We start from the raw sequence: 57671 nt of genomic DNA, 5'->3' as shown, positions 1-57671 counted from the left end.
AAACGTTCTGCAAGAATGGACTAGATGGTTTCCATAAGTAACCTCTGGTTGTTAAATAGATCACAGCATCTCCCGTATAAGTCAGGTATGATTTGAACAAATCCGCCCAACCCTAGGAGCACCCCATGGCAGTCAATGGTCAACCCACACTCTTGGACCAAGTCCGCAACGTCATCACGACCTACAAAGGCACAGTCGGCGACGGCATGTCTATCGCAGACGTGACCAAGATCGCTCGTGTGGAACCCATCACACTCATCTCATCCAACCTGACCGGTCAGAAAGACCTGTACAACGTGCTTCATGGCGTGTTGAACATCTACATGGCCTACTACCTTCAGGCCGTCCAGATCCTCTCCTCACAGCTCTACGACTCCCGTATCCTGAAGATCCTGGACAAGACCAACCCAGACCGCGACATCAAGACCTTCCTGACATCCGGTCAACTGGCCTTTGAATCTGACAGCTCGTTGAACCTGATGGCTGAAGCCGGTGTCTCTCCTTCTTTGGCTGTGCGCACCATGTCACTCCGTGGATGTGAGCACCGCTTGCCTATGGTGAATCGTGGTCTGGTGTCCAGTGGTCTGGTCCATGTCGAATCAGCCATGTTGAATAACTACGGCTACGGCAACGGAGCTGGTGAAGAGTACTCTGAAAACGAAGACCTGAACCGCAATACCGGTCTGGACTCTGCTGTGCCTCGTATCCAAGGGTTTGACAAACTGGGTATGTCTATCGGTAAGATCGTCGAGGTGTCGTTTACCACCGGTGAAACCAGCACTCGTCAGTTTAAGAGCGACAAGAAGACCTTGGATACCAACACAGTTCGTATCCCTGTTGTGATCAAACTGGACACCATGATCATCCCTTCTGACGCTATCGCTGGCATCACCACGATGAACGCCGATGAGATCACGCTGGGTTCTCGCGCTCGCGCTGCGCTGGATGGCCGTATCGACATCATCAAGGACTTTATCCTCTGCTCTGACCTGATCAAGCAGCAGAAGAAAGCCATGATCAAAGACGGTACCGGTTTCTACGCTCAGTTGCTGAAGCGCATCAACAGCTCCAAGCTGTACTCGATCCTGTCTGGCAACATCTCTCTGGCCGGTGTCTCTGCTATCTACGTCATGTCTGATGAAGACGAGGCAGAAATCCAGCGCAAGATCGGTGGTCGTTTGTCCAACCTGACCACACGCAACATGGTCTTCAACAACACATCTGCCATGATGTTGGTGGTGATCGACAAAGCTTGGGAGCGTGTCTCTATCTATGTCCGTGACATGGACGGCTTCTCTCAGGGGTCTATCGACTCCTTCAAACCCATGTCGGACAAGAACAACAACAATATCGGCGATATCCTGAAGGCATTTAGCCTGAGTCAGGGACAGGTGTTCTGACACCCGGTGAGCACCCAGCATCTGTCTTCGGGCAGATGCTGGGTGCCTGCTCTTTGTAGGGTGGGCTATTTTGTGATATCCACTTTTTCCTTATACCTCAGAGGTGTCTATGTCTATCAACATTGCCGAGTTTGTCAAGAGGCTGGTTCCGTCACTGAGTCGATCAGACATCGAGACCGATCTGTCTATCTCTCTCGAATCCATCCAATCCATCATCGATACCTGCACCAGCCTGTCAGAGATCGACAAGGTGGCCAAGCTGAACAGTCCGAAGGCTGTCAGCATCGTCAAGGACTTCTATGCGGAGTTCAACAAGTCCGGTCGTCACAAGGTCAAGATCGGGAAGAAGTTTCCTGATGACATGATCGCTCTGATGCACAACCTCCGTACCAACGGTGAAGCCATCCGCAAAGAGGTAGAAGACATCTCCAACGAAGTTATCGTCACACACGCCATGACGACCTTCAAGGCCAACATCATCCGTGCGGTAGGTCACTACTACTTCATGACACGGTATGCCACCGACCTGCTGAACTACATCTACGTCAAAGAAGCCGAGCACGGTGGCGTGGAGTTCACGACTGAAGGGCAGCTGAAGAAGACGCAGTTGGACTTCATCGAGAAGAGTCTGTGGATCTTTGCTCGTCTGATCTCTGTCTACGGTGACACACCAGAACAGCTGCATGAGCGCATGAAGGACCTGACCGATGCCCTGTTGCCAAAAGACTCTGTCGACGAAGTCGTGGAAGTCTACAGCGTGAATCAGCTGGACATGGTCTCTGGTCTTCCCAGCGGGTTTGTGGGGTGGCCTATCTACAGCGTGCGTCTGGTCTTCGCTCAGTGGGAAGCTGATCGCTACCGGCACATGAAGGACAAGAAGCGCCTTCTGGAACTGCGCCTGCTGCACCTGAAGATGCTGAAAGAGAACGGTCAGGCTGACCTTCAGATGGAACGGGAGCTGACGGCTCTCCAGAAGTCTGTCACAGACCTGGATTACAAAATCACCAAGATCGAGGAAGACGTCAATGGCTGAAATGATCCTGACGACATCTGGCTTTGCCCTTCCTGCAAACCAGCACTACACGCCGTTCACCGAAGACATCGACGTCGCCGATGACATCATCAACATCCGTCGGCTGGCTTCTGTCTCTGACGGACTGACAGACTACTTCAAAACCAATCACGTCAACAACGCTTCGCTGGCGTCTATCCTCTATCGAAAGTACCAGAAGGATCCTTCCTTCGACAACTTCATGGAGATCGTGGACTTTGTGACATCGATCTTGCAGAGTGTTTCGGTACTGGACTTTGTGGAAGCGCAGATCCGCAATCCGCATGTGCCACCCACATCAATCACTTTTCTGGAAGACCTGGTGACGGGTAAGTTTGACAAGTACCAGGCTTACAACCAGCTGCCGTCGAACTTCCGGTTTGTGACCAACACTGGGTTGACGGAAGGTGCTGCTGCTCGCTTGACCGACTCGTTTGCAAAGCGGGTGCGTGACGCCGTGGCGTCCAATGGCTATCGGCACAGTGTTGAGCCAGCCACCACCTGGGTCAAGATGTTCGAGAAGCTGATGTTGGACAAAGGTGACTTTGTGGCGTTCTTCCGGTATGTGTTTGTACATCGGTACTGATGTGTTGTCTAGACCACCTCTGGGAAGTCCCAGAGGTGGTCTTTGACTTTTATACAGTTACGTACATACTTATTGGAAATACCCTATCGAACTCTCTACGTTGTGTAGATAGCGATAATGACCAAGGAGTTTATATGCGAATCCATCTTCCTATTCCTGGAAAAGATAACCCGCTGATGAAGCGCTTTTTGACGGCACTGAATGCTCGGGCGGCAGTGTTAGAAGACGGTGTCTGCCGCAGCTATAAGCAGCTGTTTTATGACCGCTGCATCAGCGCCGCTCAGCGGTATGACCGAGAGTTAGTGTTTAAGGCAACTGAAGACGGCCATACCGCTGAGATCATTGGTGTAGCGCCACAAACCGGGGACACCCAAACGGTTCTGAGCATAAGCAGAGATATCCAAACCCAGAAATTTCTTGTGAGATACCTGGGTAAGGCTTATACATTCTGGGAATTTCAGGCGGGGTTGGTAAACGGATTTGTGTCTGATGAAACTGTTGAAGATGCGCAGACTGAAGTGCGTCTTGAACATTCAGCGGCAGCGGCAGGGACCATTGGCGACACGGCGAAAAAGGCGGCTGTATTTGACCGCATACTTGACGTAGAGCGCCTGCAAGACCGAGTAGGGATTCGGTACCATAGTGCGTATCATCCGGCGTTGGAGCATATGCTCAGCAGTGTGCATTTTCAGGCGTTCTTGTCTATGCTGAGAACCAGAAGCTTGACCGCAGGTCACGCCGAAGACCACTACGTGACGCTATTCTTCCGTTACTGCGTTGAACCTCTGGTCTGTCAACGAACCAGCAAAGGTCCGCATGCACTCGAGTGTATCCCAGCTCCAGACGGCGACGGCATTGTCTTAGGGCTTCTGGACAGAAAGGGTAAAAACATCTGCCGTTTGTCAGTGGTGAACAAAGATAGTGGCTACGAGATACGCTATGTTTGGTCTAACTCTGCGCCGGCCATTTTTTCAGAGGCTTCTCTGATTGAATCGCTGGACGCTCATTATCAAGCCGAGTCTGATGTTCGCACGGAAGTGCCAGAAGAGACATCGCCAACATCAGCTACTGTCTCTGATGTCGATTTGAGCAATGCGTCACTGTCTGTGCTTCAAAGTCTTCAATCGGTGACAGAGATGGCGGATCTCAGTCCCGCGGTGATGGTCAGTGTTCATGCGTCGGTGGTCGAGAAGACCAAGCTTCAACAGGAGCGCGTCATAACTGCGTCCGATATCGCACAAATTCGGGCGGATGACGCATTTCAACTGCTGACCGAGTTCATGACGCACATCGACCGGAAAAGCTTTGCAAGCATCCAGTTCTCAAGGCTTCTGGTGAATTCTCTCCAAGGCATGGCCACGAGCGTTGGTGGCAAACTGGAGGCTTGGTCTTGCGAGCCTAACTGTGCCATGGTCGCCGTAGTTACCTCGTCGAAGTACGCCATCGATAAAAGGACGATTCTCAAAGTCGTCAAGCGCGAAGAAGGCGACTTCTACGTTGAGGCTGCTTTCCCTTACGACCTCCGGATGACACCTGGGTACGACCTGTTTCTTGAACGTCTGGCTGTCGCCCACCTGGCTTAAAAGAAGTCCGCCTAACTAACTCATTCAAAGGAACATTCATGTCAAAAATCAACTTCACCGGAAAGTCTTTAGAGACTCTCCGAGCTCTGTCAGACACAGCTGCGATGACACGCGTCACCGCTGGTATCAAGACAGACATCTGTCTGGCGATGCTTGATGCCAACCCTCCCAAGGAGAAAGACAAAGAAAACATCCGTTGCGAAAACAACACGGTAGAACTCTTGGCAAGACTGTTGTCTGCACTGGAGACCTTCAACTTTGCTTCGGTTAAGTTTCCTGACCTGTTTGTCGAGATGTTGAACGAGAAGTTTTGTTCGAGCTCAGGGGTCACTGCCAATGTCAAAGATCCATCAAAAATTGTGATGGATTTGACCCATGGAAACAAGCTCACTATCCGTCTGAAAAACGAGGAAGAGCTTAAGAAAGTTTATCGGTCTAGCATTATCATCGAACAAAACACCGATGGAAACTTTCAGACCCAGTTACAAAGTGGAGGTCGGTCGGAAACAAATTTTCGCACCACAGCCGAGTTGGCGGAATGGCTGCTGTCTTATCACCGGTCTGTCCAGCGTGTTCCCGTTGGGTCAGTCGATGAGAAACAAGCGACTGTAGAAGATGTGGTCAGAACCAATATCGCAACGCGGACCAGTGGCGCAATGCCCTGGCCATTTGCCATACCGGGCTTTCCTGTAACCACCGCTGCTCAGTGTGCAAACGCAGGATTTCCTCGGCATCGGTTTGGTCCGTACTCACTCTGACACACCCGCACCTGATGCCAAAAAGGAAGGTCTCTATGAGCGATGAACAAACCAAGGTTCAGCATTTCCCTGTCTTGGACGGAGGAGAAGTCGGCTTCTCTCGATGTATCACCACCGGGTTTTCAACAGACCAGTGGTCTGACGGCAACATGGATCTGAGTCTACAGCGCAACGACGGTCCTTGGCGCTGGATAGATGTGGGTTACATCCGGTTTGCGGATCCGTCTGCAATAACCTTGGAAGACGCGGCAACGTCTCCCAGTTATTCCAAGGGAGCCGACGCCTTCATAAAGTACAAACGCAGTTTGACAAAGGCGCAGGCTTGCCTTGTTCACAAAGTTGTCCAGAAGGCCATTGAGAACACTTTTCAGGGGCGTATCCCTGCCAACTCTGAAATCGAAGCGTTCTGCAAAGAACACAACCTTTAACCTATAGGAGGTCACATGACCCGTCATTTGAAGATGCAATTCGAGAACACTGTTCCGGACGAAATCAGTTTGTCTCAAAAAGGCATGTCGTTTCGGCACTCTCCGTGCAAGGGCGACCGCGTCATCGCGCTGGATCCCAAGACCTTCAACAGTCAGACTGTCCACTGTGCCGGTGGAACCAACGTCACCTATCGCGGTGACTTCATTCGCGAGCTTCGCAACGCCAAGAGCATTCGTGCCTTTATGGCAGACGGCACGCCTGTTCGTGTGAAGTTTGGCGAACATCACCCGCGTTGTCGCGTCGTCGATATCATCCGGGACGTTTATTGATCCAAGCCTCACGGACCCTGTAAGGTCCGTGAGGTTTTGCGCACTTTAAGGAAGGGAACTTGTATGGATAACGTAACCGCTTTCCCTGACAATCTCTGTACGAAGGAAAACTCATGAGCATTCACAGCTATCGCTCCATCTCCACCCTGACAGCCGAACAAAAGTTTTCGCTCATCTCCCAGGAAGGCGGGTGCGAACATGTCTGCGCTGATCCCTCTCTTGCCGCCTATCTGAAGTCAAGCTACTACGCTGTAGAAAGCGGTGGTGAGAAGACAGTGCTTTGCGCCAGTTGTCAGACCGTCGATCTGAACGCGTTCGAGATGCGTGAGGTGGATTGCACTATGTGTCACGACACAGTTCCGGCTACAGAAGCACGTCGTTGGAAGTTTCACGATGAGACCTACGAAGACGAGGACGACGGCTACTATTGCCGACCGTGTCAAGGTACTCCAGCGTTCCGAGCTATGACCACAAGAGATCGTCGTGAAGTTGGGTCTACAGAAGACTGGTGGGATGTAGACCATGACTGAGCCCGTGTTCAGTGCCACGTGCTACACCGGTCAACCGCAGACTGACAGGGAGGAAATTCTCTGTCCTGTCTGTCAAGACAAAGACCGTCTAGTGACGCTGCGGGCCGCGGGTTGGTACGACCCGTACATCGAGAACCCGCACATCGACAACAAACGGAACGATCGATTCACCAAGAGACGCATGGGTCTCTATGTCCACTATGGATGCCTGTCCGAACAACGCAAAGACGAGTTGCGTGAAAAAGGCTATCATTTCAAGTAAAACAGCGAGGCAGGGACCACAACGATTCCTGTCTTTTATTTTCATCGACAAAGGAGAAACACCATGTCAGAAAACAAAACAACTGCGCGCGTGACAGCTCCAGTTTCTTGGGTGGGGTATTCACACACCTCTCCCGAATACCTCATCTTCGATAAACTCCTTGACGACTACTCGTCAGAAGCCTTACAAGCTTTTCGCGACACATTCATTGCTCCAGACGAAGACGTGTCTGCCGTCCAGTGCAGGAACCATCCTGACTCCATGAAGCTTCTCACTCGTGTCGACAACATTCTGACAGAACGTAAGCGGCGATCTGTTTCAAAAGACCTGGTTATCCGTGCCGCATGGATGGCTAAGCTGACAGCATATCTGCAGGAAACCACGGAGTCGCCGCTCGATCTTGGTTGTCGCATGTTCATGTTCCGCGAACTGTTTCTGGAGAATCAAACGCACTGGTGGGTTTATAACGAGGTGGAAAACTACAGCAGCTCATACTGTCTTTCAAAGAGAACGGATGATAAACCCAGTCTGCGGATAGAGTTTGTCCATGAGCAACCTAAAGACAGGCAAAAATTTACTGTCATAGAGCGATTGTCTTCCGGAGACAATCGCTACACGGCTACTGAATTTGGGAAGTTTCTGGACACGGTTTCAATTCCTGTTCGTCGACAACTTGTCACACTTGACATTGTCTTTGAAAATAAACTTTCATAAAGGAAGTCAAATGAACGCAAATAATCCCGCCAACGCAATGATTGCTTTGCTGGCCACACTGGAACGCATGGACGCTCCGGATAATCGGAGCCGCTGGACACACCTCAAGGATGAGGGTCTTCAGTTCCCTGTGGTGATGGCAGGTATCCCGTTTGTCGCTGAGCTTTTTTACCGTGTGATGACCGGGCACAGGATCAAACCCAGGCGGCGTCTAGATTCCTATGACCGCTCCGAGATTGCGGCACATTACGTCATGCTCTATCCAGAGGGTGGAAGACTGACACCTTTGGATACGAAGAAAATACGACTGAAATAAGTCTCTACCTCTCCTTAAGTGGAGAGGTAGAGATCTATAGTTTTTGAAAAATCTTCGGTTACATATATACACACTGAACATACCTTATCGACTTCGACCACTCCCGGTCTGACAGTAAGGTGAAGAGGAATTATCATGTTTGGTATAAATATCTCTGTGTCTTCTGGTCTGTATACCGCCGCTCAGCCCCAGGTTGTGGAGATCAACATGACTGAGATTGTGTCTGATTGGCGCAGCATTCCTGGTGTCGTGGATTATCTTGCAAACCGTCTCGGCGGCGCCGAGTCCATGGAAATCGAAGACATGTTGATCAGTCGAAGCAGTGCGTCAGAACAAGAAACACTAGCTTTTTTGTGGGCAACACAGAAACAAGTGGAGTCCGTGACATCCAACCATGGTCGGGTGCGATTCATCTAGTCGAAAGAAAAGACCACCGCGGGGTGGCTTTTCTTTTTTGGTTGTTGGGGTATGGTTTGACCCCCTGAAACACCGTAACACGAGGACAGACCATGCGACCTAGCCGACTCTTCAGCGCAGAATCAGACAGCGCTATCAACGAAAACCCCAACGAACTTTTGCTTGACAAAGTCCTGGCTCTTCAAGACACCAAGAAAGACGGCATGTCCGTCACCGCTGAGCTGCTCCAAAAGCGTCAGACTCTGAAAGCCGACATCGAAAAGCAGATGAAAGAAACACCTGCCGAAGGTGAAGGAGAAGCAGCTGTTCCTGCCCCCGCATCTGAAGATACTTCCGGTGATAACGCCGACAACACCAGCGCTTCAGACGACAAACCCACAGACGCACCTGCTCCGGCTGACACACCAGCACCTGAAGCCAAGAAAGAAGATGGCTCTAAAGAGGAAGACCACGTGGCTGCAGCCGATGACGTGGACAGCCTCAAGTCCATGGTCGGGTCAGCCAAGGCCGCTCCTAAAGAAGACACCAAGACAAACGAAGCCAAACCAGGCACCGAGTCTTTCAAGACACCAGCCGCTCCTGTCAAGATCCGTCCTTCATTGGACAACATGTTCACACCTCTGGCCATGTTCCATCGAGCACACAAGCTCCGTATGGGTGGCTATGCTTTTGCCACAGAGACAGAAGCCAAGAAAGCAGATCAACACCCTGTGGTCTACGCCAAGAAAGAAGTCTTGGACAGCATGAACCGCCTGATCGCCATCGCGCAGACATACATCGACAAAAACAAGTCATCTATCGCTGGTGCAGCTGACGGCATCAAGCGTGTGAGTGAACGTCTGACTGTCTATGAGTCCCTGCACGCAGCCAAGAAGTTTCACTTCACCAACGACATGGTATCCGACCACGATATCCTGAAGATGGTGTCAGTGCCTGCTAAAAGCGATCCAGCGGTCACAGGAGACGTTTTGGTGAAATACCTCGACTCCGCACTTCAAATCGCCACAAAGCTTGCCAAAGCTCCTATAGAGGACCTTTCTTCTGCTTTCAAGACTGAAGGGTTCACTGACAAGACTGGCGTGGTGTCGTATGACAAGATTTTGCCGGGTTTCTTTAATGTGCAGCTGTCGGTGGGCAACTTCACCAACTACATCGAAACAGACTACAAACAGTTTCAGGTGTATGCCTTGCAGCAGGTACGTCAGCAGGAGCTGTACGAGTTGAGCTCGATCAGCATGACCGACGACAAAGACTTCAAGAAGCTTATGGAGCACTGCTCCAAGATCACTGTGAGCGCTGGTTTGACTGTTGACAACCTGAACCTGATCAACGAGAGCTACAGCAAGTTCATCGATGAAGTGAAAGCGATCACTTACGACGTGGAGAAAGAGACGCGCAAGGATCTGTCTCAGTTGGGTCTGGATGAGAAGATGAAAGATTTCATCCGGTTCAAGCTGATGACCGAGATTTATCTGTGCAACATCGACTTCTGTGTGAAGTTTTTGACCGGGGTGTTGGCAGTATTGGGCGTGGTGAGTAAGTTGGCAGAGTAACTGGCTATCCGGCCGCACCCATAATGGTATGGCTGAAATAACGAGGCCAATCGATTGGTTAACAATTTTTTCTGAAGGAGCCATCATGGCAAAAGGTTTGTTTGCAACTGAATCTGACGATCTGAACGCTGAAGTGGGCGGTGATCTGGAATCTGGCGCCGAAGTTGGCGCTATTGCTGAAGTTGAGGCCGATGTGTCATCCGACGTTGTCGAGATGGGTGAGACCATTTCCGACATCGAAGGTGGTGTTGCCGCCGGTGACCAGCTGGCCGAAGTTGAAGACGTGTTGACGTCCGCCGTCGACAGCGGTGAAGGTTTGTCTGAAGTCGCGGCCGAAAGCGTGCGCTTGGCTTTGCGTGCCATCTGCGCGCCTATTGGTGCAAATCCCAAAACCGTGTACGCCATGTACGCCAAGGAAAGCTTCCAGTCCGACTCTTCTCGCCTGGCCAACAGCCAGTTTGCGCTTGAAGGCGTCAAGGAGTTTTCCAAGGACCTGTACAAGAAACTGAAGGCCGCACTGGAACGCCTCTGGACCAAGGCAAAGGCTTTCTGGGACAAACACATCAGCAACTTGGGTCGCGTGAAGAAGGCCACCGAGGCCATGAAGAAGAAAGCCAAAGCTTCTTCCGGAAAACTGAAGGCTGGTCCTTTTGTGGAATCTATTCCAGCTTCTCTGGCAAAAGGCTTCATCGCCAGCGGACAGTTGGACTATTCCAATGTCAAGAAAGTCATCGACGCACATCTGACGTTTGCGGGATCTGTTGCAAATGGACTGGAAGCCAGCGGTCAACTGATCGGTGTCCTGACGGCACAAATCAAACAGCTTACCAGCAGCGACGCCGTTCCAGAATTCGACAAAACCGGCGAAGAGACTGTGATCGAGGCCAAGGGTCTGTACGGCGATCGTGACCTCAAGGTCACGATGGACATCTCGAACGACGATGACTCCGTGACGGTCGACTTCAACATCGAATACGAAGACGGTGACGCTGATGCCGACGGTAGCAAAGGGATGACCATCCCCACGAAAGACCGTCTGGTTGAACTCTTGACCGGCATTGACCGTGTCATGAAGGAAACTGTCGACTTCCGCAAGAAGTACGACAAATCCGTTCAAGAAACCGGCAAAGCGCTGCAAGCGATGAGCGACGCCGTTCAGAAGGTGGACGAAAAACACACCGCTGCTCTGCGCAAGCATGTTGGCTTCATCTACAAGTGCTCGACCTTCGACACCAAGTTGATGAACCTGTTCCTGGCTGAAAACATCAAACTGGCCCGTGGCGTCATGTCCTACGCCAGCTTTGCTCTGAAGCAATACAAGTAATCCGCTAACAGTATCACCACCTTCTCCTCTGGGAGAAGGTGGTGATCTGCATTTGATAGTTTTTCAGATACATATATACAAATTGAACATACCGCACTGAACTCGATCACGTCTGATCTGGCATAGCGGTTTAGGAGTTCACTATGAATCAAGGTACCAACTTTTTCACCTTTAACAATCGGTCATCCAGCGACAGGGATTTGTATGGAATTGCGTCGCTGCTGGGCGGCGCAACAACAGGTCGTCAAAAAAATGACTCTTCGGTCGTCGGAGCAGGTGCCGCGGTAGCCGAAGAAAAAGAAGAAGAGATAAGGATCAGCGCGACAGAGCTGGAAATGATCGGGCAGGTAGCTGAGGATCTGTTCAAAAATAAGCTTTCCCGGCAAGAGGCGATTGTTCAGGCTGCGGCCATCGTCGGGCCAGCGAACACTGCTGTGCTGACGGCTGTGGGTAAAAGAACAGTGGCTCGAATCGTGGCAGATATTTTTAGCGGGTCCGACAGCGCTGCCGCAAGCACAGAGTCGGACAACAACAACAAAGGTTGCACCGGAACATCCTCGGCTCCTGTGGATCAGGCGGGACCCAGCTCTTCGGTGCCTCCTTTGGATCGGTTTGAAGAATTGAAGCAAAAATTTCAAAGCAACCATCGGGGGCGCAAACAGAAGAAGAGTCTGGTCGACTAAGACCAGACTCTTCTTCTAAGAAAAGACCACCGTGGGGTGGCTTTTCTTTTTTACATTTGTACCACTTATGATTAGGTACATAGTTACTGTATCAACCAACCGAAAGGAACTTTCATGTCTCTGGAAAACATCTTCCCTTACACCATCTCTGTCGGTGGCTTTCTGTTTGAGCGTGACGCTGCTGGGGCGCTGATGATCAACGGCGTGCCTGCCGACAATCTGACAGGACAGGAATTGCTCAGCATCTTCAATTGGTGCAATCAACCTCATCAGCGCAAGCGCGGTCTTGAAACAGATGACTCACTGATACCGGTTTACGATGTACTGGGTAGTCTGGAATTGCTGGCGGATAAGAAGACAAAACTGAGACAGGATAACCTCTCGCTGGGTGAACTGTTTCAGATCAAAGCCCGACTGGCGTGCATCTCTGGAGTGCTTGGAGATAAGTTTGGTACTGTCTATCATGCCTTCGAATACATAACGCTCGCCAGTGTCGTACCTGACGATGTGACGGAGGGAAGCTTCAAGTTGCTGAATGAGGACGGCTTCAGATTCGCAACAGTGACCCGAGCGCTACCTGTAAATCAAAACAAAGAACTGGTTTTTCAGTTCGACGGCCTATGGGTAATGGGTGGTGTGTGCGAAGGAGCTGAAAGTCGGCAATTCAGTCGAGATTATCAGCGTCTGATCGCAGAACATCCGGAGCTGACCACCGGCGTCGATGAAGACTATATCCTGGTGAAGAACACCCCTATGTTGAATCCTGACACAAAAGCCAAAGTCAAGGAGATCTTCCTGGAGTCTGGCTTCACGGTCAAGGCAGGTGAAACCGATCTGAAAGACTACGTTTACGACGCGGCAGCCAAACTGCTGGCTTGGGGGAAGTACAACGGTGTTTAATGAGTTGAATAATTAACTCTAAAGGATCCCATGAGGAAACCACTTCGACCCTGTGTCCGGGTCATCGTCATTCACAACAAAAAGCTGATGGTGGGGCGCAAGCCTATACCAGGTAACATCATCATCCCGGTCTTCCCGGGCGGAGGTATCGAAGAGGGCCTCTCTGTCGAAGAGGCGGCTCGTCAAGAGGTGCTGGAAGAAGTAGGGGTCGATATCACCGATGTCAAGCCCCTTGGACTGACTGTGGACTACCCTGGTATAGGGCTTAGCCCTGAAAGAGCCAAAGTTTACTCTGGCGCCAGCGATACGTATGTTTATGCCAAGTTTCGCAAGGTGGACAAATCTCTCTTCAACTCTGAAGGAGATGGCTTTCCGTATACCTGGGAGACCCCAGCAGACGCATACGAACTCATGAAGTCCTCACCCCCTAGCGTGAAAAATGAAGCGCGCCTGCAAGCGATAGAGAAGCTTGCATTGATCCTGAAAGTGGATCATGTTACCAAGCAACCTTCTCTGAAGTCCTGGAAGTAATCAAATCAGAAGAGACACCCTAACCGGTGTCTCTTCTTTTTCTTTTGTTTGTTTCTGAAACTATCTGACTTGCATATATCTAAACTGACAACAAGCCTTCTTCATCAATCTGCATTTGGAGGAATAACCCATGAGTCAAACACTGAGCGATCTTCAACGTGAGTTGGGTGACAAGATCGAGGAGATACAGGATGAGCTGTGCAGTCTCAACGCACAGACCAAGCATTGTTTCGGTCATGTCGCTGGAACACGGATACTGACCGTACCTGGACCCAAGGTCTCGGTGGATGTGACAGCTGAAGTCACACGCTTCATGACTTACCTGATGAGCACGGACAAGTGCTTGAATCTGGTCACGAAAATGGACCGACTCAAAAACACCCCAAGTTTACAGGTGACCAAGGAGTTTCGTGAGAACCGTATCAAGTTGTACAAAAGCGAAATTGTCAAGGAGGTGGAAACAGCGGCCATGGAGGCTGGGTTCATGTACAGGCCCATGAGTAAGCGTGTTGTCTATCTCGGTGACTGCTGGTACTCGCATGTAGACACACAGCTGTACGATTTGGCCATCTTGGCGTGTGGGTCACCCAAGATGATCACCCTGTGTCGGTCCAGACGACATCTGGTCGAGAAGATCGCGACTATCATGTCTCAGAACAAAAAACGACCTGATCGTGATATCCTTCTGGGTCTGTTCACACAGGCTAAAGAAGGAAGTCTTCCCAGACAGTACAAAAACTGGGAAGTCAGTGACGCTAAAGGACGCAGTGTGGCGCATGTCTACGTGATACACCACACACCGGCACCCAGCTTCAGTGCCTGGGGGATCTCCACCAAAACAGGATGGACCGTGGCACACACTGCGGCTCTGTATGGACATCTTCCACCGAGTTTCAGTCAGTGGAACCTGAGACTCCCTACCGGGGAGACTGTGCTGGATATCTATGACCGTGTCCGTAAGTTTGCAAAGTCAGAGCCCACCAACTATACAAAGGAGCGCAATCATGCGCAAGACAGATACCGACGAAATGTGGCAGAAAGTGCGATGCGGTGAACTTACCGCAGAACAGTTCAAAAAACAACTGGAGATTTTGGTTGAGAAAGATTGGGCTGAGTTCCGCTTACAGATACACCAGCTGACTCTTCAGAAGAAGTTTTTGCAGGAGGTCTTGGTTCGCTTCAGTCCATACAAGTTCTTGGTCCGTAACTCGCGCGCACGGATGACCCACGAGGGACACGCTATTCGATTTCTGAAATGCAAGGGTCTCTTATGAACATCACGGAGCTTCAGCTCTTTTTTGATCAAGCGACACAAAGGTACCCTTCCAGAGAGGGTAATCTCCAAGACCGTCGGAGAGCTGTGAAGCTGCTCTCTGGCAGCAAGACCTCAGACACAGCTCCAGTGATCGATGAATTTCTGTCCGTGGTAGATGTCTCAGAGGGGGTGGCAGAGATGGAGGGCTTTCGAGTCTTCTTCTTCAACCACCAAACCGCGTTTGTGATCGACACCGTTCACAAAACGTTTGCCGTAGCAAGTCTCAGAACTTGCGTTCTTTTCATCAACGTTTGTAGGAAACACAACCATGAACCCAGACAAACCCATCATCCATGACCTCGCTGAACACGGTATGAAATTTCATATCGTCGAAACGCCAGAAAACCCACAGCTGGGTATGTCCTTAACGACAGTCAACGGCGAGCCACTCTCCGACATGGACCTGGAGTCACTGTCCGCGCTTCACGATATCGTCGACCGCTCTGTTTTGACAACCAACACACAGCTCAAGATTAACGTTTTGACTCTGTGTCAATCCCAGATTCATCAAATCTTGGAGGTACAACACAGCCTCGTTGACGCACAGAGGCTACTCAATCAAGCTGTCCAGTACCGGCTGACTCGTCTTGCGCAAAGACAGAGAGAACCCGCGCTGAAGAATTGGCTGTTGAAGTTGGCTGAGACCGAATGCCAGCAACCCGAGTCAACAGGCCGCGCATTTCAACCATATACGCCGACCTGGATATCGGCGCCCATCGTATCCGGGTACGGCTATAGCGACGGTGCTACTGTGGCTATGATTCCGTCGGTGCACTTTGATATACACGGCGACTATATCCGCCCCAAACACGATCTGACACTCTACCCACTTGGGAGTAAGGATGGACTGAACTTCTTTCTGCAGACAAGGGGGGTGGTAGAACTGCGCACCAAATTGGACGAAAACCTTGTGCGTCAGCTGTCAGACCTCGGTCTTCCAAACTTCCCTGCTCTCATTTAACTGAACATCTGAAAGGATAATCTACATGACGACCCAAACTAACAACCCTACAGACTCTGTGAGCACGTCAGAGGCAGAGACAGAGAGTTCAATCACGATCCACGGTGTCGCCACTGGCAATAACGAAACCTACACCGCACGGATCAATCTGTACGGCACTCTGGAGACCTGGGTTCCCAGCCACAGTCCCCCTAACCCTGACGTACATATCTCGACCGCCGGCATTACAGAAACCGCCGCAGACACCTACGCCAAGATCGCGCATATCCCCGACCGCAGTTCTATCTATGTGTCTCCCGACGCCTATTCCAATAGGGTCGCGATAACCGCCAACCGCCCAGTCCCCCACCGAGAACGATTTGACGCACAGTACAGAGATATCATCGCGGAAATTCTGCTGGAAGGTATCACACAGGGTAACCGTACCGGTGAACCCAGTCGCTGGATACCCACAGCCACCGTCAAGGTGGATCTCCAGAAAGAGTTCCCGATCCTGAATCTGCGAAAGATCTACCCCAAACAAGCCATCGGTGAGATGCTGGGTTTTCTTCGTGGGTACACCAACAGCCAGCATTTTGAGGAGATCGGTTGCAAGTACTGGCACGCCAACGCCAACCTTCCGACCAAAGGGTCCGATACCTCACCGTGGTTGTCCTCTCGCCATCGGTTAGGCAAGAATGATCTCGGTGAGATCTATGGCGATCTTTGGCGGCACTGGGTCGGGGATGACGGGATGGTGGTGGATCAGGTTGCTGATGTCGTCGAGGCTATCCATCGCACACCGGACTCTCGTCGTATCCTGGTAACCGGCTGGAAACCTGAGTCGGTAAAGCAGGTTCGCGGCGCGCTTCCTCCTTGCCATGTCATGTGGCAAGTCATGGTCGATACCCAAAAACGTGAACTCCACCTCTCATGGACGCAGCGTTAACTAATCCGAGCGCCTTTCGGGAGTGATCCCGATCGAATAACCTGTCTAAACGGGGAAACTCTCATCAGAGACAATCCCGTGCTAAATAGTCCTAGCGATATTAAAAGGTACGCCAAGAACATACTCTGTCTAAACTACAGAAAGTGTTACAATGACAATAATTGGCGCATACCTTTTAATAGATGTAAAAACTGGAAAGTTTTACGTCGGTAGCTCTGGCGATATTGAAGCTCGCATTAAGCGACACCTTTTTGACCTAAACAAAAACCAACACCACTGCCACGGGTTACAAAAACTTTGGTGGGAAAATAAGGCTTTGAGTAGGTCATATATTCCGACAAACACAAGAGAAGATGCTTATGTCGTCGAAGCAGAGCTGTTGGATCGCTACAAAGATAGCGACCTTCTTTTGAATATCGGTCTAGGTGTAAAGGGCGGAGATAATTTAACTCGAAACATCAATCGAGAAAAAATTATCGCTAAGATAACAGAATCTGTAAGGTCCAGAATGTCCTACATGTCAGCAACCGAACGAAAAATACTCTTCGGTAAGCTGGGTAAAAGAAACGGCATGTGGGGAAAAACACACAGCGCTGAAGCTAGGGCTAAGATAGCGAAGGCTAACTTAGGAAGACCTAGTCCTCTGCTTGGACTTAAAAAGAATCTGTCGCCTGAAATGCGTAAGCGTATATCGGATAAAGCTAAAAAAAGAATTGGTGCGCTAAACCCCTTTTTCAATAAAAAACATTCAGTAGAGACCAGGCGTCGTTTATCAGAACTAGCCAAGGCAGCCGCGCGAACACCGCCAAATGCCAAAAAGGTAAAGATAGACGATACTGTGTATAATTCGGCCACAGAAGCTGCTAGAAAACTGAATGTTTCACCAGGCCTTATTTTGTATAAGGTTAAAAGTGAAAAAGAAAAGTACACTAATTATCGCTTTGTGACTTAAATGCCTAACGATCATCTCGAAAGAGAGTAGGGGTCAAGTGACCTCGAAACGATAGGGGGCTCTTATCTGAGAGTCCGTGATATGATCTGCTCTGCATGGCGACATGCAGCTGCGCGTGATGGCGCGGGCTAAGAAGAGAGTGTCCGCCGTGAGGCGCCACAACGATCTTGGTTGAACATTATGTCAGTGGATACACTTTTGGGGCTTCCAAGTAACATGGTGGGGTACGCATTCCTCCTTGCTTTGCTGGCACGTGTCACAGGCTACACGCCACGTACGGTCACCGGTCATCTGAACCAAGTGCACATCTATGAGTCCCATCTGAAGGCAGCTGAACTTCTTCGCTCTCGGTTGTTGGACAGCCCTGTGTCACGACTGGTCTTTAACGAGACCACCGCACCTCGCCCTGACCCAGTCTTCCTGGAACCTTGCGGTTGGTTTCTGAAGACGTGTGACCACAGTCACTACGAGATCCAGAACTACCATCCCCAGGAAGCCATCCCTGGTCTTGTCATGGCCGTGTAAAGAAAGCTAACTCCAGACAGACTCTTCGGAGTCTGTCTGGATGTTTTGATACTTTTTCTTTTCCCTGTATACAAGGAGCCCTCATGGCAGGTCTGTACAAAAATCAGTCAGTCGCAACCAGGTATGCACCACCTGTCATCGCTACTGAACACAACAGCTTGGACACCGACTTTGAAGAGCTGCGTCTGAGCGTCAAGGCTTACTGCTCTACCGCGGTGATCATGGACGCTATCGCTGCGGAGTCCTACTTCTTTGTCCGTCCTGACAACCGTGCTCTGGTGAACGCTTATACCGCTTTGCTGGGCGAAACCTGTAAGGTCCCTGTGCCAGCTCAGATCGCTGAAGAAGCGTTCCAGACTGAACACGTGACGTCGGTGAATGCACAATTTGCACTGGAAGGCTGGATGGGTGACATCTGGCAGAAGATCAAGAACTTCTTCAAGAAGATCTATGACACGGTAGCCGCCTTCTTGACCAAACACTTCACACGTCTGGGTATTGTGAAGAAGCGCTTGCAGAATATCAAGACGGTTCTGTCAGAGACTGACAAGGAGATCGATCCCGCTGGCATGAACGAGGAAGAAGTCACCTCAGGGTTCCAGAAAAAGTACGTGGGTCACAACGAGGTGAACACCGCCACTGTGGGTGAGTCTATCGCCAACATGAAGCAGTGGATGGCTGCCTTTGTGGCGATCAACACTGAAGCCACCCAGCTCTCCAAATCTGGACTGGTGGGACCAGGGTTCATCAGCCACATCAAAGCCTTGAAAGAGAAAGCCAAGTCAGCTGGCGTCGCTATCGATGCCAACAACGCTGAGAAGGGCAAGATCGGTGCCCTGAAAGGAACCTTCACCAAGGAAGGTCGCGCACAGAAAGCCGACATCAAGGAATCCAACAAGACTCTCTCTGACATCCAGAAAGACGCCACCAAACAAGCTGCCGATGCTGACAGCACTGTTGACCAGAAAGCTTTGGCAGACGCGGGTACTGAGGACGCCAACGCAGCTAAAGTTGAAGCTGAGTTCAAGCAGTTCATGGAAAAAGTCAGTGGACACCTGATGAAGGTCCAGGGCAAAGTCATGATCAACGGCTTCAGGCTGAAGGAAGTGACCATCGACGAGAGCAAGGGTGTGCAGGTGGTCATGGAAGACGCCACAGAGACTCCTGGCAAATTGACCTTGGGTGGCAAGATCCCTCTGACTTCTATGTGCAACGACGCCATCGAAATCATCGAGATGGCTGAGAACTCAGTCAAGAACTACTCGGCTGTCAACGACGAGATCATGAAGCAGCTGAAGAACGTAGACGCATTGATCGCTGACATCGACAAGGTGGACCCAGCCAAGTACGGCAAGTACCGGAACGTTTTGTCACAGCAAGTACAGAAGCGCTTGAAGATGCTTCAGGCTTTCTTCCAGAACTACAACCAGGTTGGCAAGAATGTCTACACCCACGCACTGGAAACAGGTGAAGGGTATGTAGAGTACGCCACGCTCTCTCTGAAACACTTTGCATGAAAGAAGACCGGGGATCACTCCCTGGTCTTCTGACTTTTTTACCGCTACATATATCTTAGTTGACCTTCATCAACCAACTTAAAGGAAAACGCCCATGTGGAAACGTAAACCTATCGATGTCACGCTCGAATACCGGTGGCGGTATGAGGATCCACGTCTTCAGCTGCACCACCAGAGCGAATACATGGCAAACCCTGACAACGAGTATCACTACCGGTATCTCCGGATAGTCGATCGTGTCACACTGACTGTCATCGCGATCATGGTCATGATCGCAAGCACAGTTGAGTACGGCTGGCGCTCTGTTCCGGTCGGCATTGGCGCCATTGTTGTAGGGCTGATTGCAGCTGGCCTGCTGTTTTGGATTCTGGAGATCTTGCTCCATATCTTTGCGGGCATCGTATCATCATTTATCGATTGGATAACAGGAGACTGATGTGACCAGCGATACACATGAACTCCGGTGGGACAATCCGCTCAGTGAAAAACACCGTGAGTACCAAAACAACGTAGATGCAACCTTTATCTGGATCTTGATCTTTATGGTCTGTATCTACAACTTTGGATTCTGGGAGTCTGTCATTCTCTATCTGAAATTCCTGGTAGCGGTCTTCGCAGTTGCCCTGGGGGTAACGCTTATCGGCGCGGCCGTCAGTCTGATCGTAACCTTGTTTGGGACGATCACAGTGTTTCGTATCTGGAACACCAAGAAGAAAACACGACCCAAGAAGTGATCGGGTACAGGGGTTTCCCCTGTACCCTTTTTCTTTTTTGGCCTTAGGAATCGTCTGATACTTTTTAGACACTGAAGGAGTCACCATGGGAAAAGGTTTGTTTTACGACGAAGTCGAAGACGGCGCAGTCGCTGAAGTGGAGTCTGGTTTAGACTCTCTGGATCCAGCCGGTGAGATCGACGAGCTGGGGTCTTCAACAGGTATGGCTCTGGAAGGCTTTAAAACAGCTTCAGGTCATCTTCGATTGGTCGAGGGTATGCGAGATACCCTCACACATCAAAAAGCGCTTACAGCGCCTTATAACGTGTCTCTGGAAAACTGTCGTCTGGCTCTGGCCAGTTTGTCAGGGACATCCAAGAGCACGTCTATCCCCGCCTTGGAAGATTTCAAGAACCCCTATGCCGCACAGGCTTCACAGCAGATTGCGCTGGAAGGCATTGGCGAGTTCATCAAGTCCATCTGGAAAAAGTTCAAGGACTTCATGTCTGCGTTGTTCAAGCGCATCGGCTTGTTCTTCAAGCGGATCCTGCGGATGGAGCTAGATCTGTCCAGCTATGAGACTTACACTCAGAACCTGGTGGCCAAGCTCCGGGTGAACAAAGCGATCAACAACACCAATCGCCCTATCCCAAGCAGGTTGCCGGCATTGCTAGCTCAGGGCGGCATGTCTAAGATGGACGACAAGTACCTGACCACCGAGGGACTGATGAAGATCTATGGTTTGCAGAAAGCCATGCATCACATCGGGTTCAGCAACGCCAGCCCTTTGGTCAACGATGCGGTGTACAAAAATATCGAACATTATGTCGGTGAACTGGCCAATAAGCTTAATTCAGGGATTGCGGTGACAGACGTGACGTCTGCCGAACAATCTATCAAGGTTGAGGTTTTCAAGTTCCTGGATCAGTTGTTTCCTTTTACCTTGACAGATGACAAGGATCTGCCGGAAGACGCTTACGATCGACTGTACGAAGAGTTTGATCGCGCCCAGTTGTCAGGCGGTAAGGTCGTGGTCCGCGCTGTCTCTGAGGTCTCTAACAGCCGTGACTCCTTGCCAGCTGGTGTGAACATGTTTATGTTCCACGTTGCACAGGCTAACCTGTTTATCACAGGGAGCTCTTCTGAGAACACGCACGTGGACCAGACGCTGATGCCTATCAACAATCTGGACATCTTGGTCAAGCTGGAAGAAGACTATCGCAAGCGTGTCAAACCGTACACCATGAAAGGTGTGGACAAGTTTGTGAACCAGACGGAAGATCGGATCAACAAACTGATGCGGACGACGGAGATGAAGCTGTCTCAGATCGACAAAGAAGTCAAGGGTTACACGCCTGACCAAAAATCGGTAATTGTGAAGAACTTTGTCGCGAAAGCGGTGACTGACCCAGGTACTCTTGCGTTTGATCAAGCATGGGCCGCCAACGTCCCTGAAGAGTGGCACGGCACAGCCGCCGTTTTGACTGATTTGTCCAACGAACCCAGTGCCGAAGATGCGTTAAAAGTAACGTTGGACACCCTGTCTAAATTGTCAGAAGGCCTTCGTGAGTCATTTTATCCGGCGGCTGACGCCTATGTTAGAGGTGAAACCGCTTCTACTGCTGGAGGCGTTGCTCCTGACGCAGCCGAAGCTCTGCGAGCTTTGACCAAGTTCATCCTGAACTTCCTCAGTCGACTCCAGGTCATTCTTCGTGAGCTCATGACCAACTTCTACGGTACCTACTCCAAGGTGCGCTTCGAGATGGTCAAGTACATCTACGAGAGTGCCCGGCAGTTCTCCTACTAACCCTCTGGTACCAGGCTAAGTTTTCTTAGCCTGGTACTCTTCACAAAGGACACTCATGCCAACCATGACCGTGGCTCTTCCAGAGACCAAGAAATCCATCCTCAATTCTGTCTACTTCGGTATCGTCGAACAGATCGCTACCCAGATCGGTATAGCCCCCACTGAGCTGGTCGTGGTTCACAACGACATCGAGATCAGCAAAACCGACAACCGCAACACGTCCTCTATTCAGGATACCGTTAACCGTCCGTCTACGGTAGGTCAGCGGCGTATCACAGCAGTCATCTCTGAGACCTACAACGACGACTACTTGGGCACTGACGCTGTTCGAGAGTTTGAGAACACGCCTTACTTCATGGACGCTGTCCTGGGGATAGTGATCACCCCGGTCTATGTCAGGTCGGAGGTGACTGTCAGTTTCCAGTTCACGACACCGTCCAAGACAGAGGCCAGACGACTCAGAGATGACATCCGTGTTCATCTGAACCAAGCCAGGAACATCCTTCACCACGACGTCGTGTACAACGTCATCTATCCGAAGATGGTAGAGACCTTTGTGGAAGATGTTCACGAGCTGAGAAGTCGGCTCCTTCCCAACACTTTGTCTGAATACTTTCGGTCTTGCAGTATACAGGGCACGCACCTCATGTCTGACCTGGTCGGCACCACCACCAACCATCGGATCGCTGTGCGAGAAGGCGGAACACGCATCATCGGTGTGTTTGATTTTGGTGGGTCTCCAGACGCTGTGGAGTCTGACAACTCTGCCAACACCCACAAGCTGACCGTCCCTTACAAGTTCAGCATCGACGTCCCCAGGTGGTTCACAATCAAGTACCCACCCATGGTCTGCAACAGACCCATGCCTGCCAAGTACCTCCAGTACATCGCAGATGCCAAAGCCAAGCCGATGGATGACCCAGCGACCCAGAGAAGGTCTATCTCGTCTCAGAGTCTGTCCATCTTTGAGTCTAACCGATCACTGACGCAAGTCATGAATCTGGATCTGCCTCTTAACCTGCCGACCTTTGACACCTTCCGTAACCGGATAGGTCACGCCGGCTACGCTCACCTGGTTTCTGTGCTGGTGGTTATCGACGAGACAGACAAAGTCTCTCTCCTGAACCTGAAGGAGATTGATGGTGACTACCAGATCAACCCCAAGTTCTTGGAGTACATACGGACCATCGATCGTGAAAAGATCATCCATCCGCACATGTCCTGCTTCTACCTAGGGTTGCACCAGGACGACACACACTTCGACAACAACATCCTGACAGTGGATGCTAACCTGAATGTCAAGTCCAAAGTACCTCTCCGTCTGATCAAACCCACTCGTGTCACTCTGAGTGTGAACATCGATGTGACATCTCTGGATCATTCGGTCATGTATCGGATGTATGAGCACAAGGACTACCTGCTGTTTTACCTGACTTCGTTGATTCAGGCTACCAAAGACTTCCGGGTAGAACGGCTTGGAATGTTTGTACCTGAGCACACTTTGCAGCGGTTCTTTCTTCTGATACTGGAAGATGGTCTCAAAAAGAAACAGCACGAGTTTCTGAGTAAAGTCATCGACATCATCGGTATGGACGGACAACTCATGGGGCTCTTGACCCACACGCTGTACCACAGCTTTCCTCAGATGTATCGCAGATTATCGGGAGTCACCAACTTGGAGAACTACCGTGTCAACAAGAACTTCAAGAGTGACTACTTGAGCCATGGTACGTATGCCATGTCCACGGTCATGTTGACCTCTGTAGAGGCTGGTTATCTGAAAGACATGTGAAGACTCACAGCCCGGGTAAAACCGGGCTGTGAGCTTCTTTAAAGGTAAGAAATGATCTGATGTTAATAAGGGAATATCCATGCCAGTTGTCCAGTTAAGTCCGACGTCATCGGTAAATGACAACCACAAAACGGTACCTGAGGTACTGACTGCACCCAGTCAGTCCAACTTCACCACACTCTTCCCTGAGTCCAAGGCTGGCAGTCTTCTGAAGTACGTAGAAGGCTACCCGTGGACAGTGCACTACTACGGACAGATCCTGAACCGTGCCAACGGTTTGGATCACTTTGACAACCAGATCCCTGATCTGCTTCAGCCCGTGACAGAGATCTTGGGCATGATCTTGCAAGTCACCTCTCCGCTGACAGCCAGCTACGACGAAGCCACTGCGGTCACTTCTGTCACTGGCGCTGCATTGATGCCTCTGAAAGTTATCCCTAACGTGGGTGACTGCTTTGTGGCTAACGTGGACAGTGGAGAAGACGCGATCTTTGTGGTCAACTCCGTTCAGCGGAAGACACATCGGGCAGAGAGCTTGTATGAGGTCAACTACAGCCTGTTGACTTACGTGACAGCTGACCCAGCATCTGTGGCCGCTCTGAAGCAGCGTGTTCAGGATACGTACTACTTCAACCCTGACACCAACTACTTCAATCGAGATGTCCTGGTCACTCCAGATGTCAAGCATCACACAGATGCCTTGAAGGCGCTGATGGCTTCCTCGCAGGAGTACTACTTCCGTGTCTTCCCTCACTGGGAGATAGGGAGTCTGTTGTTGCCCGGTACCGACGAAACCTTTTACGACCCTCTGCTGAAAGACTTCATTCACAAGACGGTAGATCTGCCACCTGAGGTGGGTGCGCGGTTCTTCACCTACACCTACAGTGATCGGTACATCGGGAAACACAGCTTCTTCGATCTGCTTTTGACACGGGAATTGGGTTTGCTGCCTATGGTAGGGAAACGGTACGGCTTTGCGTCTACCTTGTCTCTGAGAAACCATCTGAGATTCGATGCGATTTACCACACTCTGGTCAAGAACATCGTCTACCCTATATCCCCTGACAGATCGACAGACATTGAGTCAGTCATGTTGCAGAGAGAAACACCGCCGTTTGTGACAGGGTACAAGACTGCCAGAAACTACAGCTTGCCGTCGATCCAGATCGAGACCCAGTTGAGCGGCTCTCTCTACACGAAGCCCCTGTTGCATGAGCTGTTTGTGAACGACAGCTACATCGTGTCTGAGCACTTCTACACCTATCTCTTGGACAACTCCACCTATGGGCAGATCAGCTACTTTGAGTTGCTTCTTGTCAGGTTCTTGAAGGGTGAGGCGATCACTCGTCAGGATCTCTACATGCTTCTGAAGGACTACCAGAAGTGGAGCCTCTTACACCAGTTCTACCTTCTGCCTGTCGCATGGCTGATGGTGAAATGCAATCTTTAAACAGGAGTACACATGCTCACGAAACCCCAAGTCGCAGCGATCATCGCTGCCAACTTTGCAGATAACCGCATCTTTGCCACCCCGTTGTTTGTCAGCAAGCTGCTTGAACGTTCTGTCCACGGTGGCGGCATCGATCGGTACCGCATGACCAATACACTCACCGGCCAGCCTATCACCACTGAGGCTGAGTTCTTGGCCGCTGTGAACGCTTGTGACTTCACCCTCAACTATCCGTTTGACTCTGAACCCATGAGCACCGACCGTGTGACCGGGTTCTATGTCACGGTGAAGAACATCTCGATCAAGTTCCATCAGTACTCTGAAGAAGACGCTTTCTTCGGACGCTTCTTGGATTTCGGACGTCACCCTGATCATCGCTACGGTGTCCAGTTCTATCTGGGCTACATGAACGATGGTGACGAAGTGCTCCCTATCAAGGTGATCTGGCAGCGCATGTACCATCTGAAAGACTGACAGGTGTCCACCGAGGGGCTTCGGTCCCTCGGTGGATATTTCACTGTTTGCTATTAGTTTGACTGAACACCAGGAGTTCCTATGAGTTTTTACAGCAGACACGCTCGTCGGATCTGGAACGATCTTTACCGAGTTATGATCCCAGATCTGGTTACGCAGAACCCGCTCTACCTCCAGAAGTTTGGACACTTTGTCTCAGGAAACGAGACTCTGGACAGACAGCGACAGAACGAATACACCACGGTGATGATCCCGATCATCAGGATAGCCGAGTACTACAACGACGGGATTGTGGTCAAGGTTCCTTCCAGGGATGACATGCTTCGCATGCACAAGAACATCGAGATGTACCTGGACGAATGGAGAGTCTATCTGTCCACTTCCATCAACGGCGACATCTCTGAAAACAAAGCACTGATCACCGGGTTAGAGAACCTTTCTAAGTTGATCTATGAAAAAGCTCAACCCAAGGAAGTCATCACACAACTGTTCAACAAGTCAAGCGTGGGTCTGGTGAACCCTTTGCAAAGACTGATGGAGCAGAAGAAAGAAGTGGTCAAACCGGACTACGACAGTATCAGCAACTTGTTAAAGGCTCGCCGCAAAGGCAGCAGATTCTGAGGCTATCATGGGCTTGACATTCAGCGCTAACACGTCTATCTTCTCTGCGGTCTATCAGAACTACGACAAAGAGGTCAAGGCCAGAAAAGGTAAACCCAGCTTTGGGTTCCAGCTGGTACTTCACACCAAGAGCCACGACTTGTCCTCTACTCACCGGGTCTTTATCCGAGAGCTTGTGATCCACAGAAACTACGTGGACGCTATCGGTGACCACATGGAAGTTCGGATCGCTATCCCTCTGGGGACCTTTCTGTACGATGTCTACGACCACATGGACAACATGGAGGTCACTCTTCGTGTCCGAAAACAGATGACCAAGGATACGCGTGGCACACCCTCTGTCGTGGTCACGCGTTACAAGGCTGTCTACCTGACGGACAAGAACACCGGGATACCCAACAACAGGTTCATGTCCAAGGATGACTTGAATCAAGGTTTGCCTGTGGTGATCACCTTACAGCTCTTAGACAGGTCTGTGGAGGCTCTGAGAGCCAAGACCGTACCCGGTGGGTCCATGGGTAACATCCGTGTCCCTGTGGATCAGTTTGTTCGAGCCATCGTGTCCTCTGAGTCTAACAAAGTGCTGATCGAGGGCATGCCCAGTTTGAACGCTGTCACCGCACAACCTGCGACAGTGACCACACCTCTGGGGTACCTGACACTGCCGTCTTTCAAGCGGTTGATCGAGATACCTGATTACATTCAAGAAAGGTCTGTAGGTATCTACAGCGCTGGATTGGGGTGCTATATCCAGAAGGGGTCTCTGGATTACCAGACACACAAGACCGGGTTCTGGATGTACTCCTTGTACGATCCAGACAGAACAGTTGACAACACTGTTCAGTGCACGGTCTACTGCTCGGATGAAGGCAGTAAAGCCGCCAGTTATCCTGCGGTATCCAGGAAAGACAACAGTCTGACCATACTGGCGCAAGGCATCTCTGGTATCACGGAGGACAAAGAAGCCAAGGTCATGTCAGAAGGCTCCGGATTCCGTGTCGGTAATGCTGCCAAGATGCTGGGTCCTGACGCTTTCAAGATCACCAAGAAGGGTCCGGTCTTTGAGCGAAACAAGATGACCACCGAGGTGGTCTACAAGAAGCGGGCAGACGGCGTGCAGTTTGCCCCTCAGATGGGGAACTACAGCAACCACCTGGTTCTGTCCTCTGAGGTCATGAAGAAACAAGCCAGCTTCGCCACTGTAAATGTGATCAACCTGGATCACGACTTCATCCTTCCTGGTAAGTTGACAGAGATTGTGTACTACGGATCGAAGACAGTGGTCTCAGGAACAACCAGTACCGTGACCAAGGGGTCAATGAAAAGAAAAGGGATCTTGCACGAACTGAAGATCACCTACAGCAGCCTCAACAACAACCCTATCATGGACCACAGTTCGACCATGGTGGAACTTATCTCTCACGCAGAACTCAAGTACTGCGTGGGTGCGCTTTTGTAAAAGGAACAGAGATCATGTTCAGCTATCTCAAGAACAAGTTTTTCAAACGCAAACAGAAACCAGCGGAACCTCATGTCCCGTTTGACCAGCTGACTGACAAACAGAAGCTGGTGCTGGAGTTTCAAGCCCTGACTAAAAAGCAGGGCGGGTGTATGCACAAGGAACTGGTGACCGTCGCTGCGGTCTGGTTCAATGTGGACATGCGGTCGCTGTACTACAGGCTCAAGGAACACGGCAAGTATGGTCAGTGGTTCCAGATCAAAAGTGTCAACATAGAGTACGGTAAAACACTTGGTGAGGTGAACGATGTGATCATCGTGCTGTATGACGCCGCCTACGGCACCAGTGAAAGCTCTAACTTTTTCATCACGTTGTCCATCAAAGTCTTTGACGAATGGATGGAGCCTGTGGACATGAGTCTGATGCGCGCCATCCGAGCCAAGCACACCTGAAAATCAAGTGGCAGATATACCAGGAGAAAACATGACCGTCTTGTCCGTTAACACGCGCTACAACTTTTCTGTGCACGCGCCGTCCATCCTCGGAAGCAACTTCCGCAACGCTGAACTGATGGCTGAGCTGAACTACCGCACAGCCTTGAAGTTTGGTGACGTGGTGCTTCGTCATCGTCAGGTTTACCCTTACCTGCCAGCAGACACCGAATCCGATCTCACCAAGTACAACTACTACCTCTTCAAGATAGGGGACAAGGAAGTTGTCTTGGCAGATGTCTGGATTCTTCCTGAGACCGTGGAGGTCGCCGTCGGAGGTACCTACACAGTGCGGCTGTTGGGTGTCGCTGAACCTCAGGTGAACATGATCCGCGAACAGCTTCGGTTGCTGGGGATCTCTTTTGAAATTGCACAACTCTGAAAGGCATCCCCGTGAACAACGTCTACACACAACCTACTACCTCGTATCAGGACTGCAAGCCCGACTCGCCACTGATCAAAACCACCGGTTCCAAAGTGGTCAAGGCCGAGGTCTATCCGATTGTGTCTATCATTGACCGGAAGACCCACAACCGGTTTCAAGAACTGGGTATTTCCGATCGCGATGCCGCTGACCTGTCTTCCTACAGCAAGAACACGAAGATCTCTGATCTGACCCACTGGCATCTGCTGGAACTGAATAACCGGTTCTATCAGTTTTGGCACGGTTACACCGTGTACAGCCCTCTGCAACCCTCTATGTCTGTCAGAGACAAAGAGCACGTTAACGAGACTGTGCGCCGGGTTTATCTGGGCGCGCCTGATTCGGAGGCGAAAGCATCCTATGAAATTCGACAGGTCGATGGTCAAAAGGCTTTGATTGTCGTCGAAAATGGGTTTCTGCATCACCTGACACAGAGTAAGGAAGAAAGCACGGCTTTCGTCCTGGCCCTTCTGCGTTACTTTGACAATCTTGGGGTGTCGTCCACGACCCTCAATGGGTTTTACCTGAAGCTTGCGATGATTCCATCCTTCATGGATGTGTTGAAAACACGAGCGCTGGTTTGACCTTTCTGGAAGTTTCAAGTTTTCCTTTTTTCTTTTTTCCATTAGGAGTATTTCATGTCAACTCTTGCCTCCAAGATTGCCGGCAGCTTCCGCGGCTCCCACGATCCCCTGCGCGACCTGCAAAACCGTTTGGCTGTTCTGTCCGCCAGTGCCGCCACCAACAACCCCGGCCTGGGCAAATCGGTGATCGCCACCGAAAGCTTCGACGAAGCTCAGCTGGCCACCCTGACTGGCGCTCTGACCAACACCGAAGCACAAATCCGTGACATCGTGGGTTCTGCTGACCTGGGCATGACGTTCAAGCCTTTCTCGCTGGAAGCTGCCACGATCGGCGCTATGATGGCCACCGCACCTCGCGAAGCCATCACCGCCAAACCCCGCGCCATTCCCGCCGGTGCCATGGTGATGCATGTGAGCGCCCCTGACGCACGCCCTGATCGCGGCTTTGCTCTGGAAGCCTACGACGACCGTGAAAACCGCAACATGCAGGCCCACACGACGATGTACAACTTGCTGGCCACCAAGCAAGATGAATTCGCCGAAGGCTTCTACCCCACGATCCTGACCTCCCCCAACGAAGCCGGCCTGGTGATCTCCACTCGCCTGTTCTTCCTGTTCAACGACTTCAAGCGTTCGGTGACCGGTTCCCTGGCCAACTACGGTCGCAAGAACTTGGTGCGTGCCTACACCGACACGACCATGCTGCGCAATGAGCTGACCCGCTGCGTGCCTGTTCTGCGTGACGGCGGCGGTGCCGACGACAACGCCGCGATCTTCGTGGACACAGCCAAGGCTCCTTCCTGGACCATGGACCTGGGTGGCGTGACGGTGGAAACCGGCTACCTCAAGGTGGACAACAAGATCGACAAGATCGGCACTTCCCAGACCGACCAACTGCTGGCCTCCGGCGTGATGGGTCCGACCGACTCTCTGGACTCCTTCATCAAGCTGGAACGTCTGGCCGTGGAATTCACCGACGGCACCGACAGCGACGTGATCTCCCTGAACGTCTACGACCTGCCCGGTTCTGCCTACACCTACAGCGTGCAGGGCAACACCCAGCGCATGCAGCTGGTGTTGGACACGAACTCTCTGGTGCTGGATTCCACGACCACCAAGATCGACGGCGCTCCTCTGGACTACCTGACCGAACTGGCCACCCACAGCGCTCGCGTGTCTCTGACCATCACTGGTTCCGTGACCATGGACACTGGTGCCGGTGTGGTGCAACGTGGTCAACTGTCTCTGGACTCCCTGCGCAACGCTTCTGGCCAACTGGTGACCGGCGCTGTGTTCAACGCTCTGGCTGCCAAACTGGCCGCTGGTACCATTCTGGGCTACACCGACGAGTGCTACCGCAGCAACAGCAACTTGCGTCAGCGTGGCCGCCTGCTGGACACCCAGACCAAACTGGCCGTGATCCCTGTGCCCTACCGTGCGCCTTTCTCTGTGCTGGCCCCTGTGACCGGTGACTCCTCTGAAGACACTTCGCGCATCGAAACCCTGATCTCCACCGTGAACGTGGCCATCAACGGTGACGCCGTGAACGAACTGCTGAAAGACGTCGAACGCGGCCGTGCCTACCGTGCTGTGGCCGATGCCACCGGTGCATTCCCCGAGTCCACCGCCATCGGCTCCAACCACGTCATCCCGTACTTCAACGAAGACGCCATGGACATGGCTCTGATCGTGGACAGCAAGTCTTCTGCCGATCGTTTCAACGACATCCGTGCCGCCATGGTCGAGCGTCTGCGCTTCTTGGCTGTCGAGATGATCGAGAAGTCCGAGTACCTGGCTGTGGGTCGTGTCATGACCGGCAACCCCGACTTCAAGCCCCGCGTCATCATCGGCTGCGACCTGAAGACCGCCACCTACCTGCAGAAGGCCGGTGAAGTCTCCCTGTTCGGCGACCGCATGGACACCACCGTGGTGGTAACCCTGGCTGAAGCCTTCAAGGGCAAGATCGTGATGTCGCTGATCATCGAAGATGGCAAGCGCAACAGCGAAGTGAACCCGCTGAACTACGGCAACTTCCTGGTGACTCCAGAAATCGTGCTGAACATGCCCCTGTCTGTGGACGGCCAAACCAGCCGCACCCTGACCGTGGTGCCACGTTTCGTGCGTTTCCAGAACTTGCCTGTGATGACCTACGTTGAGGTCAGCAACCTGCCGGCTGTGACCAAGAAGGTCGCTCAGAACTTCCACAGCGTCTAATTGAACCACTGATCCAGTGACAGAGTAACCCCCCTAGAGACCCACAAGGTCTCTAGGGGGGACTCTTATGTTGTCTTCTGAGTCAAATAGGGTACCATATATACTTACTGTCTAACAACAACAGGAGTATTATGGATGAAAACTATTTCGGGTAACCTCCGAGTCGCCGGTATCTATATCACTGACGGTGATAACGTCTCACTCACAGGTGCGGCAAGATCTTACTGGAAATCTAAAGATGATGTAAAATATCTGCCACTGTTAAAGCTCTTTACGTTTCACAGCAGTTCAGATATTGTTTTTACCACAGGAGAAAACATCGCTGACGACATCACAACACATAACAGCCTGACGTCAAACAAAAGGCCATCACCTGAAGTAATGTTGAAGTCCAGGATAGATGTGAGACCCAATGATCTCACAATCGGGGGTGTTGTCATCGGTCTGAATTTCACCAAGTACAACTTGACAATACAGAGTGATATCGGTATATCTGGCACCTATCGACCTTTGACAAACAGCAGTCTGAAACAATACGACGGCAAGCTCGTTTTGTTCCGTGTGTTTGCATTGCCGACGCCAGACGCCTATCACGCTCTTACCGGTGTCTCGAACTATCTTGAAACACTGATTGAACGTGAACGCGGCAAAACGTCCATTGGGCACGAGCAGCGACTAGAGGTTCTGAGGACCGTTGCAGAGTTCTGGAACACTTCTCCAGGCAACACGCCCAATCACAAGTTCGGACAGTTAAAGGTCTGTCAAATCACTGAGATACCCGAATCCATGCTGATGGATAGAGACAAGCCGGTGGATCTGTATGTTCGCAGCCTGAGACTGGTAGTCACCACCAAGGGTCTGCTGGATATCCCGGATCACGGCGATCTCAGTCGTGCCGGCGCTGACGCTGAACTGGTAGCGGACACTATCCGTGAACATGGCACGGTGTGCTACATCGTGGACAACAAAAACACGATAGGCCACCGCTATTACAGTTTTGCAGGTACAGTGAGGGAAGTACCTCGGAGGCATGATGAAAACGCCATAGACGGCCTGTATATCGTCTCTGCGGACAAGAATCATCAGATCCATACTGACGCCTTTACACCACTTGCAGAGATTGATAACAATCGGTTCATCTTCAAGAGTCGTGAAGAGGCTGAAAGCGGCGCTGACAAACGTGCTCAATTTACGCAGGAAGCAGAGTTGACCAGACTCAATAAACAGGTGCAAGTTGAGGACGCCAAACTTAATGTACTTATGACCAAGAGTGAGGTAGAGGCACTGTTGGCACGTATCCGCGCTGAGAGCGAAGCGGATAAACGCAATAGTGAACGAGAAAAAACCCAACACGAGCAGGAGCTCATTCGGATAAAGGGAGAACACGAGCGCGAGATGGCCGCCCTGAGAACCAGTCAAAAGAGCATGGACTTTGATTTTGACAGGGTTAAGTACATGTATGACGCACGCAGTTTACAGAACAAAGAAAGGTACGAATCAGACAGATACAGTCGTGACAGCACACTTGAAACCCTCAAGACAGCAGGCTCTGTAGCCGGTCTGCTGGCGGCTGGGTTTATTGCGTATCGCAAGTTTTCATAACTGAGTCATGTTTTCCACAGTGGAAACATGATGTGTTTTCTTCAACTAGGAACAGGAGCTACAGTGACAACATTTGGACAATTCGTGGAGCGAATCAGCCCCAAGTTCAATCTCCAGGTTGTGGAGGGTTTGTCGTACCATCGCCTTCTGAAGGCGGTGGAGTACATCGACAAGTTCATCCGCTACTCGGTGTCTCAGAAGACCAACACCCATTTGGAATATCTGGGATACAAGGAGCTGAGCCCCAAGGAAGAGATGGCTTTCTTGTTCAACAAGGCAAGTCGGTCGGTGTACGATATCGCTGAGAACGATATCTACCTGGTGGAGTTCTACGTTCGGTATGGTGGAAGCGACGAGATCAAGGCTTGTCCTTTCTACGTGCCATTTCTGAACAAGGGCAACACCATGCATATGTCTGGCGGTAAGTTCTTGGTGATGCCTACGTTGGCTGACAAGGTGATCTCGATCGGTCGGTTGATCATCTTCATCAACATCGTGACAGCCAAGTACAGCTTTACCCGGACGTATGCCGCGGTCATGGTGAACGACAAGTTTAACCGTATCCCCGTGGTGAACACTGAACTGTACAAGAACCAAGCCAAGAAGCTGGAAGACACGACCAAAGCCCGAACGACGGTCATGCATTACCTGCTGGCCAACTACGGCTACTCTGCCACGATGCAGATGCTGCTGGGGTTTGTGCCGAAGCCGGTTTACGACGCTGACGAGCGCGGATGTGTGGTCATCAAGTCCACAACCAAACCACCGCACGGTTACATCAAGTCGAAGGAGTACCGTCCGACGCACCTGAAGTTCCTGGTACCTGAAGACAAGTACAACGAAACCGTGCTGTACTGCTTAGGGAACGTTTTTTACATCGTGGACAACTTCCCTGAGATCGTCACGATCACAGAGCTGGACAACACTGTGATGTGGAAGCGGCTGCTGGCCGAGATCATTCACTCTGGTAACCACGGGCTGAGTTACTTGAGTGAGAAGATCAACGCTCACTTCAGTGACCTGAATAGCAGCTTTGACACCATCACCATTGGGAAACTGAACGATGTTGGTGTGCAGGCAAACACACTGATGCAGTTGCTGGCAGTTATCTTTCAGAACTTCAACACGTGGATCATGCACTCTGAGTCTCGCAGCTTGTGTCACAACAAGAGCTACGAGGTGGAGTCGTTTGCGCTGGCACCCATCACCAGTCGTATCACCCGAACGGTGTTGGACATCAGCAAAGAAGAGCTTCGCGTCAACGGCGCGAAGCTTGACCCGAAAGCAGTGGACAAAATCCTGAACAAGTACATGAAGGCTCGATCGATCTTCATCCTTCGCAAGGGTTGTCCATTTGTGACGAGTGTGGAGTATGCAGGTGACCACCTGTATCCGAAGCACTCCGCGATGGTGGTTCAGCAGGAGTCTGACTATGTGGATGTTGACAAAGGGGCTAACACCTCTGAGCGACAAACACTGACGGCTTCTGCGGCTACCGTTGGCAGCCTCTTGAACCTGAGCAAGAATAATCCGATTCCTCTACTCAGAATCAACCCGTACGTGAAGGTGGATCCTGTCACAGGAACAATCCTTCCGCACGAGCATCTTGAGGCCATCTTGGAAGAAACTGAAAAGCTCCTGTCCAACACGTCCATGGTGGACTCCGACACTTTGGAAAGGTTGGACAACATCTTCCCTGGTGATGGTGTAACCATCACCGACGACGATCTGGACGCTGACATGTACGAGGACGATGACGTCCCTGATATCCCTGAAATCGACTAAGGAGAAAAAACCATGAGTTACCAAAACCCACACACCGGCTACCCCGCACCTCACGTTCAGCACCAGCAACCACAGCAAGACCCCCGCATGGTGGCCTTTGCTCAGCAGATCACCCAACACTACCTGAACAGTGGGTACGACATGGTGAACGGCACAGATGGTCGCCAGTACTTCCGCAACCTGCAGAGCGGGCAGCTGCTGGATTGTCAGATGGCGATACAGAATGCGGCTATCGCTGCTCAGCAACAACAACGCGCTGTTCCGATGGCTGGACAGTATCCGATGCAACAGGTAGGATATGGGCACCCTGGCCCGACACAGATGCCTGCTTACGGTCTGCCGCCACAAGCACCGCAGACACCTATAGGGACAGCCAACCCCAGCCGGTACGCAAATGGCTCTGTTCAGAATGCCAACCAGCGTCAACCGGAAACATCGCAGCACCCCACCGAAATCGGTGGTCGTTTCGGTGCCCCTCAAACCCGTGCGACGGAAGTCGCACAAACCTCCTCCCAACCAACCGCAGTTAAAAAGGAAACCCCCGTGGCCACTATCCCTGCCTCCAAAGTCTGGACTCGCCGCTCGTGCCGCTCTGGCATCGTGGATGAAGCTCCTTGTGCTACATCTGTTTCTGGCGCCGGCGAGCAATTCGCCAGCGTACTGAAGCGCAAGTCAGCCGAAGAAGGCAACTTGGCCGCTATCGCAGGGACCTCGATCCGGTCACTGTTTGCCGAACTGGACGCCGCAAAAGCGCCCAACATCGCCACCGGACTCCTGGTGAACAAGTACACGTGCAAGAACGAAACGCAGCGTGAGAAAATCCTGGCGATCTTTGACCAGCAAACTGAGCCCAAGGGTCTGTACCGCGCCATGCGTGCTTTGTTCGACGTGGGTCGTACTTCCTCCACACCGACGCCTGTATCTATCCATATCAAGGCTGCCATTCTTGGCCTGGATCGCGGTATCAGTGAGCACGTCAACGACTTTCTCGCCATGATCGTGGACGGCAAAGCCGGTGTCGATAGCTTCATGGACGACTTCAATGGTGTCCTGAAGGTGCTCCGTGACAACACTGAGAACGCTGAAGACGATTTGATCGACTTCTTGAAGGAACTGTTGGAAGAACGCAACTCCAATCGCGTCGCGATGACCGAAGCCAAGCATCCGGCACTGGCTGATACCAACGCGGTGTATACCGTTGACACGGTGTCACTGGTGCAGCTGCCGCTGATGTCTACCGACATCACGACGACGACCGGCGGTTTCACCAGCCCAGAGATGGACACGATCATGTGTGGCATCTTTGCGGCTGCGCCTGGTCGGATTGTCTACCTGCAAACCGCAGAGCAAGACATCTACAAGGTGTACGACATGTCCAGCTCCAAGACAAACAAGTTCTTGGTAAGGGTCTACTCCGAGTAACCTGACATCTCCCTCTGGTAGCCTAAGCTACCAGAGGGAGAGCAGTCTTTTCTTTTGTCAGAAATTGAGCAGGTCGTCACCTGTCGTATCGTCGCCACCAAAGTCGTCCATGTTATCGCCACCGCCTCCGTCTCCGCCGTCGGCACCTGAGTCGGTCGATGTGTCTGGAGAGTCGGCGGTTACGCTTTCGCCGCCCTCGCCTGAAATATTGGCCAAATCTTTAGCGATAGCCTCTTTCACAGCTGAGAGCATTCGGAGGATGATAGAGCCAGTGCGCGCGCTGTCAGTGATGTGTCCAGTCAGAGCCTGGGTCAGAGCTTCCATATCCTCTTTGTTAGAAGATGTGAACGCCAGAGCTTCAGGGAAGTAGTTGTTGTCAGCACACCACCGACGCAGCAGCAGATGAACAAAGTTGTTCTTCAGGCTGTCGATGTGTGCAGAGAAGACGCCCGTCATGTCTTCAGTGAAGATTTCACTGGAGAGCACTGAGTCAAACATCTCGACCAGGCTGGCTTTGTAGAGCTGGTACGACGCAGCCATGTTGGTCAGGTTGGTGTTCTCTGGTTCTGGGAGTTTTACCACGACAGCTTCAGACAGCTTGTCCAGAAACTCTTCGATGAACGCTTCTTTGTTCTTGGTGAACAGAGCTTTCTCATTCTCTTCCAAGGACCCTTCAAAGGCATCAGCTTGATCGTTGATGGCTTTGCGGAGCTTGTCTCGAAGATGCTCGTCGGTATAGACGTACAGACCCACCAGTTTACTCAGAAGCACTGACAGCTTCTTCTGGTAGATCTTGACGCGTTTAGAGAGGATCACGTTGTTGTTGGTACCTGTGGAAGCAAAGTCCGGACCCCAAGCGTTGTCCACCAGTTCAGGAGGTACGCCCATGGCCTTGATCATCTGTTTGCCAAGGTTAGACTCAGTCTCTGTGTCACCCACGTTGTGCTGAAGATTGCTGTTCTCAAACTCCACCCGTGTATCTGGGAGACCTTCCACCGCAGAGAAGTTGAACCGCAGGCCGGCACGTTGCACCCATGCCGTCACATCGTTGTAGTTGTTGTGTCCGAAAGGGATGTCGTTTTTGCGACCCTTCATCACTGCGTCCTGGATAGTCCGCATGGTTTTCTTTTTGTCTGGATCGTTGGGGTCCAGGGTCACGTTGACTGAAGTGACATCGATAGCTGACTTGGCTTCTGACATCACCTTAGAGAACAGCACCACCGCACGCAGACCAGACAGCACAATCAGGTCGTCCATCAAGGACTTGCCGATGCCGTAGTCGTTGTAGTCAAACGCAAAGTAGACCATCATTTCCTTGGGTACCACGACGATGTTGGTACGCTGACCAGCCAGTGCTCGACAGAACATCATGAAGTAGATGTCGTTGGCATCTGTGATCTTGACATCCTTGCCAAAGAGGGAAGACTTGACAGTTTGATACAGCTGACGCTCTAGAACCGTTTTATAGACCCGATAGAGCTGTTCACTGTTGACAGCCTTCTCTCCTGCGATAAGGCCTCTGTGGGCCGTTTGGATGGGGTTAGAGCCGCCTCCTGCTTGTTGGGTGTAGTTACCTGAGAGTTCCGCTGCAAATTGTGTCGGTGAAGACATGTAGTCCAAGGGTCGACCGTTTTCATCGGTCAGGACCAAGTAGACAACGTGCTCTTTCTCGTTGCCAGGGATACCCACTGGGATCACCGAAGCACTGGGGAAAACAGCTGTCATGGGTTTGCCCACACTTTTGCGACGGGCTTCGTCACGGCTTCGGATAACCGACACGTTGCTGGAACCTGGCGTGCGCGTGCGTTGTCGGAACACGTCCAGATACTCAACTGCGCGACCGGCTTCAGTGGCAAACGTACCGTACGAGCTTCGTGCCCTTGACTTGACGATCTTGCTGGTGATTTTGTCCTTGACATCAGGGAAATGGAACAACTTGATGTTGGTGCTGACACGCAGGGACGATGGTCCAAGTGCCAAGGTAAAGAACTTCTTTTCCTGCTCGGACATGTTGGCACATTCGGCAGCGATGTCAAAACCCGTGGCAGGTTCACCCACCAGCTCATCCATCAGCTTGTCCGCTTTCATTTGGAAGGCTTCTGTTGTGATGGCTCCTGTCAGGTCAGAGTTGATCAGTTCGTCCACCGATGCTTCAGGAATCACCGCGATACAGTGCGATCCTGTTTCGTACAGAGCTTCACGGAGGATATCCGAAAGCTTGTCTTCCAGAGCGTACTCTTCAGTGATATATTCGCCGATGGTTGAGATGAGTTTGGCGGACAACGCGGGGGGAAGAGAGACGCTCTTGGCCAAACTGTAGATCAAGCTGACGTCGGTCATCTTCTTCGGTGAAAGAATAGAGCCGACCATGATCTGTATGCACAGCTCGATGTCTGGGAACAGTTGGATGATGTCTTGGTGGTTCCTGCGACGAGCCTGGATACCTCTGGACAGCTCCTCCAACACGCTGCGGTCCAGCATCATCCGGTCTTCAGATTCGATAGGAGCACCAGGTGTCTTGGGGTCTGTCACCAGTTTGGGGATGACGCTGATCGCTGAGCCACCGGACTGGATCACCGTGCGGGCATCGACCACAGCTTGACGGTTCTGACGGAGCAGTTGCACCAGGTCTGTAGGGGAATGAGGGTTCATTGGGCGCTCTCTTGTGTTAGAAAATAATCACTAGATCTAATGTCTCGTCTATTAAGTTTATGTCGAGGGTAGGCTATCGTCTGACCACACCTGCAAAGGAGAAACGCATGGGCACCAATGTCATCGAAAGTGTGTTGGGTAACAACACTTTCTACACCAGAGAGTATCTGGAACAATCTATCGCTCTCATCAAGTCTATCGCCTTCAAATCCAAGGCGGAAGCCTCTGGGTACAACGACCACGTCAAGAAAACGTACCCAGGCTTTGTGGTCTCTGACAACAAAGACGAGTGGCGGTACTACCTGCATCTGTCAGGTCGTTACCACGCGGTTGACCAACCGGTTATGGTCACGTCTGTGGACAACGGCACACAGATAGAAGTCACCAAAGTCAACATGGGTATCCATCGGAAGACACGAACTGAACTTCTGAAGTTCGGTCAACTGTACGACGAGGTGGTCAGTCGTTACCCTGAGCAACAGCTGTACATCAAGACGGTCATCAGTGATTCACCTTACACAGGTGTTGACCAACTATGGAAACTTCCGGACTTCACGATCATTTGCCACAACTCCGCTCTGGTAGAAGAGAACGAGATCGATCTGATGCTGGAACTTCAACAGCGCATCGACAACTACAAGAGCATCTGGCTGATCCAGTTCTATGCCGCTGGATACACATTGTTCCTGGCCAGCCAATACCACATCTTCTACAACTTCCTGCTGACCAGTTTGCTGGCCATCCGGCTGGAGAACACACAGACGGTGAGGGCGCACAGCTACCACATCCGGCTGTTCCTGGCAAGTCATCACAAGCTGGACGACCATTTGCTGTTCCTGACCAAGAAACAACAGCTGTTTCTGTACAGGAACATGCTCTACCTGAACAACCACTCTGGTCACAACAGCACCTTCCAGAAGCTGATCGACGTCCTGTTCACAGACAGAAACATCAGCGTCACCAACTACCAGTATCGACAAAGAAACTCGGTGAATGCAGATGGACACATCGAGTACCTGTTCGACAGAAAGCTGCTGAACAGTCGACCGATGCTCCACGAGAACGCGCCGATTGACCTGCTGGCTTTAGGTGAAAAAGAAAGACCTCTGGTGGATGGTAATGAAAAAGCCTACACCTACAGATACGATCAGATCAACGATCAAAACAGACGGTCACTGTTTTCCAAGCTTCTTACCAAGGATCTGGAAACAGTTCTGGTGGACGAGACCGACAGTGTCAAGTACAAGCTGATCGACACCTTGGTAGACTACTGGGCTTACCTGAACAAGACCAACATGGTTGCCTTCTTGGTGGACGTGACAGACCCTGTGACCAACGTCACCAAACGTCTGAACACCAAGGATTTGTTCAAGCTGTATTCTGTCAGCTTACACATGCAGCAAGGTATCTCTCTGTCAGAGTTTCCAAGCTACAGGATCAAGCGTGTCTTCAATCCTGTCAAACCCACGACAGAGCAGTTAACGGGTTTCTTCTACAAGCAGACTTTTGATCAGCTGGACTACATCGAGGAGATTCGTGAAGCGATTCCGATGTACAGCAACCTCTTGACAAGTTACCAGTTTGCTGACTTTGTGTCCAGGGTTTACCGTTTGAACATCGGACTCTGGCACATGCTCACCAACTTCGGTGACATGGACACGAACGGACAGATGACCATGACTGTGGACAACTTCCACATCACAGACGTGTACACCTTCGACGATGAGAGTGTCGACGACTTCTTCAGAAGGACCGGAGTAACAGATGTCAGGACGTATGACAACCAGACACTGACCGGCTATCTGTTCAACATCCTTGACAACGTGTTTGATCAGAAGCTCAGTTACTTGAACCGTCTGAAAAGACTTCAGGGTGCTTTGACGGATGTCTTCTCCAAGTTCAACAGCTACACTGTTCAGCTACTGAACAACTACTACAGCGACAGCCCTATCCTGACAGGTCTGGAACACACTCGGTACAGTATCGAGTCACAAGCGGCTTTTGACCTGTCTGACGCTGAAACCATTTTGCCGTCACTCTCGATAGAGGTAGACTCTCAGGGTACCCGCGAAGACGTGGTAAATCTGGCGTTGTCAACAGACTTGACCTCAGCCACAGAGGGTGTGATACAGATCGACCTGATCGCTATCGCTGATGCGTCTGTAGGCTCTATCTACGAGATCGAAGCAGGGTTGCCTCTGCCTGAGATCGAGATCGATGACCAGAGCCACAAGTCAGAATCTACTGCTGAGCTGAACATCGAATCCAAGGTGCTGGAAGTCACCAGCCAGACCTACAGTGACAACGATGTGTTGTTAGAAGTTGGTGTATCTGTCGAGACAGAAGCCGCTTCAGAAAGTACCACTATCGTGAACTTCAACGTGGGTTTTACCCTTGAAGAATCTCTCCCCCCACCCCAGGAATTGTCTGAAGAGCATTTCCTGTTTCTTGCCATGAACCTCTAGGAGCCTATACATGGAAACCGTGACCCCTACCGGCTATGCCGGTTACCTGCAAACCTGCATGCTGCTGCGCAAGCCGTTTGTGGTGCTGCCCAACTCTACACTGAACCAGAAGTTTGGTGTACACGCAGACCAAGTGCCTTCCACCAACGAGTACCCCTATCTGGGTTACCTGGGTATCGGTAACAAGGGCGCCAGCTACGAAATCGCTCCTGGTGGTTTCCAGCTGACATCTCCGGTGCCACATCTCCCTCGTCACAGCTCTTTGTACAGCATGATCCCGTTTGTGGCCCGCCATGTGGACGATGACATCCCCGCCATCGAACGCAGTCGCTACCGCATGCGTGTCATCACCCCCATCGGCGGTGAGAACTACGTCGTGTACTACTTGCGTGTTCTGGACATGGCCAGCGTGACACCGAGCCTGGTGATCCGCAACGTGGCCTCCGATGTCATCACTGACGACATCTTCTCACCGACTTCTTCTGATCTGTCTCCAACACACCCGATCATCAGCAACCCCAATCTGAACACCCCAGACGGTGACTACCTGGTGACGACGGCCAAAAGCACCTTCACGCTGAATCAAGCTGACATCGTCAACATCCGTGAAGCTTGCCAGCTGATCTACGGTGATCCGCGCTACGCCAACATCACCGAGGTGGCACTCTGCACGGGTATCGACAAACCTTTGACCGGCAGCTTTGGTGGGACCACTTCTACCTACACTGAAGTCATCGCGGCTCAGGTGGCAGCTTTCGTTCACCAGAGTCACAACCTGACCGAAACCAGCACCGAAGTCAGGCTGACCGTCAACGTCGGCAACGTTGCTCCTCTTCGCACTTAACGCATCATCTATCTTCAGGTCCAGGCTAATCCCTGGACCTGAAGATAGTTTGAATGACCTACTGTGAGGATTGAAATGCTTTTATCCATTGACCCAGGAGTGAATAACTGCGGACTTGCAGTCTCACGACCCTTTAACGTGTTTGAAGTCCTGGAGACTCAGAACGTTAAAAACGCTCGAAAGTTCACGGACAGTGAGAAAGAAGTGGAGAAGTTCTACAGCGCACGTGTGGTCAAAGTGGCTCACATTCTGGCGGCTGTAGAGGACACCCTGACAAGGTATCCTGACATCGAACACGTTGCCATCGAAACACCTTTCTACAACGCTCTGACACCGCAGGTCTATGGGTCGTTGCTTGAGGTGATCTCTGCCATCAGGTACAACGTTCTCATTCCCAAGGGACTGAAGATCCGAATGATCGAACCTCTTCTGGTGAAGAAGATGTTCATCCATGCCAAGATGACAAAAGGCATGACCAAGAAAGATGTCATGAAGCAATTTCTTCTGGAGAAGCTTCAAACCGGGGTGATCACTTACCCTGGAGATCCAGAAACCCTTACCGAACATGAAGTCGATGCCATCGCTATCGGCTTCGTTTCCCACCTGTTTTCACTTTCAGAGGCTGCTGCATCATGATCGCTTTACCTGCTCTCTTTGCTGGCTTGAAATCTAAACTGTTCTCTGGTATCAGTGTCTTCATCGGTATCCTGGCTATCTTCATAGCCACCATCGTTCTGTTCAATTCAGACACCATTCTGACCAAGCTGGGCTTTGAAACCAAGACTGCCTTGAAGGGTCAAGCTGTCACCGCCAAGAAAGACTTGGAGGCTGTGCTCATGGCGAACGCAGACATCCAAGAGACACTTCATGTCCAGGACACTGTACAGGAAGCTGTGGTGGAGGTCTTAGAGGCCAAACAAAAGGATAACGCCAGGACCACGGTAACGGTTACTAAGTCCAAGGAGTCTGTCCAGAAGAAAGTCCAGCCCACGATCGACAAGATCGTTAAAGACAACCCGCCTCAGTCTGCAACCATCACCGTCAACCGCGTGGACGCCGATCAGGTCACCGAAGACATCATGGTTTCTCTTGATGAGCTTCACAGTGAACTGTTTTCCAACTATCCCAAAACCTGACAAGGAACTCTCATGAACCCGTTTCACTATCACGTCCGTTTTGTCCTGGCTCTTGTCTTCTGCCTTGTACTGCTCGTGCTACAAGGTTGCGCCACCACACAACCTGAGCAGAAGGTGGTCTACAAGACCAAAACTGTCTACCTGGCTATCCCCGCCAGTTTCACTGAACCCATCATTCCGTCTAAGCCTAGGGCTCCATCTGAGGTGAAGGCGCTCTCGCTCCCTGAGCGTGAACTCTATCTATCCACCTTGGTGAAAGACAGTTGGCGAGATCTGGACACTTGTAACAAGAATCTGATCTCTATCAGGAAACTCCAAGGTACCACCAAGGAAGCCATCGATGAAGCTCAATCCAAGAGTAAGTGAGCTGTTTCAGTTGATCGGGTCTGAGTCTGTCAAGTTGGCCAACTCTCCTTGCAAGAGTTACAGCTACAACAGACGACTGATGAAGATCTTTATGGAGCAGCTGACCGACGAAGAACGCATCTACGTCATCACGGCGATGTTTGAGATGGCTCACTACCGTTCGGTCATGACCGATGAAAACCACATACAGCGACTGCAGGACGGCAAACACAAGACCATCTTCCTGGTGTTCTTGTTGAGCTGTGTCTTCACTGTTGTGGTCGGTATGGTGTTCAAGACCAACGATGACCTGAACGGCATCACCGCGATCATCGGCAATCTGTTTCGCATGTTTTCATTGGGAGGCTAAATGGCCAAGGTTTCTGCTAACTACGCTTTGGCCAACTCAGCTGGCTACAAGTTCGACATCGTGAAGATGGGTCATCACAACTACGACCAACTGGCCTTCTACTACAAGGATGACTTCCCTGACGTAGAGGTCACTCGACCTGATGCGCTGGTGGACATGGGTCGTGTCCATGAGACTTGTTTGGTCTCTGTGAACGGCTATGTGCACAGCACAGTCTGGTCTGACAATCGCTTCTACATTCCGTTTGGTACACGGTCTATGCTGCGGTCTCGTCAGAACAGCGTGGGTATCGTCTCTCTGGCTGGGTTGTCTGACACCATCACCAAACATCCTATCACCTCAGCCATGGTGTTTGAGGACGTGGGTTTCTCTCCCTACGAGCGTGTCCTGATCACGATGCCTGTGGCTATCGAAAAGCCGATCTTGATCATGGCTGGTTACATCGTCATGGAGAACCCTGAGTACTTCTTCCGTATCTCCGACACGACCTTTGTACTGCGATTGGATCGTCTACACTACGTGGAGAAGTTGTACGAACTGACCACACAGCGTGACATCTTCAGAGATCTGGAAGTTCCGGTTTCTGATCACAACCCTACCGTGGTGGATGGCGCATTGATCAGATCTCTGGGCGTCATCCGGAAGTTCTTGTCCACACACAACAGCTTCATGGTGGATCTGCACACAAACGGTATCCAGACACAGAAAGTCTACACCCAGCACACAACCGTGCCAGGAACCTTCAGAACAGGCGTCAGGCCTGTGATGCCACTGTTTGTGGGGTACGGTAAGCTGTGTGAGTACAAACGTGTTCACGACGCCGATGGTCGGCACACGGTGTCTGTACAAGACCCTACGTACAGCAACCACCTCTTTACGCAAGCCAACATCAAGGCCACTGAGGTCTTCAACGACCACAGAAAGCCTGGTGATCGACTGAGACTTTCGTCAGCTTTCTTTCTAGACATCTACAAAGAAACATGATCTCTACCACCGGCTGTGAGGCCGGTGGTAGAGAAGCTTACGCGTAACGGAGCGCGCTGACAACACAGTGCTTGACTTCAAGCCTGCGGGGAATGCTGTACAGACCAAGTTTGATCTTGATCGCTGAGGGAAGGCTGTCGAGAAGGATGTTGAGGATGGTGCTTCGGTGTTTCAAGAAGGACTCTTTGTCACAGATGGCCTGAGCGAGAGTGCATTTGTGTCCATCGAACTCTAACGGGGTACTGAGCACGTCAGCTGTCCAGTACCAGCTGAATGTTTGCTGAGGTAGCAGAAAGATGTCGTCAGACAACTTGATCTTCAAGAGCTCTCCGATCTTGTTGGCAAGCTGTTGATTGCCGCTGACATCAAGTTCTCGCAACTTGAGTATCAGCGAGACGAGTGACAGACTGACGAACACGTTCGTCACCTTGACTGGCAAGATGAAGAAGAGCGCCACTGTCAGCTGCTTTCGTAAACGATTTCTCATTTTCCGAATATCGAAGCTGCATGGAGAAGGCATAGTTTTGTTGCTCAGGTTAGAGGTTAAGGACTTTGAAATTCGACCCAACAAAGATCGTTTTTGTATGGCATGTCATCTCCTATCGGTAGTTGCTGCCACTTCATTATCAAGAGATTTATGACCATTAGCATCTGGGTAGAAATGACTTCCATATATACTCACTGTCATACCGTCTGGCAAAGACTATTGCCCGGATACTGGGGGAGTTTTTTACTCTGCCGTATCATGACCTGGCTGCATGCGCGGCTTGTCTTATTTCAACCAACCAAGGAAATTACCATGGAAACCAAAACCATCTTCACCGGCACCGCTGTCAGCAAGAACCGCGATCTGGCCGACAAAATCAAGGCCAACCTGAAAACCGAAGGCACTGCTCAGATCGTGGAAGAAAAGCCACGCGAAGCCTACGAAGGCAACCTGCCCGACGGTATCACTATGGACACCGTCAAGGCCGTGGGCAGCTACAACAACGAGTTTGTGAACGCTGCTCGCTTGGCCGTCGCCGAAGTGGCTGCCGACATGTTCACCAAGGACAAGGAACTGACCACGGTGCAGTCCAAACTGGGCTACTACCAAAGCCGTGACAGTGTTCAGATCCGCGCTGAGCGCTCCAAGGTGTCGCGTGTTCCTACCGCCATGGAACCTGGCGCCGAGCGTGTGGAAACCACACGCTACATGGCCCTGACCACGGTGTTGGATCACTACGGTACCAGCGGCGCGACTCTGCGTGCCGAGATCTCCGAACAAGCCGCCAACCTGTTCGGCAAATAAGCGGTAGTTTCTTCTTAGAAGAGACACTGCTGCGGTTCAGTTCGCTGGGAAGGTGGACAATGTCAACTGCTGCGTAGCCTTGACATTGTTCGTCAGACCCAGGCATTTTGTGTCACAGTTAAAACAACTGTGTTCACTCAGACTATCGGTTCTTGCATGGTCTAGGACACTGTACTGTTTGCGTCACAGCAGCGAGTGTTTACGATCTTGTATCTCTTTTTCTCAAGGAACACCATGGCTCAAAACGGAAACCGCCAACGGCACGAATCTCGAAAAAATACGGTTAGCTTGTCCGATGCAGGCGATCAGCTTCGCGAAGCCTTTTACACCAAGGACGGTGAAGGTCATCTGAATGTCAACCGCTCAGGTGAAACAGAATTTGGTCGCTTGCTGGCCATCGACTGGCGGGGTAATTTCTCTATCCCTAACCTGGGGTCGTTCACGTCCCCACGCGCTTTTGTCTGTTGGCTGTATTGGCACGATGATGAGTACCGTCACACCCCACCTCCGGGCATTGTTCGCGGGATGGACACGACGGACTATCACATGCTGCTGGCGTTCGCCAAGTATTACCATCTCCTCCGGTCTCGGAACATGGTGCACCAACACTTCAAGGCCGTGAAGAAGATTCCGTGGACTTCATACAGCACGGCGGAAGGCGGGTTCTATCGGGAATACCACCGTTGGACAGAATACCCGAACATCGTGCGCGGTTTCTGTGAGCGTATCACTAAGTATGAGACATCGCTGGAGCAAGTGTTTGCTCCACAGGTGTTGGAAGCTTTGAACGAGTACCTTTGCTTTAAGGCTGAGCACATGGGTTTGGATTTTGTGCCCTACGAAGAGCTGGTGAAGCGGGTTAACACGAAACCCCCTCACGAGCGTACCTCTATCGTGGGTGTGTCAGACATCATCGCTCCTCGACCCCCACGGTCTCAGCGTCAAAAAGGTCGCCGGCCTAAACCGGAAGAGAAAGTCAAGTCGGCTCCTACGGAGCCGGTTTACACCTCTGCCGCAGATCTTGTCGAACCTCTGGCAGAAGCGTTGCCGGAAGACAAGCAAACTGTCTCGGCTGTCGTCGAGCCAGAAACTTCTGAAGCGGCCGAACCGGCCGTCTTGGAAGAGCCCATGTCCGAAGCCCAGTGACCCTGGGTTCTTTATCTCTCTCTCTCAAAATCAAGGAAACTCATCATGACCAAAAAAGTCGCTCTCTGTGTCATCGGCGGACTGGCCGCCCTCGCCACCGCATTCCAACAAAAGTCCACTGTCGAGGTGGCGTTCATCGATCGTGACATCTGCGAGAAGTCGGAATTCGGTTTCATGCAGCTGTTGCCGTACGTCACGATCCAGAGCTTCATCGCCGAAAACGGTAACATGGCGTTCATTCGCTATCGCCGTCCCAGCAAGGGGGAAGGTGAAGCTCGCTTGCGGGGTGCCGGAAGCATCGGGTTCGGTGGGCACATCGACTCTGTCGATGACATGCCAGCCTCGGTGGTGGCCAGTGGCGTCACACGCTCCATCGAACACGCCGGTGAAGTGGTGGTTTACACCATGTCCTTGGAGGAGTACGCTCAGACCCTCCAAAACTGCGCCTACCGTGAGGTGCACGAAGAAACCGGTCTGGATATGGACTACCTGAAAATGATCCCGCTGAAGTCCGGCGGGATCCTCCGTGAAAATGAAGACGACATCGACGACGTGGGCAAGGTGCACATCTGCGCACACATGGCCTTTGAACCGCCCCCAGCGCTTTTCCATGAAGTCTTTGGCAAAGTCAAGGAATCGGCCAACGTTCTGGAGATTCTGGAGCCTGAAGTCCTGAACATCAACCTGAACGACGCCATCATGGGCTTCGACATCTGGACAGCACTGGACGCCGTTGACGATGAACTCTCCGGCGAAAAGTACCAATTTGAATCTTGGTCAAAGCTGGTCGTGTCGGCTGTCGCCGTCAGTTTTGTCAATGCGTTCACCAACAACCTGACCATCACCGACCTGCTGCGCCTGCTGGTAGACAAGGTGGTCGAACAAGGTCGTCAGGTTCAAGAAACCCTGGCAGCTGAAGCAAAAGCCAACGTTGACCAAGCCGTCGAGAAATTGGGCGAGTTGACCACGCCACAAGCTGCCAACGATGTTTCCGTCGAGCAACCCCAAGGCTAAGGCCTGATGAACTGACACAGAGAGGAGCTCCGGCTCCTCTCTGTGTCTTTTCTTTTTTGTCAGAAGCTCTGAAGCTGTGTCAAGGTGTTCGCTGCGTCACCTAACAAGTTTCTTGCCCAAGTGGCGGGAGGGAAGTTGTTCACTGTGGCTGAAGCTACCGCTGCTGGGTCTGGATCGATCAGAGTCTTGAACTTGATCATCCTCTCAGCGAGCTTTAAACGGGCCATAGGGACGCGATTGACCAACGTGTATACATCCACTGCTGCAACAGTGTTTAAGTAGTTAATGAAGGGTGTGTCAGAAAAGTTGGTACTTGCCACAGACAGAGCCTGCGTCAAAGCTCCACTGGCTGTGACATCCACAGCAACGATCTCGTCCAAGTTAGCGATCTCGAACTCGATGTCGATCGCGTTGGCGTGACCAGCTCTGGTAAAGCTCAGGTTGGAAGTACCCCGTGTAATGCTCAGATTCCTGATCATGCCTAGACCGATGTTCACGCGACCTCTGTCGTACGACTGACAGAAGAACGGCGAAAGGTAACTGGATGCGCCTGTGGATCTTGGTAAGGCACCAGCTGCCAGCATAGAGAAAGGAAGGTACAGACTGAAGAGCTGTGAGTACGGGTTGCCGTAAGGAGAGACCAGCTTCATTTTGTACGAAGCGGACGGGAGGTTGGCTGAGCTTTGTTCCCAGATCTTAGGCATCGTGATGTTGACGCCGTAAGCCAGAGCAAGAAGTGGGTTGGCAAGATTGGCGGTAGCTGACGCTAGCGCTGTGGCGGCTGTATCACCCATCAGCTTCAATGCATCATCTAAGCCTGGCACCATACCTGAAGCTTGGGTGATCATCGTGCCGATCGCACCTGTCTTGGCCGACAGTGAGTTGAAGGTGGCTTCGATGGGGTTAGACCCAAACGAGGAGGAGAAGGACTCGCCGACGGATCCCGTGTGCTCTACGTTGAAGACTGCAAAGGCGGCACCCTCTGTCAACTCTGCCAGAGCGTACTCACCAAGCTTGTCCCACTTGTCTTTCATGGCAGGATTTTGAGCGTTGGCGCTTACGGTAGCGTCGGGATCCGCCACTGGGTTGTTGGGATCGATGTCCATGGTCAGCATGTTGCCATTCTGATCCCGATAGAGATCGTCGTAGCCCACCACAGACGTGGGTGTCTGTTTGTTCTGATCCAGACCCTCTACTTGTTCACCACCCATGAGCTTCTCGTGAGCATAGAGAAACAGTTTCTCAGAGATAGTCTGCTGCCGACCACTGGTGGATGCGCTCGCCACAGTGCTGTTGACAGTGACACTTCCCTGAATGTTGTCAGTGACTGTGGCTGAATCGATGCTGGCGGTGTTTCTGTCGGCGTTCAGATGGTCGACTTTGATTTTGTTATAGGCTGCTTGGAACCTCAGAGCGATAGCAAACACACTGATGCGACCTGTCTCTGGGTTCACGATGTCTTGCAGGCCCACCGCTGACAGGTTGCGAATAAAGTCTGCAGAGATCGTCGGTGGGTTACCGACTGTGGCGTTGTACTTGTAAGTGAAGTCTGGCAGGATGTGGGGAAGCATCGTGCGTCTGGCAACCAGCGTGTTCAAGATAGATTCTACTGTAGCCCAGTAGGTGTACATGGTGGGTCTGACTGAATAGAACCTGGAGTTGGTGACCAAGACGTCCAGAGCAGCCATGGCCAAGTTCAGCACAGGCGCTGCTGCAAACGAGAAGAAGGTGCTGACCACCCTGACAGCTTGTAGAAAGGTCTGCGTCATGACACCACGGCCGTGCAAGACGGTCTTGTGGATGTCGAAAGCTTTGTAGATCCAGAAGGGCAACGGCATGTACTGTGGTACACCGAACCGCATGAAGATGCGTTGCTGGTTGTCGTCGATAGCTCTGGAGTAGTAGCCACCCATACCCAGACCGCTGGCGTGGTACTGTGACCCTACCACGATGTCGGGTCGACCTGATACGCGACCCTTAGAACGGATATCGCAGTACCGTGTGAACTGTGGCTTAGGGTTCACCCCTAAGCTCATGCCGGGTGCCGTGCATGAGAACTTGTCGTCAGCTGACGTGCGGTATCGTTGCTTCTTGATCCACGACGCGTAGGTGTTGCTGGATGACAGGTCTTTGTCGCTGATGATGAACGTGGTCTTCATCCAGTCGTCGTCGAAGACTTTGTCAGCGCCAGCCGCTGTTGTTCTTGGGGCTGGAAAGTTCAGCTGCACGGGTTGGTAGCCTTGCAATCTGGGCTCAGGTACATTGGTAGCTGTTGGGTTTGTGGCTTGCTGGAGTTCGGTGGGTGATTGGGTTGCCATGTCTGATGACTCCGTGTAAAAAAGGTGATCACAGCATCGATACGCTGAGCTTTCTCTGTTAAGCTTTTAAAACGCTCTGTGAGCTGTTTTTAAGCTAACTGATAGCAGTGCTTATCTGATCGAATTAAACGGCTGTAAAGCTGTTTAAACGTGTTTTAGAGCTATCTACAAACTGTACGCAGATCTCTGGTAGGACATCCTACCAGAGATCTGTAAGTCAGGTGCGCAAACAGTTGCCAGTGATCGAGACGATGTTGTTGCGTCTCACCAGGAAGTAGCCGGTCTTGACAGTCAAGCAGTGCACTGTGCCGCTGTAGTCTTCCTCAGTGCGTTTGATCAGATGTCCTGGCACGTAGCTGCCGTGTGGGTTGACATGCGGATAAAGAAGCTGAGCTTCTTCGTGCATCAGCTCTTCTGGGATGATCAAGCGACCAGCAACTGGAAAGCCGTTGAAGGTGTTGTAGTTCACCATGTAAGCCATGGCACAGTCTTCAAACTTGTGTGTCACTTGACGTGTCACCACAGGCATGCGATGCATCGGTGTCACCATTTGATCTACTCGAAGATCCAGGCTGGTGAAGTGAAGCATCTTGCCTACGTGATCTTTGCAGATCACAGCAGATGGCCTGTCAAAGGACAAGCGTCCAGTGGCTGATGTCCACTGGGCTACAAAGTCGCTCAGTTGAACTTCACCGATAGCTTTCCAGCCATCGTCGGTCAACACCTCATGATCAGGTGTCATGCATTCAGAAACAGTAGACAGCATAGAAAGCTCCAAACAAACGGAAACATAGGTCGTAAGATACATCAGTACAGTAAAATTCTACCGTGTGTACAGAGAGCGTCTAGCTCTCTGTTAACCACTGTACACCGAGAGATTCGTGGTGTTGACTGTTTACAGTGAGTATTTTTTTACAATAAATAACTAATAAGTTGATTTATTTATTTATTAAGTTTTTTCACAATGACATAAATGTTTTGGTAGTAGGAGGACACAGTAGTGTCAGCTACGAAGTAGCTCTGGCGACGAGCGGAGCGAGTCGAGTGTAGAACACTCGACTCCACAGCGAGTCCAGGCTTGAGTGTTCGTTAGAACACGAGAGCCGTGGGTGTGAATATACATGCATTCGTTTTTAGTAGGACAGCAAACGGTTTCTAGAGTGGAAGAGAAGAAGCGGTCAGACCTGCTCGAAAGGGCAGGTCTGACTTGGCTTTTTATACACAGTGAAGATGCTCTGAAATCTTTGTCTCTAGAAAGGACTCCCATGACTGGTAAGAAGCAGCTGACGATCGAACAGATGGTTGCAAGACTTAAACTCCCTGTTATCTTGAAGGCCACTGTACACGGACAAGATCTTGACCTGAAGGTGAGTGATTTGGCCGAACATCCATACTTTCAGTCAAACGACCACGTCAAGTACAACTTGGTGATCGTTAGCGCTAATCAGTGTCATCGCGCTGAAGAGGTCTATCAGTGGGACAGCGGGAACCTTGTGTTCAAGTTGTGGTTCATGTACACCTGTGATCTCCCTACCCAGGATAGCTTGATGCGGTTCTGGTGCTCTGGGCATCCGATCGACACTGTTCAGGCTGTGTCTGAGAGCATCTTCCCTGACGATCCACTCTTTGTTAAAACAGCTTCTAACGCTGTAAAAAGCAGTCACGCTACCAAGAGTCATCGAACCATCATTTAAGATCCTAGAAGGCCGTTTAAGGCCTTCTAGGAGTACTTATCAATCGTAATGTTCAGTCATGAAAGACAACACGCTGTTCAACACGTCTGCAGAGTTAGAGAAGATGACTTTGCGCTCATCGTTGAAGTAGTAAGACTTGGAGTCCAGCACCGCTCTGGTTTCTTCCATGGCTTCTTCAGAGAGGAGACCCACGCAGCTGAGTGTGTCTCCGTCCATGTCTGCGCCAAGAAGACTCATGTGTGACTGGTGAACCGACATGCCGTTCAGGAAGTCCACACCGCGCAGAGGGAAGGTGGGTAGCATGCGTTCTGTGGGTTGCCAATTGTCATCCAGTTCGGTGACCTTCTGGTACTTGGCTGTGGTTCTGACCTTCATGTAAGCAGGGAAGATACCACCATAGCCGTTGATAGGATACCGGGTAAGCAGACACGGTGTCTTGTCGCTCATGTCTGCTACGCTCAGGTACAGCAGCTCTGAGTAGGTAATCTGTGAGACATGGTCCTTGTTCAGGTGAGAAGGGAAGGTGTTCATGTCCTGGAAGACCTTGACATGCTTACCGTCGTTGTAGATCAGAGCCAAGGCGTATTTGCCCTTACCAACCAGAACAGGAAGATGTCGGGTATCCAGGTTACCGAAGTTGGCGATGACCGACTCTAAGCCATCTGGGGTCATCCAGAGGTCATAGTCCTTCTGGATAGATGCACTGATGACGTCTTCTCTCTGAAGTGTTTTCAGATTGACCAAACTGCTGTAGTTGTTGTTCTCCGAGAAGACACGTCCAGAGATGTAACGGTTGCGGATCTCGTAGAGTGACAGAGGTGCAGCTGCTCTCAGAAACTGATACAGCCCGATACCAGCCTGATTAGACAACAGCCGGTTTTTGTCCTGCATGTCATCGACAGTGTCCACAGGAGCGATCAACACGTTCCGTGTGGAGTTGAAAGTCTTTCTTCCAAGCCACTTGGCCAGAACAAGTTTGTTCTTACCGTCGAACAAGTCTTGGAACTGGTTGTACAGATCCACCAACGCCTTCTGGATGTTGTGCAGTACCGCATCGTAGACCGATGGGTTCTTGCTGGCGATGATGGGATCGATCAGCTGAGACTGAGCCAACAGCCTTCGGTAGTACGTGTTGATCTCATCTTCCTCAGGTTTGCCATTCTGGTTCACGACGTAGTCTCGTCGACCACTGGGCATGACCAGGAGGTATCTGAGCATGTAGGTTTTGGTCTTGGCAGATCTTTCGACCAAAGCGATGTTGAACGCGCGCTTGTCAGACTTGGTCCTGGGAAACTGGATCTCCTCGAAGTGCTCCATGAAGAAGCTGTACCCCGTAGAAGCTCCTTCCTCGTTGCTCAGCACAAAGTTCCTGGTCTTCTTGTCCCAGATAGCGGTCTTAGAACCTTCCAGGACAGCCTTGTAGACAGACCCCAGTGAGATCACGGCTTTGTACACCGCAGGGTGCAGCATCTCGTACTTCAGGTCGATATACCCAAAGACACTGTTGCGGCTCTCTGAGCCCACAGCACCGAAGATCTGCACAGAGAACAATCCGTCCTGATGGAAGTTGCTCCCTTGTCCGAAGATCTGCAACTCTTTTATCTGCCCGAACTTAGGCAACTCTTCCTTGTGTATGACCAGCAGGTCAAAGTTAACAGGCATTTTCATGGGGTGTTCCTTATAGATCAAAAAATCCACACCTGATCTAACTTTGGTCAGATGTATAAAACCTGTCATCAACTTAAAAAGGTACGCAATGTCAGAAACCAACAACCCACAGCAACCTACGGAAGCACCATGACAAAACTTACGTTCTGCTCACTCCGCGAAGTGCTTGAAGATGCCAAGGCTTTTGCCGGCACTCTCTGTCCACCAGAGGTGTCCTATATTAGCCCTACATTCGTCCTGTATGTCCCTCTGGACAGCTTTGACAAAGCCAGCCAAGCACTCACTGACATCAAAGCCGGTATTGAGTCAGGAGACATCGACCCGTCTAATCTTTCCATGTCTGACCTCGTTCGTCAACTCAGCGGCAATCCACTGCACAACGTACCTCGATACAGAACCTATATCACCGAACCACCGGGTGATTACGATATTGCTCAGGTGGTATCTGAAATTCCTCACACTGCCTATAGGGTAGAGTTTGGATTTGGTAACAAAGTGTCGGGCGGTTTTATCCGTCGATACAGTCGAACTGGTGAAAACACCTGGACAATCAACCGAGTGACAGAAGAGCTCTGTCCGTCTGACTACTTTCCTCTCCCTACTTGACAACTCAAGATCACACCAGACAGCCTTCTGTGGCTGTCTGGTGGTCTTCATTCATCTTTTCTTTTTGCATGTCTCTAGAGCTCTCTAATGCTCTCTAAACACCACTCACATCTCTGCTCTTTACTCTTGTTTCATTTTCTCTTTATATTCTTATATATAAAACAACAGTACCGGGGGCACCCCGGGCAGAGATAGCCTGGTGGTATAGTTCACTTTATTAGGAATGTGGAAAAAAATCCACAAGAGCAAAACTCGGTATCGATAATTCTTACCACAACAGAGGCGATTTTTTGATCTATCAATACAGGAGTCCATCATGGCTACCAAGAAATCAGGAAAAGAATCAGAAGAGTTCGACATGGGGATGGACTTTGACGACATGGGAGATTTCGATGACATGTCGTTTGACGATGAGGACAGCTTAGGCTCATCAGACAGAAAGCCATCCACATCCACAGTTGCCAAAGAGCTGGGCATGACAGCAGGTGAAGGCTTCCTAGAGGAGCTGGTCACCAAGTCTGCCAAGAACGTTCTCCCTGAGGAGTACGAAGCAGGCTACTACGAAGCCATGGATCTTGCCAACTACGGCAAAGAAGTCTTCGACACCAACAAAGCCAAGCTGACCAAGTCTACCTACAGACTTGGTAAGGAAGTGGCCAAAGCCCTTCCCTTCAAGATCAAGATGCTTGATGACTTCCTGGAAGACAAGGCATCAGAGTTTGAGCAGATGAAGCAGCAGTCTGAGGAGCAGATGCGGAACTCCGCTATCTCTTCAGATCTGGCTTCTATCTTCGACAAACAGATCGAAGTCCAGAAAGCTATCTCAGCTCAAGAGTCGGCTGAGGGTGAAGTCGAGAAGAAAGAACGCATCGTTCAGTCTCAGATGTCCATGGACGTGATGTCGAACATCGACAGGAACACCTCCAGGTACACAGAGTTCACAGTCCAGATCGCTAAGGAGTACTACAGAAAGTCTCTGGAGCTTCAGTACAAGTCTTACTTTGTCCAAGCTGACACTCTGAAGAACATCAAGGATCACTTCAAGGCTTTCAGCATCCAGTTCACCAACATCGAGAAAAACACAGCTCTTCCTGAGTTTGTGAAGCTTCAGAAGACAGAGAGTCTGCAGCAGCTGATCAGAGATCAAGCCACACAGCGTGTCTACGATCAGATGTTCACCAACTCCAAGTTCATGGACACCTTCAAGAAGAAGGCAGCCAGCTATGTGGGTCAGAAGGTAGGTGCCGTCACAGACTCCATGGACACCTTCACCGATATCCTGGGTCAGATGAACTCAGCAGGTGAGATGGGTGGACCCAGTGGTCTGATGATGGGTGTGGACGCTGTAGCCGGTATGGGTGGTGGTCTTCTGGGTGAATACGCAGCTGACAAGATCCCGCAGGACTTGCGGGACAAGATCAAAGGCAACAAGACCATCAAGACAGGCGGCAACATCCTGAGTATGCTGGTCAACTCACCGTCCACCCTTCTGAAAACAGCGCAGCAGATGGTGACACGGAAGAACCGAGAGTTTGAGACCGATGACACCATGTCAGGTCAGCTGGGTCGAGGTATCACCGGTGGACTGGCTGATCTGCTGGGCTCAGTCAACCCTGACAAACCCAACTTGGAACTGAAGACAGAGAACTACCTGTCCCACAACCAGCCGGCCATCTTCGATAAGAAGGTTCACAGGTCACTCACTGAGGTGATACCTCTGTACCTGGCCAGACTGCTGGCGCGCGCTACTGACCTGAACGCCATGTACAGAACCGTCAATCCGGCGGTTGCCAACTACGAAGACTCCGAGCCACTGCTGTACGATTACGAGAAGCGTGGCCTAGATACACGTGAAAGAATCCAGTCTAACCTGGAGGCCAGCATCTTCAAAGGCGCGTCAGCCAAAGACAAAGCCAAAAGCAGCAGCAAAGAGATCTTGGCAAAGATCTCTTCTACAGTGTCGTCTGATAGGACAAGAAACAAGCCTGAAGTCAAAGCGCTGAACAAACTGCTTGGGTCCAAGAGTGCTGAAGAGGCCATGGCCAAGTACATCGAGAAGGCCAGAGAGATCCACGGGGACAAGCTGGACTACGACAAACTGATGAACACCGAAGATGAGCAGAACAAATTGCTGATCAATGATATCAAAGGTCTGAGACCCTTGTTGGACGAGATTAAGAAAGCCAACATTGATACCAAGGCCATGTCTCAGATCTCTGGACGGATGAAGGACTCGAACAGGAAGTACCCCATCGAGGCTGTGAAAGAAATGTTTGCAGGTGCATCCAGGATAGCAAAGTCACAACCCTTGAATCTGATCAAAGACGAAACCGCTGAGATAATCTCAGAAATCTTCTCTCGCTTTGTTTACAGAACAGGACAGTCATTTAGCTTTGAAGGACTGATGACTGGTAGAGATTGGTCTATCCCAGAAAAGTACGAGTCCAATCAGACCGTTCTCGACGCATTCAGTGTCCTTTCTGCCGACCTGAAGAAGATCGACAGAGCTGGGGACACAGAGTCGATTTGGGCCATGAACGCTTTGATCGCGATCACATACAAAAGCGTCACCTCTGGACAGAACACAGATCCATCGGTCTTCCAAACCGTTAAAGACCTGTACCCGGAGATCGTGACACAGAAAGAAGTCAGTATCGAAAACTTGCTTGAAGCCAAGATCGGTGACTTTTCCAACACGCGCTACATGGCGATCTCCGATATTCGTGAACTGACACG

The 57671-nt window shown here is 51.3% G+C and carries 56 protein-coding genes; 51 read left to right on the top strand and 5 right to left on the bottom strand.

All coding sequences use genetic code 11. The features are described 5' to 3' along the window. The first annotated feature begins 125 nt into the window (after positions 1–125). From PHN51_11825 to PHN51_11640, 38 genes are all read left to right on the top strand, one after another. Entirely contained in the window at positions 126–1400 is a 1275-nt protein-coding gene (locus PHN51_11825; GenBank protein ID MDD2819467.1) for a hypothetical protein, read from the top strand. Between the two features lie 109 nt (positions 1401–1509). Then, complete coding sequence (locus tag PHN51_11820; GenBank protein MDD2819466.1) at positions 1510–2433, top strand: hypothetical protein; 924 nt, start codon at positions 1510–1512, stop codon at positions 2431–2433. Further along, the gene (locus PHN51_11815; protein ID MDD2819465.1) at positions 2426–3037 is read left to right on the top strand and encodes a hypothetical protein; all 612 of its coding nucleotides are present in this window, start codon (positions 2426–2428) and stop codon (positions 3035–3037) included. Before PHN51_11820 ends, PHN51_11815 begins: the two co-directional genes overlap by 8 nt. 134 nt (positions 3038–3171) lie before the next feature. Further along, positions 3172–4620: a hypothetical protein gene (locus tag PHN51_11810; protein MDD2819464.1), complete on the top strand. Its 1449-nt coding sequence runs from the start codon at positions 3172–3174 to the stop codon at positions 4618–4620. A 38-nt stretch (positions 4621–4658) separates the two neighbouring features. Then, positions 4659–5378, top strand: a complete 720-nt coding sequence (locus PHN51_11805) for a hypothetical protein (protein MDD2819463.1) — start codon at positions 4659–4661, stop codon at positions 5376–5378. 35 nt (positions 5379–5413) lie between these two features. Beyond that, on the top strand, positions 5414–5806 hold the full coding sequence (locus PHN51_11800) for a hypothetical protein (protein MDD2819462.1): 393 nt from the start codon (positions 5414–5416) through the stop codon (positions 5804–5806). A 15-nt stretch (positions 5807–5821) separates the two neighbouring features. Then, positions 5822–6136 (top strand): hypothetical protein, encoded by a 315-nt coding sequence (locus PHN51_11795; protein ID MDD2819461.1) that lies wholly within the window; start codon positions 5822–5824, stop codon positions 6134–6136. A 113-nt stretch (positions 6137–6249) separates the two neighbouring features. Beyond that, complete coding sequence (locus PHN51_11790) at positions 6250–6666, top strand: hypothetical protein (protein MDD2819460.1); 417 nt, start codon at positions 6250–6252, stop codon at positions 6664–6666. Beyond that, complete coding sequence (locus tag PHN51_11785) at positions 6659–6928, top strand: hypothetical protein (protein ID MDD2819459.1); 270 nt, start codon at positions 6659–6661, stop codon at positions 6926–6928. The genes PHN51_11790 and PHN51_11785 overlap by 8 nt, the downstream gene beginning before the upstream one ends. A gap of 63 nt (positions 6929–6991) precedes the next feature. Beyond that, entirely contained in the window at positions 6992–7642 is a 651-nt protein-coding gene (locus PHN51_11780) for a hypothetical protein (protein MDD2819458.1), read from the top strand. A gap of 10 nt (positions 7643–7652) precedes the next feature. Beyond that, positions 7653–7958, top strand: coding sequence for a hypothetical protein (locus PHN51_11775; GenBank protein ID MDD2819457.1), 306 nt, complete (start codon positions 7653–7655; stop codon positions 7956–7958). A gap of 207 nt (positions 7959–8165) precedes the next feature. Beyond that, on the top strand, positions 8166–8375 hold the full coding sequence (locus tag PHN51_11770; protein MDD2819456.1) for a hypothetical protein: 210 nt from the start codon (positions 8166–8168) through the stop codon (positions 8373–8375). A gap of 92 nt (positions 8376–8467) precedes the next feature. Continuing rightward, complete coding sequence (locus tag PHN51_11765; GenBank protein MDD2819455.1) at positions 8468–9928, top strand: hypothetical protein; 1461 nt, start codon at positions 8468–8470, stop codon at positions 9926–9928. A gap of 85 nt (positions 9929–10013) precedes the next feature. Further along, complete coding sequence (locus tag PHN51_11760; GenBank protein MDD2819454.1) at positions 10014–11252, top strand: hypothetical protein; 1239 nt, start codon at positions 10014–10016, stop codon at positions 11250–11252. Between the two features lie 143 nt (positions 11253–11395). Further along, positions 11396–11935, top strand: coding sequence for a hypothetical protein (locus tag PHN51_11755; GenBank protein ID MDD2819453.1), 540 nt, complete (start codon positions 11396–11398; stop codon positions 11933–11935). A gap of 114 nt (positions 11936–12049) precedes the next feature. Next, complete coding sequence (locus PHN51_11750; protein ID MDD2819452.1) at positions 12050–12835, top strand: hypothetical protein; 786 nt, start codon at positions 12050–12052, stop codon at positions 12833–12835. Between the two features lie 30 nt (positions 12836–12865). Beyond that, positions 12866–13366, top strand: coding sequence for an NUDIX hydrolase (locus tag PHN51_11745; protein MDD2819451.1), 501 nt, complete (start codon positions 12866–12868; stop codon positions 13364–13366). 130 nt (positions 13367–13496) lie between these two features. Beyond that, entirely contained in the window at positions 13497–14420 is a 924-nt protein-coding gene (locus PHN51_11740; protein ID MDD2819450.1) for a hypothetical protein, read from the top strand. A gap of 529 nt (positions 14421–14949) precedes the next feature. After that, entirely contained in the window at positions 14950–15642 is a 693-nt protein-coding gene (locus PHN51_11735) for a hypothetical protein (protein MDD2819449.1), read from the top strand. Positions 15643–15667: 25 nt separating this feature from the next. After that, positions 15668–16570, top strand: a complete 903-nt coding sequence (gene thyA, locus PHN51_11730; GenBank protein ID MDD2819448.1) for a thymidylate synthase — start codon at positions 15668–15670, stop codon at positions 16568–16570. Positions 16571–16721: 151 nt separating this feature from the next. Further along, positions 16722–17522 (top strand): NUMOD3 domain-containing DNA-binding protein, encoded by an 801-nt coding sequence (locus PHN51_11725; protein MDD2819447.1) that lies wholly within the window; start codon positions 16722–16724, stop codon positions 17520–17522. 180 nt (positions 17523–17702) lie between these two features. After that, positions 17703–18047, top strand: a complete 345-nt coding sequence (locus tag PHN51_11720) for a thymidylate synthase (protein ID MDD2819446.1) — start codon at positions 17703–17705, stop codon at positions 18045–18047. Between the two features lie 83 nt (positions 18048–18130). Then, positions 18131–19564: a hypothetical protein gene (locus PHN51_11715; GenBank protein MDD2819445.1), complete on the top strand. Its 1434-nt coding sequence runs from the start codon at positions 18131–18133 to the stop codon at positions 19562–19564. A 94-nt stretch (positions 19565–19658) separates the two neighbouring features. Beyond that, positions 19659–20000, top strand: a complete 342-nt coding sequence (locus PHN51_11710; GenBank protein MDD2819444.1) for a hypothetical protein — start codon at positions 19659–19661, stop codon at positions 19998–20000. A 1-nt stretch (position 20001) separates the two neighbouring features. Next, the gene (locus PHN51_11705; protein ID MDD2819443.1) at positions 20002–20298 is read left to right on the top strand and encodes a hypothetical protein; all 297 of its coding nucleotides are present in this window, start codon (positions 20002–20004) and stop codon (positions 20296–20298) included. Positions 20299–20383: 85 nt separating this feature from the next. After that, complete coding sequence (locus PHN51_11700; GenBank protein MDD2819442.1) at positions 20384–22084, top strand: hypothetical protein; 1701 nt, start codon at positions 20384–20386, stop codon at positions 22082–22084. A gap of 55 nt (positions 22085–22139) precedes the next feature. Continuing rightward, positions 22140–23876 carry a hypothetical protein gene (locus PHN51_11695; GenBank protein ID MDD2819441.1) on the top strand — a complete coding sequence of 579 codons (1737 nt, stop codon included), beginning with the start codon at positions 22140–22142 and terminating at the stop codon, positions 23874–23876. Positions 23877–23955: 79 nt separating this feature from the next. After that, entirely contained in the window at positions 23956–25326 is a 1371-nt protein-coding gene (locus PHN51_11690) for a hypothetical protein (GenBank protein MDD2819440.1), read from the top strand. 12 nt (positions 25327–25338) lie between these two features. Beyond that, entirely contained in the window at positions 25339–25800 is a 462-nt protein-coding gene (locus PHN51_11685; protein ID MDD2819439.1) for a hypothetical protein, read from the top strand. A gap of 81 nt (positions 25801–25881) precedes the next feature. Then, positions 25882–26421, top strand: coding sequence for a hypothetical protein (locus tag PHN51_11680; GenBank protein MDD2819438.1), 540 nt, complete (start codon positions 25882–25884; stop codon positions 26419–26421). Positions 26422–26614: 193 nt separating this feature from the next. Continuing rightward, positions 26615–27880: a hypothetical protein gene (locus PHN51_11675; GenBank protein MDD2819437.1), complete on the top strand. Its 1266-nt coding sequence runs from the start codon at positions 26615–26617 to the stop codon at positions 27878–27880. 14 nt (positions 27881–27894) lie between these two features. Next, a complete protein-coding gene (locus tag PHN51_11670; protein MDD2819436.1) occupies positions 27895–28332 on the top strand; it encodes a hypothetical protein in 438 nt (145 codons plus the stop codon). A gap of 31 nt (positions 28333–28363) precedes the next feature. Continuing rightward, positions 28364–28753, top strand: a complete 390-nt coding sequence (locus PHN51_11665) for a hypothetical protein (protein ID MDD2819435.1) — start codon at positions 28364–28366, stop codon at positions 28751–28753. An 11-nt stretch (positions 28754–28764) separates the two neighbouring features. Beyond that, on the top strand, positions 28765–29379 hold the full coding sequence (locus PHN51_11660) for a hypothetical protein (GenBank protein MDD2819434.1): 615 nt from the start codon (positions 28765–28767) through the stop codon (positions 29377–29379). A 54-nt stretch (positions 29380–29433) separates the two neighbouring features. After that, positions 29434–31593, top strand: a complete 2160-nt coding sequence (locus PHN51_11655; GenBank protein MDD2819433.1) for a hypothetical protein — start codon at positions 29434–29436, stop codon at positions 31591–31593. Between the two features lie 135 nt (positions 31594–31728). After that, entirely contained in the window at positions 31729–33195 is a 1467-nt protein-coding gene (locus PHN51_11650) for a hypothetical protein (GenBank protein ID MDD2819432.1), read from the top strand. Between the two features lie 63 nt (positions 33196–33258). Further along, on the top strand, positions 33259–34980 hold the full coding sequence (locus PHN51_11645; GenBank protein ID MDD2819431.1) for a hypothetical protein: 1722 nt from the start codon (positions 33259–33261) through the stop codon (positions 34978–34980). 12 nt (positions 34981–34992) lie between these two features. Next, entirely contained in the window at positions 34993–36402 is a 1410-nt protein-coding gene (locus tag PHN51_11640; protein MDD2819430.1) for a hypothetical protein, read from the top strand. 57 nt (positions 36403–36459) lie between these two features. Here the strand turns inward: PHN51_11640 and PHN51_11635 are convergent, their stop codons facing one another. Next, positions 36460–39054 (bottom strand): hypothetical protein, encoded by a 2595-nt coding sequence (locus tag PHN51_11635; protein MDD2819429.1) that lies wholly within the window; start codon positions 39052–39054, stop codon positions 36460–36462. A 107-nt stretch (positions 39055–39161) separates the two neighbouring features. Here PHN51_11635 and PHN51_11630 point away from each other — a divergent pair, with 107 nt between their 5' ends. From PHN51_11630 to PHN51_11600, 7 genes are all read left to right on the top strand, one after another. Continuing rightward, positions 39162–41519, top strand: a complete 2358-nt coding sequence (locus PHN51_11630) for a hypothetical protein (GenBank protein ID MDD2819428.1) — start codon at positions 39162–39164, stop codon at positions 41517–41519. A 10-nt stretch (positions 41520–41529) separates the two neighbouring features. Further along, positions 41530–42363: a hypothetical protein gene (locus PHN51_11625; GenBank protein ID MDD2819427.1), complete on the top strand. Its 834-nt coding sequence runs from the start codon at positions 41530–41532 to the stop codon at positions 42361–42363. 138 nt (positions 42364–42501) lie between these two features. After that, on the top strand, positions 42502–42999 hold the full coding sequence (locus PHN51_11620) for a hypothetical protein (GenBank protein MDD2819426.1): 498 nt from the start codon (positions 42502–42504) through the stop codon (positions 42997–42999). Further along, a complete protein-coding gene (locus tag PHN51_11615; GenBank protein ID MDD2819425.1) occupies positions 42996–43499 on the top strand; it encodes a hypothetical protein in 504 nt (167 codons plus the stop codon). The genes PHN51_11620 and PHN51_11615 overlap by 4 nt, the downstream gene beginning before the upstream one ends. 12 nt (positions 43500–43511) lie before the next feature. Beyond that, a complete protein-coding gene (locus PHN51_11610) occupies positions 43512–43865 on the top strand; it encodes a hypothetical protein (GenBank protein MDD2819424.1) in 354 nt (117 codons plus the stop codon). Next, complete coding sequence (locus PHN51_11605; protein MDD2819423.1) at positions 43840–44214, top strand: hypothetical protein; 375 nt, start codon at positions 43840–43842, stop codon at positions 44212–44214. Before PHN51_11610 ends, PHN51_11605 begins: the two co-directional genes overlap by 26 nt. Beyond that, positions 44215–45198 carry a hypothetical protein gene (locus tag PHN51_11600; protein ID MDD2819422.1) on the top strand — a complete coding sequence of 328 codons (984 nt, stop codon included), beginning with the start codon at positions 44215–44217 and terminating at the stop codon, positions 45196–45198. 37 nt (positions 45199–45235) lie between these two features. Here the strand turns inward: PHN51_11600 and PHN51_11595 are convergent, their stop codons facing one another. Further along, positions 45236–45685, bottom strand: a complete 450-nt coding sequence (locus tag PHN51_11595) for a hypothetical protein (protein ID MDD2819421.1) — start codon at positions 45683–45685, stop codon at positions 45236–45238. A 258-nt stretch (positions 45686–45943) separates the two neighbouring features. On the opposite strand from PHN51_11595, the gene PHN51_11590 reads away from it, so the two are divergent. The 3 genes from PHN51_11590 (at position 45944) to PHN51_11580 (ending at position 48649) form a co-directional block, all read left to right on the top strand. Continuing rightward, a complete protein-coding gene (locus PHN51_11590) occupies positions 45944–46489 on the top strand; it encodes a hypothetical protein (protein ID MDD2819420.1) in 546 nt (181 codons plus the stop codon). A gap of 234 nt (positions 46490–46723) precedes the next feature. Beyond that, a complete protein-coding gene (locus PHN51_11585; protein ID MDD2819419.1) occupies positions 46724–47635 on the top strand; it encodes a hypothetical protein in 912 nt (303 codons plus the stop codon). A gap of 45 nt (positions 47636–47680) precedes the next feature. Next, the gene (locus PHN51_11580) at positions 47681–48649 is read left to right on the top strand and encodes a hypothetical protein (GenBank protein ID MDD2819418.1); all 969 of its coding nucleotides are present in this window, start codon (positions 47681–47683) and stop codon (positions 48647–48649) included. Between the two features lie 59 nt (positions 48650–48708). On the opposite strand, the gene PHN51_11575 is transcribed toward PHN51_11580, so the two are convergent. Both PHN51_11575 and PHN51_11570 read right to left on the bottom strand, forming a co-directional pair. Beyond that, positions 48709–50967 (bottom strand): hypothetical protein, encoded by a 2259-nt coding sequence (locus PHN51_11575; protein MDD2819417.1) that lies wholly within the window; start codon positions 50965–50967, stop codon positions 48709–48711. 217 nt (positions 50968–51184) lie between these two features. Continuing rightward, positions 51185–51733, bottom strand: coding sequence for a hypothetical protein (locus PHN51_11570; GenBank protein MDD2819416.1), 549 nt, complete (start codon positions 51731–51733; stop codon positions 51185–51187). 499 nt (positions 51734–52232) lie between these two features. Here PHN51_11570 and PHN51_11565 point away from each other — a divergent pair, with 499 nt between their 5' ends. Then, the gene (locus tag PHN51_11565; protein MDD2819415.1) at positions 52233–52661 is read left to right on the top strand and encodes a hypothetical protein; all 429 of its coding nucleotides are present in this window, start codon (positions 52233–52235) and stop codon (positions 52659–52661) included. Between the two features lie 39 nt (positions 52662–52700). On the opposite strand, the gene PHN51_11560 is transcribed toward PHN51_11565, so the two are convergent. Next, positions 52701–54359 (bottom strand): hypothetical protein, encoded by a 1659-nt coding sequence (locus PHN51_11560; protein ID MDD2819414.1) that lies wholly within the window; start codon positions 54357–54359, stop codon positions 52701–52703. A gap of 21 nt (positions 54360–54380) precedes the next feature. On the opposite strand from PHN51_11560, the gene PHN51_11555 reads away from it, so the two are divergent. Continuing rightward, positions 54381–54935, top strand: a complete 555-nt coding sequence (locus tag PHN51_11555; protein ID MDD2819413.1) for a hypothetical protein — start codon at positions 54381–54383, stop codon at positions 54933–54935. Positions 54936–55251: 316 nt separating this feature from the next. Beyond that, on the top strand, positions 55252–57671 hold a 2420-nt coding region (locus PHN51_11550), incomplete at its 3' end, for a hypothetical protein (GenBank protein ID MDD2819412.1).

The organism is Candidatus Nanopelagicales bacterium, from assembly GCA_028687755.1.
Classification (GTDB): domain Bacteria; phylum Actinomycetota; class Actinomycetes; order S36-B12; family S36-B12; genus UBA11398.
This window is presented reverse-complemented; position numbering and strand designations above follow the sequence as displayed.

Excerpts from the sequence above, each read along its gene's own strand:
- PHN51_11825 (MDD2819467.1), top strand. The coding sequence starts at position 126 with ATGGCAGTCAATGGTCAACCCACACTCTTGGACCAAGTCCGCAACGTC.
- PHN51_11820 (MDD2819466.1), top strand. The coding sequence starts at position 1,510 with ATGTCTATCAACATTGCCGAGTTTGTCAAGAGGCTGGTTCCGTCACTG.
- PHN51_11815 (MDD2819465.1), top strand. The coding sequence starts at position 2,426 with ATGGCTGAAATGATCCTGACGACATCTGGCTTTGCCCTTCCTGCAAAC.
- PHN51_11810 (MDD2819464.1), top strand. The coding sequence starts at position 3,172 with ATGCGAATCCATCTTCCTATTCCTGGAAAAGATAACCCGCTGATGAAG.
- PHN51_11805 (MDD2819463.1), top strand. The coding sequence starts at position 4,659 with ATGTCAAAAATCAACTTCACCGGAAAGTCTTTAGAGACTCTCCGAGCT.
- PHN51_11800 (MDD2819462.1), top strand. The coding sequence starts at position 5,414 with ATGAGCGATGAACAAACCAAGGTTCAGCATTTCCCTGTCTTGGACGGA.
- PHN51_11795 (MDD2819461.1), top strand. The coding sequence starts at position 5,822 with ATGACCCGTCATTTGAAGATGCAATTCGAGAACACTGTTCCGGACGAA.
- PHN51_11790 (MDD2819460.1), top strand. The coding sequence starts at position 6,250 with ATGAGCATTCACAGCTATCGCTCCATCTCCACCCTGACAGCCGAACAA.
- PHN51_11785 (MDD2819459.1), top strand. The coding sequence starts at position 6,659 with ATGACTGAGCCCGTGTTCAGTGCCACGTGCTACACCGGTCAACCGCAG.
- PHN51_11780 (MDD2819458.1), top strand. The coding sequence starts at position 6,992 with ATGTCAGAAAACAAAACAACTGCGCGCGTGACAGCTCCAGTTTCTTGG.
- PHN51_11775 (MDD2819457.1), top strand. The coding sequence starts at position 7,653 with ATGAACGCAAATAATCCCGCCAACGCAATGATTGCTTTGCTGGCCACA.
- PHN51_11770 (MDD2819456.1), top strand. The coding sequence starts at position 8,166 with ATGACTGAGATTGTGTCTGATTGGCGCAGCATTCCTGGTGTCGTGGAT.
- PHN51_11765 (MDD2819455.1), top strand. The coding sequence starts at position 8,468 with ATGCGACCTAGCCGACTCTTCAGCGCAGAATCAGACAGCGCTATCAAC.
- PHN51_11760 (MDD2819454.1), top strand. The coding sequence starts at position 10,014 with ATGGCAAAAGGTTTGTTTGCAACTGAATCTGACGATCTGAACGCTGAA.
- PHN51_11755 (MDD2819453.1), top strand. The coding sequence starts at position 11,396 with ATGAATCAAGGTACCAACTTTTTCACCTTTAACAATCGGTCATCCAGC.
- PHN51_11750 (MDD2819452.1), top strand. The coding sequence starts at position 12,050 with ATGTCTCTGGAAAACATCTTCCCTTACACCATCTCTGTCGGTGGCTTT.
- PHN51_11745 (MDD2819451.1), top strand. The coding sequence starts at position 12,866 with ATGAGGAAACCACTTCGACCCTGTGTCCGGGTCATCGTCATTCACAAC.
- PHN51_11740 (MDD2819450.1), top strand. The coding sequence starts at position 13,497 with ATGAGTCAAACACTGAGCGATCTTCAACGTGAGTTGGGTGACAAGATC.
- PHN51_11735 (MDD2819449.1), top strand. The coding sequence starts at position 14,950 with ATGAACCCAGACAAACCCATCATCCATGACCTCGCTGAACACGGTATG.
- thyA (MDD2819448.1), top strand. The coding sequence starts at position 15,668 with ATGACGACCCAAACTAACAACCCTACAGACTCTGTGAGCACGTCAGAG.
- PHN51_11725 (MDD2819447.1), top strand. The coding sequence starts at position 16,722 with ATGACAATAATTGGCGCATACCTTTTAATAGATGTAAAAACTGGAAAG.
- PHN51_11720 (MDD2819446.1), top strand. The coding sequence starts at position 17,703 with ATGTCAGTGGATACACTTTTGGGGCTTCCAAGTAACATGGTGGGGTAC.
- PHN51_11715 (MDD2819445.1), top strand. The coding sequence starts at position 18,131 with ATGGCAGGTCTGTACAAAAATCAGTCAGTCGCAACCAGGTATGCACCA.
- PHN51_11710 (MDD2819444.1), top strand. The coding sequence starts at position 19,659 with ATGTGGAAACGTAAACCTATCGATGTCACGCTCGAATACCGGTGGCGG.
- PHN51_11700 (MDD2819442.1), top strand. The coding sequence starts at position 20,384 with ATGGGAAAAGGTTTGTTTTACGACGAAGTCGAAGACGGCGCAGTCGCT.
- PHN51_11695 (MDD2819441.1), top strand. The coding sequence starts at position 22,140 with ATGCCAACCATGACCGTGGCTCTTCCAGAGACCAAGAAATCCATCCTC.
- PHN51_11690 (MDD2819440.1), top strand. The coding sequence starts at position 23,956 with ATGCCAGTTGTCCAGTTAAGTCCGACGTCATCGGTAAATGACAACCAC.
- PHN51_11685 (MDD2819439.1), top strand. The coding sequence starts at position 25,339 with ATGCTCACGAAACCCCAAGTCGCAGCGATCATCGCTGCCAACTTTGCA.
- PHN51_11680 (MDD2819438.1), top strand. The coding sequence starts at position 25,882 with ATGAGTTTTTACAGCAGACACGCTCGTCGGATCTGGAACGATCTTTAC.
- PHN51_11670 (MDD2819436.1), top strand. The coding sequence starts at position 27,895 with ATGTTCAGCTATCTCAAGAACAAGTTTTTCAAACGCAAACAGAAACCA.
- PHN51_11665 (MDD2819435.1), top strand. The coding sequence starts at position 28,364 with ATGACCGTCTTGTCCGTTAACACGCGCTACAACTTTTCTGTGCACGCG.
- PHN51_11655 (MDD2819433.1), top strand. The coding sequence starts at position 29,434 with ATGTCAACTCTTGCCTCCAAGATTGCCGGCAGCTTCCGCGGCTCCCAC.
- PHN51_11650 (MDD2819432.1), top strand. The coding sequence starts at position 31,729 with ATGAAAACTATTTCGGGTAACCTCCGAGTCGCCGGTATCTATATCACT.
- PHN51_11640 (MDD2819430.1), top strand. The coding sequence starts at position 34,993 with ATGAGTTACCAAAACCCACACACCGGCTACCCCGCACCTCACGTTCAG.
- PHN51_11635 (MDD2819429.1), bottom strand. The coding sequence starts at position 39,054 with ATGAACCCTCATTCCCCTACAGACCTGGTGCAACTGCTCCGTCAGAAC.
- PHN51_11630 (MDD2819428.1), top strand. The coding sequence starts at position 39,162 with ATGGGCACCAATGTCATCGAAAGTGTGTTGGGTAACAACACTTTCTAC.
- PHN51_11625 (MDD2819427.1), top strand. The coding sequence starts at position 41,530 with ATGGAAACCGTGACCCCTACCGGCTATGCCGGTTACCTGCAAACCTGC.
- PHN51_11615 (MDD2819425.1), top strand. The coding sequence starts at position 42,996 with ATGATCGCTTTACCTGCTCTCTTTGCTGGCTTGAAATCTAAACTGTTC.
- PHN51_11610 (MDD2819424.1), top strand. The coding sequence starts at position 43,512 with ATGAACCCGTTTCACTATCACGTCCGTTTTGTCCTGGCTCTTGTCTTC.
- PHN51_11605 (MDD2819423.1), top strand. The coding sequence starts at position 43,840 with ATGAAGCTCAATCCAAGAGTAAGTGAGCTGTTTCAGTTGATCGGGTCT.
- PHN51_11600 (MDD2819422.1), top strand. The coding sequence starts at position 44,215 with ATGGCCAAGGTTTCTGCTAACTACGCTTTGGCCAACTCAGCTGGCTAC.
- PHN51_11595 (MDD2819421.1), bottom strand. The coding sequence starts at position 45,685 with ATGAGAAATCGTTTACGAAAGCAGCTGACAGTGGCGCTCTTCTTCATC.
- PHN51_11590 (MDD2819420.1), top strand. The coding sequence starts at position 45,944 with ATGACCTGGCTGCATGCGCGGCTTGTCTTATTTCAACCAACCAAGGAA.
- PHN51_11585 (MDD2819419.1), top strand. The coding sequence starts at position 46,724 with ATGGCTCAAAACGGAAACCGCCAACGGCACGAATCTCGAAAAAATACG.
- PHN51_11580 (MDD2819418.1), top strand. The coding sequence starts at position 47,681 with ATGACCAAAAAAGTCGCTCTCTGTGTCATCGGCGGACTGGCCGCCCTC.
- PHN51_11575 (MDD2819417.1), bottom strand. The coding sequence starts at position 50,967 with ATGGCAACCCAATCACCCACCGAACTCCAGCAAGCCACAAACCCAACA.
- PHN51_11570 (MDD2819416.1), bottom strand. The coding sequence starts at position 51,733 with ATGCTGTCTACTGTTTCTGAATGCATGACACCTGATCATGAGGTGTTG.
- PHN51_11565 (MDD2819415.1), top strand. The coding sequence starts at position 52,233 with ATGACTGGTAAGAAGCAGCTGACGATCGAACAGATGGTTGCAAGACTT.
- PHN51_11555 (MDD2819413.1), top strand. The coding sequence starts at position 54,381 with ATGTATAAAACCTGTCATCAACTTAAAAAGGTACGCAATGTCAGAAAC.